We start from the raw sequence: 53,143 nt of genomic DNA, 5'->3' as shown, positions 1-53,143 counted from the left end.
CAGGTAGACGCCGTCCGGCTTGTCGCCCTCGCCGATCAGGTCCGTGCCGGCCGGGACGAGGTGCGGCTTGGCGCTGATCCGCTCCAGCACCGCCCGGTCGTCGGCCGAGAGCGGGGCGAGGCTCTCCAGCTTCAGGATCAGGGGGTTGGCGGCCCGGCCGTCCGGGCGTGAGGTGCCGTCCTCGGCACCGGCTGTGTCGTTGTCCTGCATCGCCTCTCACCCAAGTCGGGCCTCTCACCCAAGTCGTGCTTGCGACCGCCGAGGGGTGTGGGGCAGTCATTCCTCGATCCGCGGCGGCTGCCCGCCGGCGCAATCGGCGTCACACAAGCGTAGGCGCCCGCCGCCGGACCATCTCCTGCTGAATGTATAACCTAAATCAAAGTTCCCCAGCGGGATCAGCTTCCGACTGCACCAGTTGCATCGTCGAATTCTGTACAATACCCTTCCGGAGCCCGCGACGAACGGCCGGCGCGCCTCTCGAGCTGGCCACATGTAGCAGCCCGCTTCTGCGCGGACGGCTCGCGACGCCGCGGGAAGATCCGCCGACCGCCCGGCATCGCGACAGACCGGATGCGCACGAGCGGCACGGTGCTGCCGGAAGGCTGGCGTGACGAACGATCCGGTTCCGGCTCGGGCTTCACGGGCTTCTACGGTGAGGTCAGGGGGATTTGTGCCGGTCCGCTTCCACGTCGAAGATTCGGCCGGGCGGCCGCCCATCGAGCCGTTCGCCCCCTCTGAATGCGGCGTGCCCAGTGTCCGCACGGGGACTACCCTTCGGTCCGCCCAGGGTACGCGATCAGCGAGGAGGTGTGCTCAGTCCGCGCCCGCATCTCGGCGGCGGCGGCTCGCATCTCCGCGATTTCGGCACGCATTGCGGCAATCAATGCGCGGCCCTTCCGCACCTCCGCCAGATAGGCCCGCGGCTCCGGGCTCACAGGAGGCCGCTTCGGCTTGCGTCCGTCGTGCAGCCGTTCGCTGAACGGCACCTCCATCAACGCGGAACCGGCCGCATCACAGATCACGAACGCGCAGGCGAGCGGCGCGGTGCCTTCGTGCAGGAGATCCGCGCACAGGTCCGGGATGGTCCGGCACGCCTCCAAGTAGGCGGCGTCCAGGCTTGGCCAATCGAGGCCAACCCGGTCTCGTTCCAGGCCCTTGGGCGTGCAGAGATGGAAGTAGAATTGTGGCATCGGCTCGGCGCACCTGCTCTCAGCCAAACCGAGCGAGGCGCAGATGGTTCGGTCGGAGCCTGCGGAACGCTGCGGTGCGATCCGCGCACATCCCGGAGCGACTGCGCGCTGAGGCGCACGGTACCGCCCTGCCCGCGCGCGACCCGGTGCCGACAGGCACCCGTGGTCCGACGCACCGGGAAACTGCGTTCTGCAGGACGTTCGAGGATGTATCCAGGAAAGCGTTCCGGAGCGATCGCGGCGTCGAGATCCCCCGATCAGGCTGGGAAGGCCGCTCTGCACGAGGCGGACCCGATCTGGCCCGATGACGTCCCATCCGCTTTCGCGGCCTGTCTCGTCCGGAGCAGCCATTCCGCTTCCGGCCGGTGCCGAACGGGGTCCACCGGACGGCCTGGAAGCGGACCTTCGGCTCCGCGCAGCCCGCACCGTGTCCAGGAGGCGGGCCACCTCGGCCGAGAGGTGCTCTGACTGCCGCGAAAGCGCTCCTGCCGCCCCAGCACCTGGTTCGCCGCTGTCCCCGTCCCGTCGGCGGCCGCGAGTTCGGCGACGGTGTGCGTCGCTTCGCTCGTCCCGGATGCGGCGCGGCTGATGCTGCGCACAATCTCCTGCGTCGTGGCACCCTGCTCCTCGATGGCGGCTGCGACGTTCGTAGAGAGACCGCTTACCTCCGTCACTGTGCGGCCGATCTCCTGGATGGCGACCACGACCTGCGGGGTCGAAGGCTGGACCGGGCTCACGCAAGCCTCGATCTCCGCCCGCGGTCTGGGACGCGAGTTCTTTGACCTCCGCGGCGACGACGGCGAAGCCACGGTCCGCCCGCGGCCGTGCCGAACGTCTCGGAATCTCCCGACACGGCGCGCCCCGCGTCCTCCGTCCGACGCGCCTCGTCGGCCGCCTGCGCCGTCATCGCGGAGGAACGCGCCATCTGGCCGGAGATTTCCTGGAGGGTGGACGCCAGCGCCCCGGTCGCTGGTGTGACCGTCTGTACGGTGGCCGGGAGAGGTCGGGAGGGGCTGATCGGCTTCCTTCGCCCGCGCGCTCCGAAGCGGCCCCGCCGCTTTCAATCGACCCGGCTTGGCCGCCCTGCGCCCCGTTCGGCCCTTCAGCCGACCTCATCAGCGTCACAGAAGCGGACGTTGCGGCGGCTGTCCAACCGGGGGCGCCCCTAAACGCGGGATGCGGCGTTTCACGGGTCGCCCCGGCGTGGAGGCAGCCCAGGTCGATCGAGAGCTCGCGACCGGGCCGGCGGCCCCGTATGCTCCTGACGGCGGAGAAGGTTTCCGCTGCCGCGGCCCGCGCCGGTCGCCCCGATGGACGACCTGGAAGCTCCGGTCAGCCTTCCGCCTGCCCGAAGGCATCGGCGCCCCCACGGATGAGCGCGAATGCGGCCTCGGCGTCACCGCGCCGGAGCACCTTGAAGTCCTTGCCGGCAAGTTGGTTGTACTGCGCGAAAAACGCCTCCACCTCGTCGAGCATGCCGGGCCGCAGGTTGGACAGCGCCTCGACATGCGCGTGCGTGCGGGCCTTCACGGCCACGCCGACCAGCCGGTCGTTGCGCTCCCAGCTACCGTCGCGCTCCTTCTGTTCGGCCTCGATCACGCCGAGCAGGCGCGCCTCCAGCACGCAGCCGGGGAAGACCGGGGCATCCATCACCACGAGGATGTCGAGCGGATCGCCGTCGGCGCCCTTCGTGGAGGGGATCATGCCGAAATCGTAGGGGAAGCTCATGCCCTCCGGCAGGACCATCTTGAACTGGAAGGCATTGAAGGCCTCGGAGTAGGCGTACTTGTTCGGACTGCCCTTCGGCGTCTCGATGACCACGCGGACGGCGCCGTCCTCGCCAAGGGTGGGCAGGCGGCTCAGGGGCGGGGCGGGCTCGCTCACAGGGGGGGCTCCAGCGCGGTGCCAGGCAGCGCGACAGATGGGTGAACCGGGACGGAGGCCATCCGGGTCCCGGGCTGCCGCAGGACGCCTGCACGGTCTCCCGCAGGAGACCGCCTAGCGGCGCGTTTCCGCGCCCGGGGCAGGATCTCGGTTTTGCGATGATCGCGTCGCGCGAGCGCGCTCCAGGGAGGCCGCTCCGCGCCGCGCCGCGCGCAAGATCGCGAGGGCCGGCTGCCACCAGCCGCGCGCGATCTCGGCCTGAGTTGCGGCCTCCCGGGCGGGCCACGCGCGCACCAGCTCGTCATGCGTCGGCCGGCGCCACGTGGACCAGATCAACAAGCCGGCCCCGGCTTCCACGGCGGGATAGAACCGGGCGGCGACGACGGGCTCGACGACCTCGCCGCTGATCGCCTCGAACACCACGCATCCCAGATGGGTCTGCAGCACGCGTCCGAGCGGCGGCTGCGCCTCCCCGGGCACCGGGTACCGGTTGCGGCGGCGCTCGGCGGCCTCGGCCAGCCGTTCCGCGTGCTCGGGGGACGCCCTGCGGCTCGCCGCGCGCTTGCGCCGCTCCTCGGGCTCGGCTCGACGGGCGGCATCCTCGATGGCCGGCCACCGCCGGCGGAGCTCCTCGAACGACCGGAACGGCACGCGCCACGCCTTCGAGGCCGGGTCCCACCGGGCCCAGGGCACCAGCCGCAACTCGGAGACGACGTCCCGGGAGTACGGCGTGCGCACCACGAGGTCGTCGGCAACCTCCAGGTAGGGGCTCGTGATCGGTTCGAAGGTGCAGGCATCGCGGCCGCGCGCGTCGGCATGGGCCAGAACGCCCGACCACTCGCGGCTCGACCACGCGTTCAGGCGCCGCTCCGCCGTGGCGCCCGGCACGAACCAGGCCCCCAGGTCGTCGCGCCACCGCGCGCGGGGGAACGCGGCCCGAAACCGCTCCACGGTCATGCGGTCGTACGGGAAGGCAGCCGTTGCCCCGGGTGCCCCGTCGCCGGCATCCCGCTGCGTCGCGCTGAACTGCTCCGTTTCTCCGGCCATCGGTCGACCTATGTTGGCCTTCGGCCGTGCCGACATGCCGAAAGCACCAGTCGCAAGTTCGAGAACGGGCAACCGGTTCCCGCCCCGCACGTCCGGCAAGGTCCGATCCTGCAGAGCCCCGGCGGCTGCACCCAGTGCACGCTCGGCGGATGGTGACCCGCATCCCGCCGGGTTTCGGCTTTCCGAAAGCGGCGGCAGTGCCGATGCGCGCAGCTTCCGGAAGGCCGGCGCGATGATGCGGCGCACCGCGGCGGCGCGCGGGCAAAGAATGCGGACCCTGCGGCCCACGTTCACGACCCGGCATACTGCCCTTCGGTGACCGGCTCCATCCACGTCACGGCCTTGCCGTCGAGACGCTCCTGGATCGCGATGTGCGTCATCGCCGTGGTGGCGGTGGCCACATGCCAATGCTTCTCGTTCGGCTCGAACCAGACGACGTCGCCCGATACGATGTCCGCGATCGGACCGCCCTCGCGCTGAACCCATCCGCGTCCGAACGTGACGATCAGCGTCTGGCCGAGCGGGTGCGTGTGCCACGCGGTCCGTGCGCCCGGCTCGAACGTGACACTGGCCATCGCGACGCGGGCCGGATCGGGCGCGCTGTGGATTGGGTCGATCCGCACCGTACCGGTGAACCAGGCGGACGGTCCTGCGCCCGAGGGCTGACTTCCGCTGCGCTTGATGTCCATGGGATCCATCCTCCGTCCGTTGCGGTAACGCGCGTCAGAGCGACCAGCCGCCGTCGACCGAGATCGACGCTCCGGTGACGAACGCACCGAGGTCCGAACACATCCACAGGACGGCTTCGGCGATCTCCTCGGGCTTGCCCAGCCGCCCGACCGGCTCAAGATCGATCGCCTTCCGGATGTCGCCGCCCGTGAAGCGGTCCATCATGGGTGTCTCGATGTTCCCGGGAAGGACGGCGTTCACCCGGATGTTCGCCTTCGCGTAGTCGAGGGCGGCCGACTTGGTGAGGCCGATGAGGGCGTGCTTCGAGGCGGCATAGTTCGCGCCTCCCGCCACCCCCCTGATGCCCGCGCCGGACGATGTGTTGACCACCACGCCGCCGCCCTGCCGGAGCATCTGCGCGATCTCGTGCTTCATGCACACGAATGTGCCGCGCAGGTTGATGCCGAGGATGCGGTCCCACTCGTCGAGGGGGATCGCGTGGACCGGAGCGGCCCTGTTCTCGACCCCCGCGTTGTTGAAGGCGCAGTCGAGGCGGCCGAACCGCTCGACGGTTTCGGCGACCGCCGCTTCGACGTCCTCCGGCACCGACACGTCGCACCGGATCGCGAGCCCCTCCCCACCCGCCGCTTCGATCTCGGCACGAAGCCGATCGAGCGCAGGCTCGGTCCGATCGGTGATCGCCACCCGCGCGCCTTCCCGCGCGAACGCGATGGCAGCGGCGCGGCCGATGCCGCTGGCTGCCCCCGTGACGAAGGCGACTTTTCCGGTGAAGCGGCGCATGTCTCGATCCCTCGGCTGACCTCGATGGAGCAGACGTAGACGCTGCGCTGTGCGCCGATCAGCCGTTCCTCTCTCAACGGAACGATGAGCGGGGCTCATCGTCGGGCAGCGCGGCCTCTAGAACCCGAGCGGCGCCCTCTCGCGGATCAGGTCGATGAGGAGCCGCAATCCCGTCGGCAGTTGGCGACGGCCGGGATAGTAGAGGTGAAAGCCGGGTCCCAGAGGGGCCCAATCCGCCAGCACGACGCGAAGCTCGCCGCGGGCGACCGAGGGTCCGACGCACGCCTCCGGGAGATAGGTGAGACCGCCGCCCGCCGCCGCGAGCGACAGGGCGAACTGCGTGTTGTCGAGCGTCACCGCCCCGGGAACGTCGAGGGCGATCTGCCCGTCGGCCCCCTCGAACTCCCATCGGTAGAGGCTCTCGTCGCCGAGGCGGATGCGCAGGCATCGGTGTGCCGCGAGGTCGCGCGGATGATCGGGCGTCCCGTGCCGATCGAGGTAAGCCGGAGCGCCCACGACAACCCAGCGCAGATCGGCGGACAGGCGCCGGGCCACCATGTCCTGAGGGATTGTTCCGCCGTAGCGAATGCCGGCATCGGCGCCGGCTTCCACGACATCGAGCAGATCGTTGGACACCCTGACGTCGACCTCGATCATGGGGTGGCGGTCGTGGAAGAGAGGCAGCACGGGGGCGAGCAGCAACGTACTCGCGTGTTCGAGAACGTTGAGGCGGATCCGGCCGGTCGCCTTCGTCGGCTCCCGGTGCTGGTTGAGCACGTCGAGCGCGGAGCCGATCGCCGCGAACGGGGCGTCCAGCGAAGCCAGCAGGTCTTCCCCTGCTGCGGTCAGCGTGACGCTGCGGCTGGTGCGGTTGACGAGGCGGACGCCGAGCCGAGCCTCCATCGCCTTGAGCGCATGGCTGAGCGCGGAGGCACTGACGCCCAGTTCCAGACCGGCCCGCCGGAAGCTGCGGTGGCGCGCGATGGCGAGGAAGGTCCCGAGGTCGGCTAATTCGGCTCGATCGATCCGCATGGAGGCAGTGGCGCGCCTGCTGGCGGGAAAGCAAACCCGATCGCGTCCTGACCGAATTGGACCGGGACCCACCGGCTTTCCCTGCGACCCCGTCGAGTGGCTTTCCGCCCGTCCGCTCCCAGGCGGCCGACGCATCGGAGCAGATGTTGCGGTCCCGCCCCCCCATGACCCCGGTCGGACGCTTAGCTGACCGTGGCGGCATCCCGGAAGCGGAGATCTCGCCAGCGGAAGGCGCCGCTCCGATCACAGTGCAATCGTGTATTGAAATCTATTTTACGAGAAATTCCGCGGACCAATTCGATATTGTGGCACAATATTCCGCCGACCGGCGGACGTCGCCCGCGCGCATCTCCGGCGACGCCGCACTTGTCAGCATACAGGATCCCCAATCTATAACGGGGGATCGCCCCACGACCGCCCGGCGCCGTTCTGGATCTCCATTCTCCGATGCCATCACCGGTCACGACTTTCGGTCTTCAACCCCTGGCCAGCCGCCCATGCCGGCAGGTGACCCGGTTCGATCAGGTGCATTCTACCCCGCAGGGTCGCCGCGACGACGCCGTTCGACCGAATTCCCTTTGAGCCGACGCCCGTTCACACGCGATGCACACCGTATTCTCGACAGACGGGATCCACCCGCACAACACCTTCCGACGCTGGCGGGAAGTGCTCGGCGACCAGTTGGTCCCGGCCGAGATGCGGAGCGTCGGCGACGCGCCCTTCCAGGGTCGGATCCAGGCCTCGACGATCGGGCCGATGGCAGTCACCGAGATCGCGAACGGCGCGATGCGAACCGAGTCCACGGCCGACCACATCCGGCGGAGCGGGCGCGACGATCAAGTGGTCGCTGTCATGAGGCTTTCCGGCGGTTCCGCCTGCCAGCAGGGCGACCGCGAGGCCGTATTCGGTGCAGGCGACCTCGTGGTGTTCGACCCCCGCCCGGGCGTGTCGGAGGCGCAGGCGGGCTGCTCCCTGATCGTCACCCTGCCGCGCGAGCGCTTCGAGGCCCTTCTGGGGCCGTCCCGGCTGTACACCGCGCTCACGGTCGGAGCCGACCTCGCCTCGACGACCCTGGCCAGCACCTTCATCCAGGAGCTGGTGCGCGTGGGTGATCGGCTCACCTCCGACGCGGCCGCGCGCATGGCGCTGATCGGGACGGACCTGATCGTGGCGAGCCTGGCCGAACGGATGGCGCAGGGGGTGCCGCGTTCCATCCACGGCACCGTCACGGTCCAGCGCGCCAAGGCCTATGTCGAGGCGAACCTGAGCGACCCGAACCTGGACCCACGGCAGCTCGCCGCCGCGATGGGCCTGTCGCTGCGGCGTCTGCAGGAGCTGTTCCACGAGCGCGGCCGGCACATCTCCGATTACATCTGGGAGCGCCGACTGGAGGCGGCCGCTCAGCGCGTCGCCGATCCGGCATGCGCCCACGTGTCGATCGGCACGCTGGCTTACGACTGCGGCTTCGCCAGCCAGGCCCACTTCGCCCGCCGCTTCAAGCAGCACCACGGCATGCCCCCTCGAGAATACAGGATTGCCTCCCTTCTCAACGGCCGCGGAGGCGGATCGGATTTGTAGATTTCGCCGCTCGAACGTCTGCTCTGTCCTTCGTGTCCCCCGAAGGCATTCCGTCCAAATTCTCCCCGCGCCGACGTTGTCCGACCGCCAACCGATGGCTGCGCATGGGAAGCGCCGGCATCCGCCGGCATGGGTCGGAAGCGGGTCGGAAGCGGGATGGCTGCTCGGGATGGCTGTCGGTTCGTCCGCTGCCGATCAGCCCCCCGTCGAAGCCGCCCTCGTCCCAGCTGACAGGTCAGGTCGATAGCGCCACAGGGGTGGACCTTTGAATCCTGCGACATGTTGATCCCGTATATCCATTCAATGGACCTCCGAGGTGTACAATTGGCAGAGCGACATTCGACCCAGAACGGGCAGCACGACTCGGCACGCCTGCCGATTTATTTCGCGTCGATTGGCAGCGTCGGCTTAATGCTGGCCGCCCTCGTGGTGACGATGACCGGTCAGATGGCGAATTCGCCCGTGATGGGCGAGGCGCTCGCGATCGGCGCGCCGGTCATCAAGAACGTCGCGCTCACGGCACCGTTTCCCGGGCAGATCGCTCGATAGGACGCCCGTCGAACCGGACCACGGCCGACGGGGCCATCGGCCTCGAAGCGTGCCGGTAGCACAGGGCCGTTTCCTGCCGTTCGCGGAAACGCGAGCGGCGTCCGCTGTCCGGTAGCAACGAAGTCACCCTGTCTGGCCGGCTCGGATCAGGACGACGGCGCAGGGGATCTCTGCCGGTACGTCTCCGAGCAGCGCCGCGCGCCTGATCAGCCTCGCAGCCAGGACGCATGACGCGTCATCAAGCGTCATGAAGCATCGCGCGTGCCCCGCGAGCGAGCTCCTGGTCGGCACCGTTGCCGGCCCGGCGGAGGCCCTTCGCACCCGTAAGGACTCCGATCTCGCCCGCCAGGGATCCGAACCTCCCGCCGATGCGACCCGCGGGGCGGGTGTGGATCACCGCCGCCTCGGCGGCAACGGTCGGGGACGCGCCGTCGATGGCGCGGTTCCCGATGACGTGTTCCGGTTCACCGATCCGGTCCGGGGCGATGCGGTGTCCGTCCGGCGGGCGGGTCCGCCATCCCGCGACGACCGGAACCGTGACGGCGGGCGCTTCCCGCGCGGTCCCCCGGGGACGCGTTGATCCAGCGCAAGGTCCACCGAGCCGGACCGGCCGCATCTCGGCGGTGCGAACGCATGGGGGCGCACATGACGACGGCGGCCGCGGGCTTGCCGGGGACGAAACGGCCGGCGCGCGCCGGATGGGTTCCGGGCCTGCGCGGATGGCTGGCCGTCCTGCCGCTGACCGGTCTCTGTACCGGCTTGGCGGCGCAGGCGGTCGGCCGAGCGGACGTCGCGGCGGCGGCCTGGACCCTCGCGACCCTGGTGGTCCTCGGGGCCCTCCTGATCCAGGTCGCGACGAGCCTGGCGCGGGGAGATGTCGGCCTCGACCTCGTCGCCCTGCTCGCGATGGGCGGCGCGCTCGCCCTGTCGCAGCCGCTGGCCGGCGCCGTCATCGCCCTGATGTACGCGGGCGGCCAGTCGCTGGAAGCCTACTCGACCGGCCGCGCCGGGCGGGCGATGACGGCGCTGCTCACCCGGCAGCCGCGCACCGCCCTGCGCGAGGAGGACGGCGGGTTGACGGAGGTGCCCCTCGCGGCGCTGGTCCCGGGAGACCGCATCCTGGTGCGCGTCGGCGACATCCTGCCGGTGGACGGCCGGGTCGCCGCGGGCCGCGCCGTGCTGGACCGGTCGAGCCTCACCGGCGAGGCGCTGCCCGTCACCATCCCGGCCAACGAGCCCGTGCTGAGCGGGACGGTGAATGTGGGCCAGCCGTTCACGCTGATCACGGAGCGGCCCGCAGCCGAGAGCACGTATGCCGGGATCGTCCGGCTCGTGCAGGCGGCGCAGGCCCGGAAGGCGCCGATGGCACGCTTGGCGGACCGGTACGGGCTCGCCTTCCTCGTCCTGACGCTGCTGCTGGCGGGAGGCGCGGGGCTCGCCACCGGCGACCCCCTCCGGGCGCTGGCGGTGCTGGTCGTCGCCACGCCGTGCCCGCTCATCCTGGCGGTGCCCGTCGCCCTCGTCTCCGGCCTCTCCCGCGCGGCCGGCATCGGCGTGCTCATCAAGGGTGGCGGCGCCCTGGAGATGCTGGCCAAGGTCCGCGTGCTGGTGGTCGACAAGACCGGCACCCTGACCCACGGCGCCACCCGGCTGACCTCCGCACGTATCCTCGGGGGCCTCGACGAAGGCGAGGTCCTGGGGCTGGCGGCGTCCCTCGAACAAGCCTCCGGCCACCCGCTGGCGCGGGCCCTGATCGAGGAGGCGGTCCGGCGCGGCCTGACGCTCTCGCAACCCGAGGCGGTCGAGGAGACGCCCGGGGAAGGCCTGACCGGACTGGTTGAGGGGCGGCCCGTCATCGTCGGGGGGGCGCACCTCATGCGGATGCACGGCGTCCCCTTCCCGTCGCGGGACGAGGCGGCAGGAATCCCGGCTGTCGCCGCGACGGTGCTGGTCGCCGTCGACGGCGCGGCCGCCGCCGTGCTGGCGTTCGCCGACCCGCTGCGGGCGGACGGCGGCAACGCCCTCCTGGAACTGCGCGCGTGCGGCATCGAGCGCGTGGTCCTCGCCACCGGGGATCGACGCGCCGTCGCGGAAGCGCTCGTGGCCGGCCTTCCGGTCGACGCCGTCGCCGCCGACCTGGACCCGACGGCCAAGACGGACACGGTGACCGCCGCGCGCCGGCTCGGTCCCGTGATGATGGTCGGCGACGGGGTGAACGACGCGCCCGCCCTGGCCGCCGCCGACCTTGGCGTGGCCCTCGGTGCCCGGGGGGCGGCGGCGGCGGCCGAGGCGGCGGACATCGTCCTGCTGGTCGACAGCCTGGCGCCCCTGCCCCGGGCCATCCGCATCGCCAAGCGGGCCCGCGCCATCGCGCTCCAGAGCGTGTGGGTCGGCCTCGGGCTCTCGCTGGCCGGCATGGTCGCGGCGGCCCTGGGATACCTCTCACCCCTGCGGGGGGCGCTCCTGCAGGAAGCCATCGACATCGCTGTGATCCTCAACGCCATGCGCGCCCTCGGCGCCCCCCGTGACGGGCGCGAGCAGACGGCGCCGATCGTCCCGGGCCGTCCGTGAAACGGGCCGCGCGGCGCCCGCGGGCTTGCGCTGGATCAAGGTGGATCGATCCGGCCCGGGCGAGGCTCCCCGCGTCAGGATCGGCGCACGGTGGAGGGGGCCATGGAGTTCGCGAACATCCTCGTTTCCGCCGACCTCGGCGACGCGGCACCGGACCGGGTGCGCCTCGCCGCCGGGCTGGCCCGACGCTTCGCGGCGACCCTCACGGGCGCGGCGGCCCAAAAGGTGCCGGCTCCCATCCTGGTGCGCGATGTCCACGACGCCGCCCGACAGGAAGCGCGCAACGAGGCGCTGGTCCGCGAGATCCTCGAACAGGCACGCGCCATGTTCGAGCGCAACGCCGGCGACGGGATAAGCACGGCCTGGCAAGCCGCCCTCGCCGGGGCCATCACGCATCTCGTCGAACAGGCGCGGGCCGCCGACCTCGTCGTGGTGGGCCGGCGCGGGCGCGGCGACGAGGACCCGGGTCCGCTGGGCGTGCCGCCCGGGCCTGTGCTGATGGAGGCGGGCCGGCCCGTCCTCGTCGTGCCGCCCCGCCTCGTGCACCTCAGGGCGGCCCGCATCGTCGTCGCCTGGAAAGACGGCGCGGAGGCACGGCGGGCCGTATCGGCGGCGCTGCCCCTCCTCCAGGGCGCCGACGCGGTCGCCGTCGCGACGGTCGGGGCCGACGGGCGCCAGGAGGGTTTGGAGGCCGTGGCCGGCCACTTGGCGCGGCACGGTGCGCCTGTCACCACCCACCTGTTGCGGGCGGCGGGCGGCGAGGGCGGCGAGATTCTCGACTTCGCCCTGCGGCAGGACGCCGACCTCATCGTGATGGGTGCCTACGGTCACGCGCGCCTGCGGGAATGGATCTTCGGGGGCGTCACGCGCGAGGCCCTCGAACGCGCGCCGGTCTGCTGCCTGATGTGCCACTGATGCGCTGGTCCCACGCTCCCCTCGGCGGATCGGCGCCGATCCTCTTGGCGGTCACCGGAAAGGCGGCCTGGGCCGCCCCGGCGGGCCGCGGACTGGCGTCCCTCCGGGCGGGCCGCGGGCGCGGCCCTGGGGTCGGCTCGCAGTCAGCCTGCCCGATGCCCGAGGCGCCGCCGTTCGGCACGCTCTCCGCACGCTCGTCGGCCGCTTCCCCATCGGGGACGGACGTCGCGGGCGGCCCGTCCCGCGGCGTGAACGTCACTCGACGAAGCCCCAGCCCGCCTCCAGGGCGGCCCGGTCCTCCGCGTTCAGCGGACCGGGCCACGCGGTCCGGTTCGGTGCCCGCACCTGGGGTGGCGCCGCGTCGGTGGTCGACCGCACCGCAGGCGGTGGAATCGACGGCCCGCGTGTCCGCGATCGCAGGACCCGGGCGGTGGCGGCGCGGCGAGGCGGCTCTCGCTCTGTCATCGTCGGCCTCCATCTTCAGTGGGCGAGGAACAGCGGTGCCGGGCTGCCCCGCAGGAAGGAGCGCGTGACGCCGCCGAAGAAATACTCGCGGGTCGGGGCGTGCCGGTAGGCGCCCATCACGATCATGTCGGCCCGGAACAGACCGGCCTGGGCGCGCAGGGTCGCGGCGACTCCCTCGCCCTTCGGAAGGTCGTTGACGGAGACCTTCACCCCGTGGCGCGCGAGGTGGGGCGCGAACTCGGCCCCGGGCACCGCCGCGTGGATCTCCGCCTCGGTGCCGACGGAGACGATCTCGACCGCCTCGGCCGCGCGCAGGAACGGCAGCGCGTCGTTGGCGGCCCGCGCCGCCTGGGCGCTGCCGTCCCAGGCGACGAGGATCCGCCGTGCCGCGAAGGCGTCGTGTCCCGGCGGGACGGCGATGACCGGACGGCCGCTGTGAAACAGCGCCTTCTCGATCATCTGGCGGTCGAGATCGTAGGTCCGCGGGCCGATGTCCAGGACGGTGAGGTCGTGCAGGCGCGCGCGCTCGGCCAGCCGGTCCACGATCTCCGGATAGGGCAGGCTCGGCGCCTCCGTCGTGCAGACCACGCCGGCCTGCGCGGCGTCCCCGGCCGAGCGCGCCGCCACGGCGCTGGCCAGCGCCTGGAGCCGGTGGTCCGCGGCCGAGACGCCGGCGGAGTCGAAGCCGCCGGGCCAAGCGGCGTCGCCCGAGTGGCGCCAGGCGGACGACTGGAGGGTGAGGTGGGCGCCTGCGGCCTTGGCCAAGGTCAGGCCATAGCCGACGGCCGTGGAGGCCGCCTCGCGCTCGCCCTCGAAGGCGGTGCCGACGAGGACGTCGCGGAGGCCCGCGAGGGGCGCAGGGCAGGGTCCGGGCATGGACTTCTCCGATTCGTGCCGGCCCCATGGTTCGTGCCGTCCTGGGCGCGCGGCCTTGATCCAGCTCAAGCGGCCCGGGCGACGCGGTTTCAGTTTCAGTCCGGACCAAAAGCTATTCGGCGCCGGCTGCGAATACGGGTCGACGGCTGTTCCCTGTACCGGAATCGCAGTAATGACCGGACGCGCGACGCGGCCGACCGAGGCGCGGCGACAGGCGAGTTCCGCGACTGCCGCGCGCAGGGCTTCCCCGGGTGCGGTTGATGACGGACCTTATCGACAGGCCCAGCGCCGACCTGGAGCGTGACATCATGTCGGCGAGCGACGCGCTGCGGCAGACCCTCGACGAGGTGGGCATCTGCGTCTGGTCGCTGGATGTCCCGACCGGACGAGCCACCGTCTCTCCCACCTGCGCCCACCTGTTCGGAGTGCCGCCCGAGCGGCTGACCACCTTCGCGGACTCCCAGGCCTTGGTGCACCCGGACGACCGGCAGGCCCGGGCGGACGCCATCCAGCGGGCCTTGCGAGAGGGGGGCAGCTACGAGGTCGACTACCGCGTCGTGCGGCCCGACGGGCACGTCTGCTGGCTGCGCTCGCGCGGCCGGGTGAGCCCCGACACGGACGGACGGCCGGCACGGCATCGCGGGGTCGTCCTGAGCATCGACGGGCAGAAGCGGGCCGAGGAGGACATCCGGGCACGCGAGGCGCACCTGCGCTCGATCCTCGACACCGTGCCCGAGGCGATGGTCGTCATCGACGAGGCGGGCCTCATCCACTCGTTCAGCGCCGCGGCGGAGCGCCTGTTCGGCTACGCGGCCAGCGAGGCGGTCGGGCAGAACGTCCGCATCCTGATGCCGGAGCCGATGCAGAGCGAGCACGACGGCTACCTCGACCGCTACCGCCGGACCCGGGAGCGCCGCATCATCGGCACCAACCGGGTCGTGACCGGCCGGAGACGGGATGGCTCGATCTTCCCGATGGAGCTCGCCATCGGCGAGATGCGCTCGGGGGAGCAGGTGTTCTTCACCGGGTTCATCGACGACCTCACGGAGCACCAGCGCACCCAGGCCCGCCTCCAGGAACTCCAGTCCGAACTCGCCCACGTCTCCCGGCTGAGCGCGATGGGCGAGATGGCCTCCGCACTCGCGCACGAGCTGAACCAGCCGCTCGGCGCCATCGCGAACTACACCAAGGGCTGCCGCCGCCTGCTGGCGCGCCCCGGGCCCGAGGCCATCGCCAAGACGATGGAAGTCCTCGACAAGACCGCCGAGCAGGCGCTGCGGGCCGGCCAGATCATCCGGCGCCTGCGCGAGTTCGTCGCCCGCGGCGAGACCGAGAAGCGGGTCGAGCCGGTCGCGCGGCTGATCGAGGAGGCCAGCGCGCTGGCGCTGGTCGGGGCCCGCGAGCAGGGCATCGTCGCGCGCGTCGCCGTCGACCCCCGCGCCGGCTCCGTCCTGGCCGACCGGGTCCAAGTGCAGCAGGTCCTGGTGAACCTGCTGCGCAACGCCCGCGAGGCCATGCAGCAGGGCGACAGGCGCGAACTGACCGTCGCGGCGCGGCCCATCGGCCGGGACACGGTCGAGATCACCGTGTCGGACACCGGCCCCGGCATCGCCGAGGAGATCGCGGACAGGTTGTTCCAACCGTTCGTCACGACCAAGCAGAGCGGCATGGGCGTCGGGCTCTCGATCTGCCGCACCATCGTCGAGGCGCATGGCGGGCGGCTCGACGTCGGACGCAACGACGCCGGCGGGGCAACCTTCCGGCTGACGCTCCAGGCCGCCCACGCGGGAGACCCGCCCAATGGCAACTGACCTCGTGCACGTCGTGGACGACGATCCGGCGATGCGGGATTCCGTCGGCTTCCTGCTCGGGACCGAGGGGTTCGAGGTACGGCTCTACGAGGCCGGCACGGACCTGCTCGACAGCTTGGCGAAGCCGGCTGCGGGATGCGTCCTGACCGACATCCGCATGCCCGGTATCGACGGGCTGGAACTGCTGCGCCGTCTGCGGGCGGCGGGGCACACCTTGCCGGTGGTGATGATGACGGGGCACGGGGACGTGCCGCTCACGGTCGAGGCGATGAAGCTCGGCGCCTGCGATTTCATCGAGAAGCCGTTCGACGACGCGACGCTCATCCAGGCGCTCAGGTCGGCCTTGGAGCGGGGCGGGGCAGCCGGGGTGGTCGATCCGACGCTGCGCGAGTTCGTGCGACGCGTGGGGACCCTGAGCGAGCGGGAGCGGCAGGTCCTGGACCACCTCGTCGCCGGGGGCACCAGCAAGGAGATCGGCCGCACCCTCGACATCAGCCCGCGCACCGTCGAGATCTACCGGGCCAAGCTCATGGCCAAGACGCGGGCGGAGAGCCTGCAGGAACTGGTGCGCTGGTCGGTGCTGGCGGGCCTCGCCTGACGCCGGTTTGAGGCAGGTCAAGGCGACCGCCGGTCCTCGTCCGCATGGTGGCGCCTTCCAACCGGGGAGCACGCCGACCGGCGACCGCCATGACGACAGACCCTGCCAGCCTCATCTACGTCGTGGACGACGACCCGGCCGTCCTGCACTCCACGCGTTTCCTGCTCGAGAGCGAAGGGCACCGTGTCGAGACCTTCGCTGACGGCCGCGAATTGCTGGCGGCCTTTCCCGGCCCGAACCCGGCCTTCGTGCTGCTCGACCAAATCATGACCGGCATGGACGGCCTTGAGGTGGTCGGGCGCCTGCGCGACCTCGACAGCCGTGTCCCGGTGGTCTTGATCACCGGTCATCCCGATCCGGGCATCCGGGCGAAGGCCAGTGTCGCCGGCGTTCCGCTGGTCGAGAAGCCCCTGGCGTTGGACGTGCTCCTGGGCGTGCTGGCCGATGGCGAGGCCGGCGGGGGCTTCACCGCCGGCGCCTAGGATCACCAGCCCGCCGCGGGACTTCGCGGGTGCGGCGGCTTGCGCGGATCGGCCCATGGCCCACGCGAGGGGATCTCGTGTGCCTTCCCCGGTCCGGCTGGCGTCCAGGATTGCGGGCGCGGCCTCGGGTGGCTTTGACCCAGGTCAACGGCCCGGGCCCGTAACGGCGCGCTTCGCCGTCCCTCGATTGCGTTGACCGCCGTCAAGGCCATGCCGGGCCCCGGCAGGATGCTCCGCCCGTTGGAACCGGCTGAGAGGTCTGTCATGCCGATCGAGCCCGCCACGCGCGTCATCGGCGCAGCCTTCACCTCCGGATGCGTAACGGTCCATGGGTTTCGCCGACATCCCGACGCGGTCACCCTAGTCCTGGCCCTGGTGGCCTACGCGTTGGCCACGACCGTCGCGTCGCTCCTCGCGGCGCGGTTCTCATGGGCCGCGGCTCCCGACCCCGGGGGTGGATGGATCTTCGTGCCCCTGAGCGGGGCTGAGCCTCCGCCGGCACCCTAGGTAGATCCCCTTACGCGGAGCTGCTTAAGAGACCGCCCGGAATTTCGCCGGGGCCACGACCCCGACAAGGTCTCCTCACCCCACGCGGACGAGGAGAGAAGCGATGGCCGCCGAGATCACCCTGCCCCCATCCGCGCGCGTGACCGCGAACGTCGCCGCCGGCGGCAAGCCCGGGATCGCGCTCTTCGCGGGCTGCCCCGAGCTCCTCGGCACCCCCTTCGCCTACGCCCGCGAGGAGGAGATCTACGGCGAGGGTGAGGAGGCCGAATTCGTCTACAAGGTCGTCAGCGGCGCGGTGCGCACCCACAAGGTGCTGAGCGACGGCCGGCGCCAGATCACCGGCTTCCACCTGCCCGGCGACCTGTTCGGGTTCGAGCAGGGCGAGATGCACCGGCACACGGCCGAGGCCCTGTCGGACACCCGGGTGCTGATCTTCCGCCGCCGGGGGATCGAACGCGCCGCGACCCGCAGCGCCGAGGTGGCCTGCCAGCTCTGGGCCATGGCGGCGAGCGGCCTTCGCTACGCCCAGGACCACATGCTGCTGCTCGGCCGGCGCTCCGCGGTGGAGCGCGTCGCGACCTTCCTCATGGAGGTCGACGAGCGTCTCGGCGGCACCGGCACCTTCGCCCTGCCGATGACCCGGCGCGACATCGCGGATCACCTCGGTCTCACCATCGAGACCGTGTCGCGCACCTTCTCGCACCTGGAGGAGGACGGGGCGCTGCTGCGCGCAGCCGGGCGCCAGGTCAGCCTCCGGCGCGCCCGGCTGCGCCGCTTCGTCGAGGATTGAAGGTTCCCCTCCCCCAGCGCCGGGGAGGAGCGCACGGCCCCGACGCGCGACGCGCGAGCGAGCCATCGAGGACCGCACCGTCGCCCTGCGCTGAGGAGGCGGCCACGCCCCGTGGAACGCCCGCGCCGGCGGCCGCTCTCGGCGCGACGGCGGAGGCCGGGATGGCCGGCCACTCTCTGCCGCGCTGTGCCTTGCTGTGCCGCGTGACCCTGGCGCCTTGCCCGGAGCATCCGGACGGCAGAGCCGGGCGCGGCTCCGAGAGCGTGGCACCGCTCCGACCGGACGGCCGCCGCGACGCGGCGCTCTGGCACGGGACGCGGGCGGCGCCGCCCGGCTGATCGGCTCCCCGGACTGGACGACCGAGGGCGACCGCCTCCTGTGCCGTTGGGTGCGGCCGGTCGCTCTCGGCGACTGCCGCTCCGGCCTCGACGTCGGACACGGGGATCGTGACGGCGGGTCGAAGCCGGCGCGCGTCGCGACGCCCCGACCCATCGGATGCCGGATCTGGTTCGAGCGGGGCGAGGCGAATGGTGCTCCGAACCGAGATTGTTTGATTCACCGCAAGGCGCGACCGCATCGTGCCCCCAACCTGTCTTCCGTCCTGTGGAACTGGAGGGCGCAGCATGTCCGTGGTTGACGGAGATACACCGTCGAGGCCGAACCAAGCGGCGGTCGCGGACCGGTGCGATGCCGCGCAACCGCCCGCTGGCTCGACGCGCCGACCGGCGCGCGCGCGCGGCCCGCACTGGCGCCAGGGGCAGATCGCCCGCGAACCTGCCCGTGCGTCGCGCGTGGATTGGACCCTCGCCCTCAGGCGCAGGCTGGATCGGTCCGGTGCCTCGGCCTCGGAGATCGACGCCCTCGCCGCGTCCGTATCCCGGGTCGTAGCGATCGAGGCCGACCGGGAGATCGTGCGCGAGGACGACGTGCCCGCCGAATGCCGGCTCCTTCTGGATGGCTGGACCTGCCGCTACATCCCCCTGGAGACCGCGAGGCCGCAGATCCTCGGCCTGCAACTGCCCGGCGACTTTCTGGACCTCCAGGGCCTCCTCCGACGGCGGATGGATCACGTGATCGCCTCGCTCACCCCGTGTCGCATCGGCGTCATCCCCCATGATGCCTTGAGGCGTCTCACGGCGCGGCATCCCCGCATCGCCAGGATGCTGCAGCTCGAAACGGCCTTCGAGCTGGCCACGACCCGTCGCTGGCTCCTGAACGCGGGGCACCGCCAGGCGTACGCGGGGATGGCGCACCTGATCTGCGAACTCTTCACGCGGGCGGCAGCCGCCGGCCTGACCGAGGCGTCCCGGTTTTCCATGCCGTTGACGCGGGCGGAATTCGGCAGCGCCCTCGGCCTGACGGCGGTCCACGTGAACCGTACCGTGAAGAGGCTTCACTGGGCCGGGCTCGTCACATGGCGAGGCCGGTGGATGACCATCGAGGACTGGGATGGGCTGACGGCGGTCGCCGATTTCGACCCCGCCTACCTGAAGCGGTAACCCGCGACGCCCGGACCGGAACGGTTGGCGGTCGCGCCGACGCTTCCTCGGTGACGGGCGCGCTCACATCGGCCCGAGCACGTCGCTCACCGACAGGGCGATCTCGCGCGCCTCGTTCGCGGGCGCGACGCGGACCGCGACCGCCGAGCCGGACGCCTCGATCCTCCCCGCGCCGCCGGCATTGGCCCCCTCGTCGAGGACGACGCCCGCGAATGCCAGCGCGCGGCAGACGTCGGTGCGAACCTGCGCGGCGTGCTCACCGATGCCGCCGGTGAAGACGATGGTGTCGACCCCGCCGAGGGCGGCGATGAGCGAGCCCGCCTCCCGCACGATCCGGTAGGTGAACAGATCCAGGGCCTCGCGCGCCGCCACCGCGTCGCTCGCCTCCAGGACCTGCACGTCGTCGCTGATGCCGGAGACGCCGAGAAGGCCCGACCGGGCGTTCAGGAGATCGGCCACCGCGTCGGGTGACAGGCCACGCTCCCGGATCAGGTACAGCACGAGGCCCGGGTCGACTGCGCCGCTGCGGGTGCCCATCATCAGCCCGTCGAGCGTCGTGAAGCCCATCGTCGTGGCGACGCTGCGCCCGTCCCGGATCGCGCACAGGCTGGCCCCGTGGCCGAGATGGGCGGCCAGGATCCGCCCGCTCGGGTAAGCCCGGGCGAGATGGGCGTAGGACAGCCCGTGAAAGCCGAAGCGCACGAGCCCCTCGTCGATGAGGGCGCGCGGCAGCGGGTAGAGTTGGGCCAGCCGCGCCTGCGTCCTGTGGAAGGCCGTGTCGAAGCAGGCGACCTGCGGCAGGTCCGGCCAGGTCTCTCCGACCGCCCGGATGCAGGCGAGCGCCTGCGGCTGGTGCGCCGGGGCCAGCGGCACGAGGCCCTCCAGCGCCAGCATGACGTCCGCATCGAGGCGGACCGGCGCCGCGTGGCGCGTGCCGCCATGGACGACCCGGTGCCCGGCCGCCGACGGCGCGGCGGGCAGCCGCTCGAACAGCCGGCGGGCGACGGTCGCGTGGTCGCCCGCCGGCGGGCGCTCCCCGTCGGAGGCGATGCCGTCGACCGTGATCCGAGGCTGTCGCCCGATATCGGCGACATGGGCGTGCCAGGCCGGTTCGCACGCACCCGGCCGGAACAGGGCGCAGCGCAGGCTGGAGGAACCAGCATTGAGGACGAGGATCATCGCCCCGCCTCAGGTGACCACCGTCCAGCCGTCGACGGTCCCGGCCCGACCGGGCTCGTCCGCGTCGGTCGGGCCGCACTGCATGATGTCGCCCTCGATCCGGCGGTCGTGGTCCTCGGTGGCGGACCGTTCCGGCCAGGTCCAATCCCGCACCTCCGGCAGGTCGTCGCCGGTCCGGCGGACGTGCTCGCGATGGGCGGCGAGCGCGTCCCGGAGCGCCTCCTCGGCGTGCTCGGCCCGGGCGCCCAGTCGCGGGACGGCCCGGATCGCGGCCTGGGCGAGATGATAGCGGTCGAGCCGGTTCAACACGCACATGTCGAAGGGCGTCGTGGTCGTGCCCTCCTCGATGAACCCGTGCACGTGGAAGTTGCCGTGGTTCGTCCGCTTGTAGGTCAGCCGGTGAATCAGCCACGGGTAGCCGTGGTAGGCGAACACCACCGGCCGGTCGCGCGTGAACACGCTGTCGAAGGTCGAGGCATCGAGCCCGTGCGGGTGCGTCTCGGGGGCGGGCAGCGTCATCAGGTCGACGACGTTCACCACCCGGACCCTGAGTTCCGGGAGGTGCCGGCGCAGCCAGTCCACGGCCGCGAGCGTCTCCAGGGTCGGAACGTCACCCGCGCAGGCCATGACCACGTCCGGGCCCGCATCGCCCTCGTTCGAGGCCCAGTCCCAGATCCCGGCGCCGGCCGCGCAGTGCCGGGCGGCCTCGTCCAGGGCGAGCCACTGCAGGGCGGGCTGCTTGCCGGCCACGACCACGTTGATGCGGTCGTAGGTCCGCAGGCAGTGGTCCATGGCGCAGAGAAGGGTGTTCGCGTCCGGCGGCAGGTAGATCCGCGCCGTGTCCCCGCGCTTGTTCGCCACGAAGTCGATGAAGCCGGGATCCTGGTGGCTGAAGCCGTTGTGGTCCTGCCGCCAGACGTGGGACGAGAGCAGGATGTTGAGGGACGGCACCGGCCGGCGCCAGGGCAGGTCGCGCGAGGACTTCAGCCACTTGGCGTGCTGGTTCACCATCGAATCGACGACGTGGGCGAAGGCCTCGTAGGTTGCGAACAGGCCGTGCCGCCCGGTGAGCACGTAGCCTTCCAGCCAGCCCTCGCAGAGGTGTTCGCTCAGCACCTCCATGACGCGGCCGTCGCGCCGGAGGTGGTCGTCGCCCGGCAGGATCTCGTCCTGCCAGGCGCGGCCCGTCACCGCGAACACCGCGTCCAGCCGGTTCGAGGCGGTCTCGTCCGGCCCCATGATGCGGAAGTTCCGGCTCGCCGCGTTCAGGGTCAGGATTTCGCGCAGGTAGGTCCCGAGCACGCGGGTGGCTTCGGCCGTGAGGCGGCCGGGCTCCGGCACGGCGACGGCGACGCGGCCCAGGTCCGGCAGGCGCAGCGGCGCGCTCCTGTGCGCGTTGGCGTGCGGGTTGGCCGAGAGGCGCCGCGGCCCCTGCGGCGGCAGCGCGGCGAGGTCGACGACGAGCGATCCGTCCTCCGCGAACAGCTCCTCCGGCCGGTAGGATCGCATCCAGGATTCCAGGATCGCGCGGTGCCCGGCGTTCTCCCGCACGGCCGCCACGGGCACTTGGTGCGAGCGCCAGGTGCCCTCGACCGGCTTGCCGTCCACCCGGTCCGGCCCCGTCCAGCCCTTGGGGCTGCGCAGCACGATCATGGGCCACCGCGGCCGCCCGGCCTCTCCGTGGCCGGCGCGCCTGCGGATATCCGCGATGGCATCGCAGGCCGCATCGAGGGCCGTGGCCATGGCTTGGTGCATCGGGGCCGGCTCGTCGCCCTCGACGAAGGTCGGCGCGTAGCCGTAGCCGACGAGAAGGCTGCGAAGCTCGTCGGCGGGCATGCGGGCGAGGAGCGTCGGGCTGGCGATCTTGTAGCCGTTGAGGTGCAGGATCGGCAGGACGGTGCCATCCGTCCTCGGGTCCAGGAACTTGTTCGCGTGCCAGGAGGCGGCGAGCGGCCCCGTCTCGGCCTCGCCGTCACCGATCACGCAGGCGACGGTCAGGCCCGGGCTGTCGAGGGCGGCCCCGAAGGCGTGCGCCAGGGCATAGCCGAGCTCGCCGCCCTCGTGGATCGAGCCCGGCAGCTCGGGCGAGGCGTGGCTCGGGATGCCCCCGGGAAACGAGAATTGCCGGAACAGGCGCGCCATCCCGTCGAGGTCTTGCGCCACGTCCGGGTAGATCTCGCTGTAGGTGCCCTCCAGGTACGCGTTGGCCACGAGCCCCGGCGCGCCGTGGCCGGGCCCCCAGACCGCGATCATGTCGAGGTCGCGCTGGCGTATGACCCGGTTCAGGTGCGCGTAGATGAAGTTGAGGCCGGGCGTCGTGCCCCAATGGCCGAGGAGCCGCGGCTTGACGTGTTCGGGCTTGAGCGGCTCGCGCAGGAGCGGGTTGGCCATGAGGTAGATCTGCCCGACCGACAGGTAGTTCGCGGCCCGCCAGTAGGCGTCGATCCGCTGGAGGCTGTCGGGTCCGAGCGGCCCCGGCACGAACGGCAGCGCGCGCCTGTCATCCCGATGTCCGCTCGCGTGGCGCTCCCTGGTTCCGTGCGTCGCGTCCATGCCGGCCTCCGGGCGGGTGCTGATCCCGGCGTCGACCGTGCCGGGGGGCCGGACCGGCGGCGTTGAGCTGGATCAAAGCGGGCCCGGCGATGGCCGGCAGAATGGCCTCCGTCGGGCAGGACGGGAGCGGACGATGACCCTGGTGCTTCGAACCACCTACATCCAGACGGTGCGCCGCGTGCGGGTACCGGTCGGGCTGGCGCCTCGGAACGACGCGGGCCGGCGGGTCGTCTCGGATGGCTATCGCTACCGGAGCATCGGCAGCCTGCAGGCCCTGGCGCTGGCCCTTGCAGCCTCGGCGGTGACGCCGGTGCTGCTCTGGCTCGCCCTTTGAACCCCACCGAACCGAGGAGACGGGCGATGGACGACATCACCGTGCGCCGGCACGTGCTCGACGAGCTGGAATACGCCCCGATGATCGACGCGGCGCAGATCGGCGTCACGGTCGAGAACGGCATCGTGACGCTCACCGGGCACGTCCGGAACTACGCCGAACGAGGCATCGCCGAGCGCGTCGTGCTGCGGGTCCGCGGCGTGCGCGGCGTGATCGAGCGGATCGAGGTCCGCTACCCGGATGATCCGAGGGTCGGCGACGAGGCCCTGGCCGAGCGCTGCGCCCGGGTGATCCAGTGGGACGCGCGCATCCCCCGGGACTCGGTCACGCTCAAGGTCGAGCAGGGCCGCGTCACGCTCCACGGATGCGTGCCGCACTACCACCAGAAGGCAGCCGTCGATAAGGCCCTGCGGCGGCTGGCCGGCGTCACCGACATCGTCAACCTCATCGCCGTGAAGCCGCCGGCCCGGGCCGCCGACGTGAAGTCCCGCATCCGCGCGGCCCTGCAGCGGAGCGCGCGGGACCCGGACACGATCCGCGTGCACGTCGATGGCGACACGGTCACCCTCGATGGATGCGTCGATGTCTGGCGCGAACGCGAGCTCGCCGAGCGGGCGGCGTGGTCGGCCCCCGGCGTTCGAGCCGTCGAGGACCGCCTGACCCTCGCCTGAGCTGCGCCGGTTGAGGCTCGATCCGCGCATCTTGAGCTCGGTCCTCCGGAGCACCCGGATTGCCCGTCGCGCCCCTTGAGATGGATCAAGGCCGACGCTGCGAACCCCGGCCACGCTCCCCAAGACGGCGCCGGAATTCCGGCAGCGGGAGACGGTCATGAAGATCTCCAACATCATGGTCTCGGTCGATCTCGGGGCCGCGGCGGCGGACCGCGTCCAGCTGGCGGCAAGCCTCGCCGGGCGTTTCGAGGCCACGCTGACCGGCGTCGCGGCGCGCCCGGTCCTGGCCCCCATGCCGGTCGGCGACATGCTGGAGGTCGAGCGCGTCTGGGCCATCGAGGAGCGCCTGGCGGACGAGCAGCTCGCGGCGGCCAAGGCCTTGTTCCAGCGCGAGGCCGGGGCGGCGCACGGGACGGGCTGGCGCTCGGCTCCGACCGCGCCTTTGATCTACCTCGCCAGCGCGGCGCGCGCCGCCGATCTCGTGGTCGTCGGCCGGAACGGCCCTGCAGACGGCGACCCGGGTCCGATGGGCGTTCCGGCTGGGGCGCTCCTGATGGAGGTCGGGCGCCCGGTGCTGATCGCGCCGCCGGGTGTGGAGAGCCTCGCGGCGCGACGGGTCGTCGTGGCCTGGAAGGATACGCGGGAGGCACGCCGGGCCGTTCACGACGCGTTGCCGTTCCTGACTCGGGCCGACGAGGTTCATGTGGCGGTGGTGGGTCCCGGCGCCGACCAGGAGGGCGCCGAGGACGTCGCCGCCTACCTGTCCGGCCACTGCGTCGCCGTCACCACGCACCTGCTGCACAGGCCGGAGATCGGCGCCGCGGACGAGATCCTTCGGTTCGCCCACCGCGAGGAGGCAGACCTGATCGTGATGGGCGCCTATGGGCACAGCCGCCTGCGCGAGTGGGTCTTCGGCGGCGCCACCCGCGAGGTCCTGACGACCACGCCCATCTGCTGCTTGATGAGCCACTGATGCGCCCGAAAGCCACCATTCCGGCGGGCGCTCTCGCGCTGCTCGCCATCCTTCTTCCCGCCGGCGCCGCCACGGCCTGGGACCGGCAGGTCAAGCAGGGCGAGACCCTCGCCCGGACCAACTGCGCCCGCTGCCACGCCGTGGGGCGGGTCGGAGCGAGCCCCCTGCGCGAGGCGCCGCCCTTCCGCGAGCTGCACACGCGCTACCCCGTCGAGGACCTCGGCGAGGCCCTGGCCGAGGGCATCCGCACGGGCCATCCGAGCATGCCGGAATTCCGGTTCGACCCGGATCAGGCAGAGGCCCTGATCGCCTACCTCAAGAGCCTGGAACGCTGAGCGAGGAGTTTCCGATGTACCTGCGCTGCCTCCTCGTTCCCACCGCCCCGGGCATCGACGCCACCCGGCGGCTGGACGCGGCCCTGCGGCTGGGCCAGCGGCTGCACGCGCATATCAACGTCAGCTTCATGGCGCCGGGCCCGGAGCACGTGCTCGCCGGCATGGCGAGCCTCGTGCCGATGGACTGCGCGACCATCGAGGCCATCGAGCGGGGCGTGCGGGAGGCCGCGGCCGACGGGCAGGCGGCCCTGCGCGCGTGGTGCGCGCGCCAGGGCGTGCCCTTCGCGGCGTCGGGCGGGCGCCTGGACGCCACCTTCGCGACCTGGACCGAACTCTCCGGCGAGGTCGAGCCGCTCCTGACCCTGGCGGGCCGCGTCAGCGATCTCGTCCTCGTCGACCAGCCCGACCCGGAGCGGCCGTTCACCGGTCGCGCGCTCGACACGGCGCTGTTCTCGGTGGGGCGCCCGACGCTGATGGTCGGCAAGACCCTCCCCGACGATCTGCTGGACCACGTCATGATCGCCTGGAACGGCAGCCTGGAGGCGACGCGGCTGATCGGGCAGTCCATCACGCTGCTGCACGAGGCGGGCCGGGTGACCGTGGTGCATGCGCGGACGGAGCGCTTCGAGGAGGCGCGGGCGGCCGACCTGTGCGCCTACCTGCGCTGGCATGGCATCGTGGCGGAGGCGGTCACCCGCGAGGCCAGCGAGCCGCACGCCGTCGGCGCGGCCATTCTTGGCGAGGCGGAACGGCGGAATGCGTCGTTGCTGGCCTTGGGGGCCTACACCCACAGCCGGGTCCGCGAGTTCCTGCTCGGCGGCGTCACCCGCCACGTCGTCGAGCACGCCCGTCTCCCGGTGCTCATGGCCCACTGAACTTGGGGCGGCCCGCATCGGGACGGGCAGGCCTGCGTCGAACCGTGCCTCGGTCCGTCGCGTCCGCGGCGGCGCCGCCGCCGTTCCGGGCGAATCCCGCACTTGGTCCGGTCGCACCGGTGGGCCCTCGGCGGCGGTTCGGGGACCTCGCGCTCGGCGCAGGCCGACGGCCAGACGCAGGGGCGGAGCGTGTTCCCGCTGTCGGGTTGCCGCTTTGGTGGTTTGGGGCCCTCCCGCGCGTGAAAGGCGGCGCCCAGGACCGCCTTCGTTCATTGTCCGAGGAGATGCAATATCAGCCAACGCCGGCCAAAAACTGCAATTATTCCAATCATATATCCGCTACAGCGAATCGACGAGTTTGTCCGGCATCATCCATTACAATCCGCTGGCAGCCCACCTCGAATGTGGGCTACAATGGCTTTTTAGAATTGGGCGGGTCCGGCAATGGGAGGCAAGGGGCGGCACCCCGAGAAAGCGTTGACGAGCGTGCAGATACGCTCTCTCAAGACTCCGGGGCGCTACGCCGATGGCCATGGCCTCTATCTCTTGGTTGATCCGTCAGGTTCGAAGCGGTGGATCCTCCGCATCGTCGTGCAGGGGAAGCGTCGTGACATCGGGTTCGGCGGGGTTGGGCTCGTAAGTCTCGCAGAGGCGCGGGAGAAGGCGCTTGCCTATCGCAGAATCGCTCGGAACGGCGGCGATCCAGTTGCTGATAAGCGCAAGGGAGTGGTGACCGTCCCAACCTTCGCCGAGGCGGCCGAAACGGTGCACGCTGAGCATAAGGCCACTTGGAAAAATGCGAAGCACACGGCGCAGTGGATCACGACGCTGCGCACCTACGCGAACCCGCATATTGGCTCGAAGCGCGTCGACCAGATCGAGACCCCCGATGTTTTAAGGGCGCTCGCGCCGATCTGGCTGACGAAGGGTGAAACGGCCAGTCGCGTGCGCCAGCGAATCGGCACGGTGCTTGATTGGGCGAAGGCGGCCGGGCATCGCAGCGGCGACAATCCGGTCGAGGGAGTCACCCGGGGCTTGCCGAAACAGGGCGAGCGAGAAAAGCATCACGCGGCGCTACCCTACACAGAGGTCCCCGCCTTCGTCGCGCGCCTGAGGGCGATGTCCGGGCAGGGCGACATCGGCCGCCTCGCCTTTGAATTTTTGATCCTGACGGCGGCACGCACCGGTGAGGTGCTTGGGGCGCACTGGTCCGAGATCAACGAAGCTGAGGCGCTCTGGACCGTGCCGGCTGCGCGGATGAAGGCGGGCCGTGAGCATCGGGTGCCGCTCAGCGTAAGGGCGCGTGAAGTCTTGACCCAGGCGAAGGGATTGGCAGGCGACAGCGCGCTCGTCTTTCCGGGGCGAGATGGCACGAGGCGGCTGTCGAACATAGTATTTTTCAAGGCGCTGCAGCGAATGGCGGTGCCGATCACCGCGCACGGCTTCCGCTCGTCGTTCCGTGACTGGGCGGCCGAGGCGACGACCCTGCCGCGCGAGGTAGCGGAGATGGCGCTGGCGCACGCGGTCGAGAACCGGGTCGAGGCGGCCTACCGGCGTGGCGACCTGCTGGCCAAGCGGCGCGATCTGATGGATCAATGGACCACGTTCGTAGCGGCCCTGTAGTGTCCGAAGGCTTACGGAGGGTTCCCCAAGCGTGCGACGCCTTCGACCCCGGCGCCCACCTGCCAAGCGTCATACCGTAGCCGAGCAAGATGCGATCATCGCCCGGTTCGTGGCGGCGCGGCAGAAGGGTCTTCAACCCGCGGAAGCCGCAGCCGGCCTCGATACCTCGTTGGCCTCGATCTACCGATGGCAACGCTCCCGGCAGCCATCCAAAGGCAGGCCGTCGCCCACACCCGCCCAACAGGGCGGCATCGATGCCGCCCTCGCCCGATTGCTGGATGAGCGGAACGATGACCGTGATTCTTTCCTCGAAGCGCTGTTCAAGTTCATCGCTTGGCTCCGTTGGCCGACGGTGCCCGGCGATCACCCGGCGGCGATCACCGCGTGTATTGTCTCGTATCTCACGCAGGATTCCACTGCACAAACATTGGATGAGCTACCACCGGCTGATCTGACTCTCGCGTTGCGTCATATCCGTGTCGATGTGCTGCGCCGCATATGTTCGTTCGACGCGCTCACTCTTCCGATTTTCGATGTTTGGGAATGGGATGGTCACCCCTACAGTCACCTCGATCTTGTCTCGGACGTTGCATGGTTCCTCATTGCCTACGAGCCAACCACCGACCGAGCGAGGGATACCGCCAGCTTAGACAAAGCATTTCGTGTGATGCAGGGGAATGGATTCAAGTACAAATGGAAAATGTCTAAGCGCACGTTCACGGCGCTATGGCTTAAATTGGGACCGGCCGCGCCATTCCACTATATCGAGCGCTACCATCCCGGCTTGGAGTTCTCAATCGATCCAGCGCAGCCCGGATTCGCAGCAGCAGTTGATGAAATTTTCGCTCAACCTGACGAATTGCGCCTATATATCGCGCGATGCTGTGGGGTAATTGCTTTGCTTCGTCAGAGGCTCGATCCAAGATCGCTACAGGCCGTAAGTTTCCCAAATTTTCCGCCCGGCTTTGCCGCAGAAGCAATTTCGCCACCGCCGCTGCCGAAAGGCGCTTATGTGGCTTTGAAACATTCTAGATTTTTGCATAAACCACTCTAGGAACTGGCGTTTTCATCGTGCAACCTGGAACTTGAATTTCCTCGAGATTGCGCTGACGCCATTCTTCTCTTCGTTCGAAAGGCAAACGCCTTCGAAGTAGGGGACAGAACAAATGCCCGTCGCAGAAGACTTGGTATCAATTACGCCATGTTCGGATGGCTTGCCAGCCACTGGCTTCGTCCGCCTCGCCAACATTCTTGCACCGCGAGGACCCCTGCCGATCAGCAAGTCGTCCTGGTGGGAGGGAGTGCGTACTGGACGATACCCGCAGCCGATAAAGCTTGGGCCGCGCATCACCGCGTGGCGGTGTGAAGACATCCGAACCCTGCTTGAGACGGGTGTGAGGATCTAAATCCAAAATGCAACGCATGACTACATTTCAGCCGCCTGCTCCGAGTCGGCAAACGCAGGCCCCAATAATCGCCAGAGATTATCGAATTTAGCACTGAGGTTGAAATGGCAACGCTTAAACTTTCACCAAGCGTCCTGGCGGAGAACAAGGCGAAGGCTGGATTGAAGTTTCGCCTGCCCCAATCGAACTGGCCGCGCCGCTCCGATACGTCGCCCGTGTTGGGGAACAAGCGACTCGTCAATCCTGGGAACCGTCATCGCACATGCCCGTCGGCTGATAAGCCTCCGGGGGTGACGACGCCACCTAACTCGCTACTGCCTTCCGGAAGCCGTCGGACACGCGGCCCGAAAGGGTGCGTTACGCACCTTTCGGCCGATGACGATGAAGGGCCAGCAACGATCACAATCACCGATCCGTTAGCGATCATCGGCATGGCACGAGGGCAACCGGTCGTCGCGGCCCATGCGGCACAGACTGCCTGGATCACCCTCGACACGGGATTTCGAGAGCACCGTATCGGCATTATCGCTGCGGCCTATGCGGCGGCCTACCACATGATCCGGACGGATCGAGCGTGGGAGCAGTTCATCAAGCACCCGGGTTGGGGTGGGTTAGGGCGCCGTCCAAAAAATACGCTGAACGCGCGAAACAATATGCTCCGGCACGTGCTGCGTTTCGTTTTCCAAGCCAAAAGCAACAAAGTGAAACGGCGTGTTCGGGTCTATGCCCTCATGCTCGACCGACGCTATCACGCGGGGTTCAAACCTGAAGACGTAATGCCGTTGATCAAAAGGCACGGCATTGAGTGCCTGCGCGAGCAGGAGGCTGCGCGGCGCAAGGCGGAGGCACCTGAAGCAGGACCTGACCATTACTTCGCGGATTTGAATGATGATGTTGATCGGAAACCGGGCAAACCACCACGGAAGTCTGCTTGGGGCACGCAACCGGCGGCGCAGCGTTCGTGGCCTGATTTGACACTGGAGCAACGACGTGAGGGCATGCGCCGGTTGCGCGTGTTCGTTGAAGTGATGGAGGAATATTACAATTCGAGATAATACCAGCGCACTTCTCCGCCCGCGCGTACTAAGGCTTGCAACCGCTTGCAGGCGGGACGTCTCTCGCTTTCCGAAATTGGCAGGTCATCGCTGCGGTAGGGCTGCTGCACCTCGCAGCCCACAAGCATCGACACATTGATGTGTCTCAGTCGATTAGTGATCGGCTGGCCGCAAGGCCAAACCCATTCGTTTGCTGGAGTGAGCAACGGCTGAGACGCATGAACGGCGGGTGCTGTGCTCCTAGCCGCGCGGCCCGTGCGGGAAACAGCTCCGCACCGGCATCTCCGACCGACTTCTGGGGAGGACGAACACGCCGTCGTCGCCGATCAGGCCCTGCCGCAGCGCCTTCAGCGCATAATCGACCACGCCTTCGAGACTGTGGGTGATCGGCACGGCGTGCAGGCGCAGCAAGGGAAGGTCTGGCCGAACGTAGAGGTTCTGGCATGCCGTGAAATGCTCATCGACGGGCTCGCGCAGCCGCGAATGCTGGGGCGGGGGCTGAAAGCTGAGGGTATGTAGGTGGCGCCCAGCGTTGATCGTGACGTCATCCAAGCTCTGCTTCGCATGCTTGAAGACGGGGAAGTCGGGGCTGCAGATCCACACGGGAAGGCGGCCGAAGCTCGACGGCGCCATCGGATTGCGGTGCACGCGGGTGACGAACCGGCCGTAGACCCGCTCCGCCTCACGTTCCATCTGGCGCGCGACCGCCGTAGGCGAACCCCGCAACTGCCGGAACATCAGGGTCAACAAGTACGGGGTCCAGCCATCTTGCTGCAAAGCCGTGGCCCACTCTCCGTAAGCGTTGGTGATCTGGCGGGCGGCGGCGGTGCTGCTCATGGGTATGGTCTCCAGTGTTGCTCATGGGCTCATGCTCTCATGACGGGGTTGGGCATGAGGTGTCCCAGCGGTCAGCAGGGGGTAAGGCAGCCACTCACCAGTGGTGGGTATGCTCTCACAGGGTTAACTTAGCCATCCGGGCACGGGGGTTCATATACAGGCGCCTTTTTAGGCATCTGTAGCAACTAGTGTGAGGTAGCTTTGCTTTGCCTTGGCTTAGCTCCACAGGCAGCGCGCGGGCTACGTTTGCAATTGGTATTTACCCAAGGGAATCTAAGCTGGCCGGCGGACGGATAGCGAATCCTAACCGTCCCGAGCTTTGTGTTTTCGGCCGCCATAATCCCTGATCCGTTCGACATGGGCGGTAAGTCTCCGGACGTTGCGCTGCTTGCCCGGCGAAGAGTGTGCAGACCCTTCGGTCCAGACGACATGTCTCATCGCTTCAAAAGCGAATTTACAACCCTACCTTGACATTAGGAATAGATGTCTATAAATTGCGTTTAGTTGCACCTTTTTTGCGATGCACAGAATGCCCGCTTTGATCGCCTACCAACCGCCGCCGAGGTTTCTTCTCAGGCGACGTGCCCCGCAGCGGCCGCAGCCTCAGCAACAAGCGTCTACCCCACGCAAGGCGGCCTTCGGGTCGCCTTCGTCGTTTCTGGAGCCTACCAATGACCCCCGAAACCATCCCCCTTGCCGCCCCGGCGCTGCCATCTATCGCCCTTGTGCCTCCCTCCCCACCGCTCGGTGATCCCGCGCCAAAGGAGGCGCCGCCGGCTACTGCCCCGGGCCTGATCCTCTTTGGCTGCGACGAGCGGGGTCGCCCCCATGCCAGCGCCTTCTCGGCGGCCGATGCCGAGGGCGCCAGCCGCGCCGCCGCGCTGATGGGCCTGCACGCCCTGGCGGTGGGCAAGGAACACCACGCCCTCGCCACTGGTTTGGCGCGGGGCCGACTGTTCGCCAGCGGCAAAGCGTTCGTCCCGTTCTGCGCCGCTGGGGCGTTCGCCCGCTTGATGGCCACCGCCGGCCTCCCCGATATGCCCATGCCCCTCAAGGCCGCTGGCAAGGCCACGAGCGCCCCTTCGCCCGCCGCGACGCAGTCAGGTGCCATCGGCGGCACGGACGGCTCAGGCGGGCCCCCCTCGGCGCCGCGTGACTGGTCAGCCATCGGCATCGGCAGCGTCGTGCTTGCCTGCCAGGGGCCGATGGAAGGCTGGTGGGAAGCGGTGGTCCTCTACACCAAGGCGGACGACCGCTTTGTGCTGCGCTGGCGCGACTTTCCCGACGACGGCGAGATCACCCGTGCTCGCAAGGATCTCGGATTGTTGCCGCCCGGCTCGCGCGAGGGGGTGGGCTAAGACTATGGACGTTTCGCACCCCGCCGAGCACCCGCACCGAGTGCGCGACCTAAACGATGCCTTCCGCCGGAGCTTCTCCGGCGGGCGGGTCGTGATGAGTGCCGGGGTCGCAGCGCTGCCGAGCGTGGCCCGCGCCGCGCTGCTGGCGGCGGTGCGTGGCTTCGACCGTTTCGATGCCGACAACGATCCGCACGGCGAGCACGACTTTGGCGTGGCCGCGGTCGCGGGTTATCGCTGCTTCTGGAAGATCGACTGCGACGACCTCTGTCCGCGCTTCGCCTCGCCCGACCCGGCCGATCCGGCGGTCACGAGTCGCGTGCTAACCATCATGCTGGCCGAGGAAAACTGAGGTGGGCGGTCGTACCTCAGGTCGGCGGTTGCGCGGTCTTCGTCCGCCGGCCCACCCCAGCTCCATGGGCCGAACTGCATCTGGCTCAGGCGCAATGAGCAACACTGCAACCGGCACAGACAGCGCTGGGCGCGATCTACTTGCCCGCCGGACGCCTCGTGATCGACTCACACAAGCCGGTGGCGGATCAGTCTGCCTACACGGTCGTGGTGGCGCAGCAGGTGAACCTCTACGAAGGGCCGAATCTCTACCTCAACGCCAACTACGACGCGACCAGCGTACCGGTACCCAAGGGCGTGGGTCCGATCAGCGGCATGGTGCTGATGACACAGTAAAGGTCCTCCAGCAGCCGCTTTCGGGTACGAGTGGCAGGACCTACCATGCAGTGTTGAGCCAGAGGTTGAGCTTCCGCTTTGGGGCGAGAGGCTCGGGTCTGGTTGCGACCCTTTGCGGAAGGGTGGAAGGTCCGCTTCCTGGCGCTTGATGAAACAGAGCCTTAAGACTGGGTCGGGTGAATTTGCGCTGCTCCGCTTGCAGGCGAGAGATCGACAAAGTGGGCATTTGCCGAATGGTGGGTTGTGATCGAGATATGGCCGGCCGCCTTTTTGAAGGTCTAATCGGAGACGCGAGCGCTCGGTGTCGGCGGGTATCGAGCTAAAGCTGTCCTTCACCGCGGCCTGTCTGGATAAATCCTGTTGCAATTGATTTCCCGAACGTCACGACGAGCGGCCATTTACGGTGGCCTACTCATCCTGCAGACCGCAGCGGCCTCCTGCCTCGTGTGGATCATCCTGCCGATCTTTCGACGGATGATCTCGCGCCTCGGAGAACCAGTGGATCTCGAATTATGGCGTCTTGCGACCGTCATAGGCTGCATCATCGTTCTACAATCCTGCTATTGGATCAGACTTCAGCGCGTCCCTATCTGCATCCCATTCTGCAACGTTGTCGTCGGGCATCTACTGCTGTTTGCCAGTCGCGCCAGCTTCTTTTTTGGCGGCGCGTTTTTCTCAGTGCTTTTTTTCCGGCATGTGCCTGAACTCAGTGCTCTCCCGCCCCTGGGCCAAGGTTTTGTGAAGGCGCTCGCCGTCCTAGCGATCCTGTTCTCCCTGTTCTGCTACTCGCTCGAACTGGAGCGGCTTGGGAAGGCCATTGAAGGGCCCCCGACCGACGTTCGGTAGGCGCGTTTACTCGGGTCGCGATGTGTGCTCGGCCTAAGCAAGACCCTGTTTAAGCCTGCACTTTGAGGAAGCGCCGGCGGTGGCAGGGTCATCGAGCCGCTTCTCAATGGTCGCGCGTAGTTGCACGATGATCCGCTCGATAAGCTGAAAATGATCGCGTTCGATTTCGTCCGCGACGAGCCGTTGGAGAAGCCACTCAGTGATACGTTCAAGTTCCGCGTCGGCTGTGGCAAGCTCATCCGCCGTGCCGTTCTTGGCCAGTGTCACAAGCTCGACTACCCGGCAAAGTTTTGCCCTAGCCTCGTTGTTGTGACGTCGCCTGCTTTTAGAGGCGACCCAGCCCACGAGGGGGGCGAAAATGGCGACGACCATGACGGCCAACCAGTAATAGTTGACCGTCTGATCCAGCAGGCTCTCCTGTTCGCCGTCCAGATAGGCCACCGTCCCGGGATGAACGGGAAGCAGATTAGACATCTCCGTGTCGGGAGCCTCCATCTGGGCCGCGGCGGGCAAGCTGGTGACGAGCTTGGCCTTTGTCGTCAGTAGCATCCGCGTGACCTCGCCGGCTACGCGGTCCGGCAGAGAGGCCCGCGAGACAAGCAGGATGCGGACGGCGAAGGTGTTGATCGTCTCGGTCGGCTCGGTCGGGGTGCCTCCAAACGTCCCCTGCTTGATTTCGACCGACTCGTAAGAAGGCCATCGGGCGACGATGGCGTCCGCTTCCGCTATGTCGAGGTAGGATGGCTTCGCCTTGAAGCTCTTCTGGATGTTGGCAAAGGCATCCGGGATCGGCCCTGGTCCCAGGGGGCCAGCTACGATGGCGGCGACAACGCGCCTCGCCTTTAGTGCGGGCCCGAACTCCGCCCGCGACATTTCCATCAGGTCTGCGGTGTTCAGGCCGTAGAACTCGGTGAAGGCCTTGAGCAGGCCGGGATCGAACCCGTTTGCTACCGCGAGCTTCTTGCCCGCGAGTTCGCTCCCGCTCTCAATTTTCGATGCCGGTGGCAAAAGGACCGCGACTCCGTCCTGCCGAAGCACGAAGATTGTACGTCCATGCGCCGCCGCTTGGTCGTCACTCCTAACGACGGCAATATCGACTCGACCATCCGTGAGCAATTTCGCACTATCGGCTAGGCTATCCGTCGGAACGGGAACCAAGCGCACGAGGGGATGCTCCGCGGACAGATCACGGATGAACGCTGCGAGCACTTTCTGTCCGTCGCTCCCAACGGGACCGGTCGCCAATGTCAAAGTGTATCGGGCGGAGATCAGCGCCGGGTATCTTGTCAAAGTGTATGCGCCGGCGGCCGCCACGAGGCTGAGGGCGCCCACCGCCACTACGATTTTGAGCCAAAGCCTCATCGGTGTGCGTTGCCCGGTGGGGAATTGACGTGTGCAGGTTCGCGATGGGTCCTACACACGCCGGCCGCATCAATGTCCGCCGAACACCAAGGTCTGGATCGGCAGCATCAGCGCCTGGATCCGCAGGATCATTGCGTGAACGAGCCCGACTGCATCGACTGCATGCAGGATCAAGCCCTTGAGGGGGCTGACTTGACCGGAGGCGATCAGCTCGTGGTTGCTGGTATAGGCGTTGGCGATACAGCTACTGCCCGGGGTCACCCCCTCAAGCCCACCCTCATAGAGGGGTTCAAGAAAGACGAGGATGGTTCCTGGCCGCGTCACTTGTTGAGCATCGATCAGTTGCTCGCCACCGCGGAATTGTCCGGCGGCGATGAAATCCTGCACCACCGTGACCACCATCGGGATGACGGTCCAAGGCTTCGAGACGCAGGTGACTTCCGCTACCATGCCGACCTTCATCACCTGGGCCTCGATCTGCCCGAAACCCGCCGTGATGGCCTTTCGCCCTGCGCCTTCCGGGATCAACACCCCGGCTGGACGCATGATCGGGTTGACGATGTCGCCGGCCCTCAACCTGAATTGCTCGATCCGGCCATCCACGCCGGCCCGGATGATGGTCTTCGCCTTTTCCACCTCGGCTTGGGCGAGCGCGGCTTCAGCACTGGCCTTTTGAGCCGGGAGGAGACTGGATATCTGCGCCTCGGCTGACTGTTTGGAGGCAGTGGCCGCCGCAACCGTGCCCCGTCGACCGTTCACCACATTCTGGAGCCGCTCGATGTCGCGCGGCGCGACGATGACGGCATTACGCCGGTTCAGTTCCTGCTTCGTCTCAAGTTCGTCCACGGCCTGCTGGAGGGCACTGTTCGCCTCTTGGATCTTTCCGTTGGCCACCATGATATCGGAGCGGGCGGACACCATGGCCGCATCAACCTCAGCGATCTTGCGTCGGGCAGTTTCTGCCGCGGCCTCCTGAGTTGAGCTGTCCAACCTGAAGATCGGCGCCCCTTGCTTGATCTCGGCGCTCACATCAGTGACGTAAACCTGCGCGACCCGCCCGTTGATCTCGGAAACAATCGGCACGGTCCGATAGAACAAGGTAGCATTGCTCGTAGAAGGATGATTGTAAAAGATCACGGTGATCAGCCCTACGGTGAGCATCATGCATCCAACAATACCCCACCGCAGTTCGAACCAGACCGAGAAAAGCGTGATCTCTTTGCCGAGCCGCTTACCCTGTGCGAAGCGGCGGACGAGGTAATCCGGCAGGATCGTCACCACGGAGCAGAGAAGTAGCTCAAGCATGGCTCAGCTCCCTGTGCTGGCTGGAGCGATTTTCGACATAGGCCGCAACGGTGGCCGGGTTTCTTCGTGAAGAGGGACGAGAGTTTTGGGCTCGTCCGGCAATTCGTCCGCTCCTTTACCCGGCGGTATGCCCGCAATCTTTTCGAGTGATCCCGCCATCCGTCCGAACGCTCCTCCGAAGTCGGGAATGTCGATCAGGGCGAGCAGTAGGCCGATGACCCAGAAGAGATGCACGTGCGTGAAGAGCGCCAGCAAACCCAGCACGGCGACGATCTCGAATTGGAGCTTATGGCCCTTGTGGGCGATCCGCTCGGGCAGGGTGTGCAGGCGCAGGAACAGGAGCCCAATCGCCATCACGATTATGACCAGGAACACGGCCATGACCACCATGAAGACGTCTGTCTCACCGGAGGCAGTGATGAACGGCGGCAGATGCTGGGGTGCAGCGGGATTGAGCGAGGCAGTCATTGAAGCCTCCGAGTGAGGACACGGCGCCATCCGCCGCCTATACCCTCTCCTTACGGCGCATCCCTCGTCGGTTGGCCCTAAGCGTGGCCAGTCTACGCCCGATAAGCGCGCTCGTCTCGGCCTCGTAGACGAAAAATGCCCCAAGCAGCCGCGGTATGCCAACAACGCTGCGCCAGTGTTATCTAGCCCTCAGTGAAATCGGTGTGCCTGTGACAGAAGCATCCAAGTCGATGCGCGCTGCTGATGTTTGCTTCAAAGGGTGAACTGGAATGGGCGTACTGCTGCCGGAAAAGCAGTGCAACCGATGTTCACTTTGATGAGGACGTAGACCAATGGCCAAGGCCGGGTTGTGTCGGAGCTGGAACGTCTGCTTCGGGACGAAGGGTCAAAGTCCGGTTGCCACCCGTTGCAGAGGGTCGGAAGGTCCGCTTCCAGGCCTTTGAGAAAGCATGTCCTACGACTCGGTAGGGTAGAAAGTAGTCGTTGCGGCGTGTCCAACGAGAATGCCCTATCTCTCCGCTGCTGAGGAGATGAGCTATGCCGACACAGACCGTCCTAGCCGCTGCAACGGCCCTGGCACTTGGACAAGGAACACCGCAGCCGCTTCCCTCCACTCAGGCCACGACGACCTATCATCGGGTCGAGGTAAACGGTGTTGCCATCTTCTACCGCGAGGCGGGGCCGCGCGAAGCGCCCACGATCCTGCTGCTCCACGGCTATCCGTCGTCATCCCGGCAGTGGGACCCGCTGCTACCACTGCTCGCCGACCGCTATCACCTGATCGCACCCGACTACCCAGGCTTCGGCCAGAGCGATGCGCCGTCGCCGGCGCAGTACACCTATACCTTCGACAACCTTGCCACGACGATGGAGGGGTTGGTCGCCCACCTCGGCATCGAGCGATACACGCTCTTCATGCAGGACTACGGCGGCCCGGTCGGCTTCCGCATGGCGCAAGCTCACCCCGAAAGGGTGAGTGCGTTGATCGTTCAGAACGCCAACGCCTACGCAGAGGGCCTCGGTGCGAAGTGGCAGGGCATCGCTCGGTATTGGGCAAATCCCGCGGCCCACCCCGAGCAGGTCGATGCCTTCATCTCATTGGAGGGGGCCAAGCAGCGTCACCTTGGCACGAGCCCGAACCACGAGCGGTACAATCCGGACACTTGGACAGACGAGTACGCCGTCCTAGCCCGTCCGGGTGAACGGGACATCCAAGCGGCGCTCCTCTACGACTACCGCACCAACGTCGCGTCCTATCCGGCGTGGCAAGCTTGGATGCGCAGCCATTCGCTGCCAACGCTCGTGTTGTGGGGCCGTTACGACCCCTCTTTCATTGTGCCAGGAGCAGAAGCGTACCTGCGCGACACGCCGAAGGCGGAGTTGCACATCCTCGATGCTGGCCATTTCGCGCTGGACGAGGCAACGGACGAGATTGCTCGGCTGACGCGTGACTTCCTTGGCCGCAGCATTGGAAGCTCGATAGCCCCATCTTCCGTACCACGATAGTGCGGACGATACTCTCCTAGCGTTGGAGAAGGGTCGGAGAGGGAACGTCCGCTTCGAGGCGATAGGCCAGGGTCCGCTGACCACCCAACTCAGCCGTTCGCAACATCTGCCTTTCATCCCTCCCGAAGCACGCGGTAAATCTGCATCCGCGAACAACCGACCGTCCGCGCGATGGCTGCCGGGCCAGTGCCGCCCGCGTGCAGCTCCTGGATGTGTTCTCGGTCAAGGCGGCGCTTCCCGCCCGTGTAAACACCCTTAATTTTTGCGGTCTCGATGCCTTCGCGTTGGCGCTCCTTGATGAAGCGCCGTTCCATCTGCGCCACCATGCCAAGGACGGTCAGCACGACGTGGCCCATCTCACCGCGCGTTGAGACATGCGGGTCGAGCACGGTAACGAACGCCCCGCGCTGCTCGGCCTCGTGAATCAGATTGAGCACGTCACGGGTGTCGCGCCCGAGCCGGTCGAGGCGGGTGACGACGAGTTCGTCGCCGGGGCGTAGGAACTCGATAACCGTCGCCAGTTCAAGCCGGCCCTCACGCGAGCCGCCCGAAGCTTTTTCAGCGCGAACGATGCCGCAGCCCTCGGCCTTAAGGCGGGCCAGCTGAGTGTCGAGATCCTGGTCGAGTGTGCTGACGCGGGCGTAGCCGATGCGGGCCATGGGTTGTCACCTCAGGGTGTGTCAGGCCCGCCCTACACACCACACCCGCAATAGTCGGCGTCAATGGACCTCCCCCGACAAGGCGCTACGGGCTTACCACTTCCGCTCGGGTCGGCAAGCCTCGGTTCGGCCGTTGCTTCCGCTCACGACACATTACGGACCCTTTCGTCCAATGTGATGAGCACGGGATCGTTTTGAAAGTGACGCTAATGGCGGGCGCTGCACATCAGGGAAAGGGCGATGCTCCCGGCACGGCCGAGCAGGCGATTGACGTTAAGATTGCCGCGCTCGGCGATTGGCGCGGGACGATGCTGGCATCGATCCGAAGCCTGATTTGGCAAGCCGAACCCGCCATTGTCGAGGGCGTGAAGTGGCGAAAGCCATCAAACCCATTGGGCGTGCCGGTTTGGTCGCACAACGGCATCTTGTGCACAGGTGAGACCTACAAGGACAAGGTCAAGTTGACCTTCGCGCAGGGTGCGTCGTTGCCAGATCCGTTGGGCCTCTTCAACGCCGGGTTAGACGGCGGTACGCGGCGCGCCATCGATCTGCGTGCTGGCGATGATATCGACGGAACCGCCTTCAAGGCCCTCGTCGCGGCTGCCGTTGCCTTCAATACAGGGCCGCGTTGAGGGCGGCCTCTCACCCAAGCTGCCCTCGACGGACGAGGTCTAGGGATTGGCCTGATTGGCGCACCTCAGCAGCTTACCCTGTCAGGAGCGTTCGCGCGCCCTGACCTCGCCGTGATGCCCGCCGCATCAACGCCCCACCCAGAGCGACCGGTGAACTGCCCGGCCCCGAACGTCCGGTCACATCAGCCCCTAAAGCCGTGGCAGCGCGCGTCACATCAAGCGGCTGCCAACCGCGAAGTGACGAGTGCGACACGTCGCAGAGTGACGTCACGCTGGGGTATACGCTGACGCTACGCACTGCTCTGCGCAATCAGTGTGTAGGCATCATAGGCCGGGTGGTCCACGTGGGCTCGCGTTATGCGGAACGGGCCGAGGGCAAGCAGCACCCCCTCCTCAAGCACGGAGCCGCCCTCGTTGAGGAAGGCCGCCTGCCAGCTTCCACCACCTGAGGATGCGCCGTATAAGCTTTGAGCCAGTCAGGCGGTAAGCCCTGCGCGGCGGGGGGCAGAGTCTTGGCAAACCTCGAAAGCGACATCGTTGGCCGGGTGAACCGGCTTGCCCTGCGACCGACCGAGAAGAATACACTATTGCCGCTCATGGAGGCGATCAGCAACTCGATTCACTCGATTACGGAGCTTTACGGCGACGTGGCCGCCAAGCGCGGTTGGGTCGTGGTCCGCATTCACCGGTTGGGAGACCAACTGGACAGCAGGGTCATTGGCTTCGATATCGAGGACAATGGGGTCGGGTTCACCAACGACAACTTCAGATCCTTTTGCACACCTGACTCCCGCTGGAAGGAACAGCGCGGCGGCAAGGGAGTGGGGCGTCTCGCTTGGCTCAAGGTGTTCGAGCGTATCAAGGTCGATAGCACCTATCGGGGGGCGAATGGCTGGGAGCGCCGGTCCTTCGATTTCCGGCTGTCGGAAACCAATCAGGTTGCCGAGCAGGAGGTCGAGGTTGAGGAGGAGCGGCACCACACTAAGATCACGTTCCGGGCATTCAAATCAGCCTTTGAGAACAAGTGCCCGATCAAGGCCGGCGTGATCGAAAATCGGATCGCTGCGCACTTCGTGCCCCTGTTCGTCGCCGGCAACGCCCCTCACGTCACCGTCGAGGACGAAGGGGTCACGGACATCCAGAATCTTTTCGCGGAAAGCATAGTCGATCAGCACACCGCCGACTTAACCATTGGATCCGGGGATGACGCCTTCCCGCTTAAGGTCTGGTCGTTGAAGTGCAATAAACGGATGCGCTTCGATCCGCCTTCCTTCAACTTTGCCTTTATTTCTGGAGATAGCCGGTCAGTCATCGACTACGCCATTGATGAACAATTGGGATTAAAGGCGCTGGATGGAGAGCATGTCTATATTGCCTGCGCCTCAAGCCCCTATCTAGATCAGAAAGTCAACAGCGAACGGACAGCCTTCACGCTGGACGCTGCGGAGGTCGATGAGATCAAGCGGGAGATAGCGGCGGCCGCCCGCCACTATCTGCGCCCGTACATCGAGCAGGCCATATCCCGAAAGGTCGAAACTACGCGCGAGTTGATAGCGGAAAATCCCCAATTCCTCTATCTGGCCGACGATCTGGATACCTTTGCCGAGAGCCTGCAACCCAACTCATTCGGCAAGGAAGAAATCTTCCTTGAAATGTCCCGTGCCCGGTTCCGCAGGCAAAAGCGTTTCGTATCCCTCGAAAAGTCGATCAAGGCGGGAGAATTGCTAAAGGGTCCTTTGGTCGAGAAGGTCGAGGAATACACCCAATACATTGCCGAGGAGAAGAAAGGCGCCCTGGCAGAATACGTCACTAAGCGCAAGGCCGTCCTAGATATGTTTGAAACACTTCTGGAATACAGCGAACCGGCCAAGGAGGCATACAGCAAGGAGGACGCACTTCATCAACTATTTTGCCCTATGAGGATCGACTCCAAGGGCCTAAAAATAGAGGATCACAACCTATGGCTTTTGGATGATCGGCTGGCGTTCTTCAACTTCTTTGCCTCGGATCAGCTTCTAAACCAATATACCACGTCCGACAGCGAGGAACGGCCCGATCTGGCGTTCTTCTATAACTCCTGCGTGGCGTGGCGCGAGCGGGAAGGGACCGACACCATCGTGCTGGTCGAGTTCAAGCGCCCCATGCGTGAGGACTACAGCAAGGGAAAGGATCCGGTTCAGCAGGTCCTAAGCTACGTAGAGCGGCTTCAGAATCCGCAGGGCGAGGTCGATATCCGAGGTCGCGCCATCCTCGGGATCACGCCGAGCACGTCCTTCCATTGTTACATCGTGGCCGACATTACGCCCCAGCTTCGTGACAAGATGATCGGACGCTTTGCCAAGACACCGGACGGAAAGGGGTACTTTGGCTATTCGACCGGCCCAGCGGCCTTTGTTGAAGTCATTCCCTTCGGCAAGGTCTTGCACGACGCCCGCTTGCGTAATTCGATCTTCTTCGAGAAGCTGGGCATCACGAACACGGGTTGAACACGAGGGCTGCAGAGCTGCAGTCTATTCCTTTGTTCGATCCCCACGGAGATGCAAGCGATCATTCCGTCGTCCCAATCACCCACAGGCGCACCGCCTGACACAACGCAGGCGTAGCCCCAGGCCGCGAAGCGGTCCCGAAGCACAGGGACGCATCGAAGATGGGCGGCCGCAGGGAAGGCTAGGACGGAGTGACCACGGCGGTATCATTCCCGCGTCGGGCAGAGCAGCTATGGCAGGGCGCATAATCATCCTTAGTGGCACGTCCAGCGCAGGCAAGTCCGGGCTGGCCAAGGCGATCCGTCAGGATATGCCGGAGCCGTTCTGCTATCTCTCCACCGACCAGCTAGCGGATGGCGATTTTGCACCGCTGGGGCGTGGCACGGCGGAGAGCTTCCACGCTGAAATGCTGGCCTTCTACCAGGGCTTCAATCGCTCGGTGGCTGCGTTCGCGGACGCTGGGTGCGATCTGATCGTGGAACTGGTGATTGAGTCTCAAGAATGGGCTGACGATCTGAGCTCCGTCCTGAAGGATCACACCGTCCTGTGGGTCTGGGTGTGGGTCCCCGATGACGAACTGACGCGCCGAGAGGGGGCGCGGGGCGACCGGTACGCCGGCACGGCGTTGAAGTACGCCCATACGCGGCATTTCGGCCCCTACGACCTGGACATCAACACGATGGAGCCGGAGGCTAAAAACCTGCTGAAGCTGACCCAAGCTTGGCTGCTGCTGACGCAGCCGACGGGTTCAGATCCTTGATGCGACCGCAACCGTTCTCGATGAGCAGGGAACCCGTCGTAAGGCGGTGGTCGTGAGAAGGACTGTCGGCTACCCAATCTTTCTCCACGGCACCTCGCCGCCTCATGGGACGGCAGCCACGGGTCCTAGCGACCTTCACACCGGCAGGCCGTACTATCTGGCGAGCCGGGTTCGGGCCGAGCTAGAACGGCTTGGCCAGCCCGAGCTTCTCGTGTGCCTCGACTGGCGTCATCTGCCGAATGGATTCTTCGGAAAAGCCAAGCTCACGAAGCGCCGCCCGCTGACGGTTCGTGATCATCAACGACACGGCAGGAGACCTTGCAGGCGCGGCGTCCGCAGCGTTCAGCTCGGCGTCCTCGGCGCGACCGACACGGTCGAGGAACGCTTCCTCGGCGGCAACCCGACTGAGGAGCAGCCGAAGGTAGTCGTCAGTTCCCGCCATTCACGACCCTTATTGCTCCTTTGCCGGCCTGAGGAGTGCGCCGGATCAGCCACGGGACAGGGAGCACGGCCCGCTCTGACGAAGTAGCAGGCTATGGCCGTCAGGGCTTATCCGTCAGAGCTGGGTCTTGCCTACCGTCGCCCCGAGTGGAAGCGGTGACGCCAGCCCTCATTGAGCCTGCGCTCCTCCGCGCTCTCCTCCGGGACGGCTTCCAGACGCAGTAGGATCATCGCAAAGCCGTTCTGCTGGACGTACACCTGCTCGTAGAGGTCCGGCGCGCGGAGGTCACGCTTCACATCGATCCAGAGATCGGGACGGCACGCGGCGATGTCGCTCGCGATGTTCGGCCGATGTGGACTGCTGTGATAAAGCGAGCCTGTCGGAACCGGGCTGCCGACCGCGCAGATGATGGCCGGAAAGGAGAGGCTGCGGTAGCACCGCTGCACCCGGCCGTTGCCCGCCACAACGATGGCGATCCGCTCAGGACGGTATTGCACGTAGGCCCGAGCCGCCACCTCCTTGCCGACCGCGAAGTCGCGCGCGAGCACAAGAACGTGCTGCAGATCGGGATCGCGAAAGGCCGCCATCGCCCCCCGCAGCCGGTGCGGGGGCATCAGCATGAGAGTGGCGAAGCGGTTGGCCTCGACCTCCCTGCGCTGCCGCTGATCGCCCTCCTTCGCTGTGACACGGAGCAGGTCAGAACTCTTGCACAGGAACCGGCCGGGCTGATCCGGGACGTGGTGCGCCATCAGGAAGTGGCCGAGTTCGTGCGCGATGGTGAAGCGGCGACGCGGTTCGCCCCCGCGCTTGGCAAGGATGGTGCCTTCAGACCGCTTCGCGTCGGTAACGAGGCCGCCCTCGAACTCGTCGGTTTCGAAGTCCTCGATCCGGAGGATGTCGAGTCGGGAGCATAGCTCTTGGATCGGCACGGGCGCTGAAAGGTTCGGCTCGGCCTGTAGGATGCGTTTGACGAGCGCCTCCGGCGAGCCTGCGTCCGCAAGGTCTATCCTGCTGATCGGCATCCGCGGAGCTCCTTCGCGTCTAAGATCCGTCCGCCGATGGGGACATTCGCAGCCATTGCCCAAGCTTGGTCCAGCGCGGCTTCATGTTCCCGCCGCGCACCGCGATGGCGACCGCTTTGCGTTGCCCAATCAGCACCACAAGCCGCTTGCCGCGCGTGACCCCCGTATAAAGGAGGTTGCGGGCCAACATGGTCCAATGCCCAGTGGTGAGCGGGATGACGACTGCCGGGTATTCCGAGCCCTGCGATTTGTGGATCGTCGTGGCGTAGGCCGGCACGAGGGTGTCGAGTTCGCCGTAGGGATACGCAACCTCTCGCCCCTCGAACGTCACGACGACCGCGCCTTCCTCCTCGTCGATGCGTAAGACCGTGCCGAGGTCGCCGTTGAAGACCTCTCGGTCGTAGTCGTTCTGGCTTTCCATCACCCGGTCGCCCGGCGAGAAACGCCAGCCAAAGCGCTCGACTGATGTGGAGGGGTTCGGGTTCAGCACGGCCTGGAGCTCGTGATTGAGGTTCCTCGCGCCTAGGACGCCGCGCTGCATCGGGGTGAGCACCTGGACATCACGCACGGGATCGAGGCCATAGCGAGCGGGGATACGCCGCGTCACCACCTCGATCAGCGTGGCGAGCCCAGCCTCAGGTTCGTCGATCTCGATGAGGTGGAAGTCGCTCTCGCTGCCGCGCGGAGCCGCCTCGGGCATCTTGCCGGCGTTGATGCGGTGCGCATTCACAATGATCCGGCTCTCAGCCGCCTGACGGAACACCTCAGTCAGCCGCGCCACTGGCACGCGCTCGGAGCCGATGATGTCGGCCAGCACCTGCCCCGGTCCGACTGAGGGAAGCTGATCAACGTCGCCGACGAGCAGCAGCCCGGCGTGTGCCGGCACGGCCTTCGTCAGCGCGTTCATCAGCGGCACATCCACCATCGAGGTCTCGTCGATGACCAGGAGATCGCAATCGAGCGGGTTCTCCTCGTTGCGCGAGAAACCGCCGTGCTTCGGGTCGATTTCCAGGAGGCGGTGGATGGTCTTGGCCTCTATCCTAGTCTGCTCGCTCATGCGCTTAGCCGCCCGGCCGGTCGGAGCCGCCAGCATCACGCGCACGCCCTTGGCCGTCAGGATGCGCAGGAGCGTGTCCAGCGTCGAAGTCTTGCCGGTTCCCGGCCCGCCGGTGATCACCGCGAGCTTCGCGTTCAGCATCAAGCGCACCGCTTCGGCCTGCGAAGGTGAGAGCACCTTGCCAGTCTTCGCTTCGACCCATGGCAGAGCCTTGGCGAGGTCGATCTCGGGCCAAGGCGGGCGGCCGCTCACTCTCGCCAGGAGACGCTCGGCGATGATCCGCTCGGCCGCGTGCAGCCCCGCGAGGAAGATGCAGGCTTTGTCGCCGATGATGTCCTGCACCACCTCGCTGGTCGCCAGCACGTCGATGAGCGCCGAACGGATCAGCACGGCTTCGACATCCAGGAGCGCGGTCGCGAGTTTGACGAGGTCAGCGACGGGAAGGCCGCAGTGGCCCTCGTCGGTGGCGGTCTGCAACGCGAACGAGATGCCGGCCCGTAGCCGCTGCGGGGCCTCTTTCGTCAGTCCGAGCTTCATCGCGATGGCGTCAGCGGTCTTGAAGCCGATACCGCGAATATCGCGAGCGAGGCGGTAGGGATCCTCGGTCATGACGGTGATCGCGTCGTAGCCGTAGGTTTTGAAGATGCGCACCGCTCGCGCTGTGCCTACGCCATGAGCGTGCAGGAACAGCATGATTTCACGCACGGCCTTTTGCTCGGCCCATCCGGCCACGATGCGAGCAGCGCGCATCGGGCCGATGCCAGAGACCTCCTTCAAGCGGTCGGGCTCGGCTTCGATGATCTCGAAGGTGCCTTCGCCGAAAGCGGCCACAATACGCTTGGCCATGGCTGGCCCGATGCCGCGCATGTAGCCCGAGGCGAGGTACTTCTCGATACCCTCTACACCGGTCGGCGGCGTAACCTTGAGGGTTTCAGCCTTGAACTGAAGACCGTGCTGACGGTCCGTGAACCAAAGACCGGTCGCCGTCACCCACTCGCCAGCGCCGATGGCGGGCGCGTGGCCAATGACCGGCACGAGGTCGCGTTTGCCTCGCGCCTGCACCTTTAGGACACAGAAGCCGCTGTCGGCGTTGTGGAAGGTCACCCGCTCGACCGTACCGGCGAGCGTTTCCTTTGGTGGAGGGGCGTGAGCAGGTGGGCGGGCGTTCACAGGGGCATGATCGTCTCAGGCTGTCGCCACGGGTGCCAAGCTGATTGATCTGCTATCTGTGTCGCCGGATCAATCGGCAGCACCCGATTTACGAGGCCCTCCGCGATGCCCGTTATGGCGAACGCACCGCGTACCAGAATCCTTCAACTCGCGAAGCTCGTCGCCGCTGATCTTCGGCGCGGGGAAATGACAACCGGGTTGCAGACCGTGGGCGTTGCGCTGTCCGAGAATCCGGACGCCGTGATCGTCGTGCTCGACCTGCTTATCAAAGAGGTTGTTAAGAAGCGTCCCAACGACGCTTTGTGCGAGGCTCTTCTTTTCATGGTCGGGCAAGCGCTCGACGAAACACGCATGGCGCTCGAAGGCGGCAGCGAACCAGCGATGAACCTTGTCGTAGAGGTCCAGCAGAAGCTCGTCACGGCGGCCGAGAGTGGCCTGCTGCCACCCGAGGTGATGATGGTAGTCGGCCAGCAATTTGCGGCTGCCAAGCTCGATCTCGGCGATGAATTACGTGCTCTCATGCTTGCTCTTTCCGAACAAGCGGCGGCACACGGCCCGGCCCTCAGCCCTGACGACATTACCTCGCATTACGCCGCCATGGCCGAGGCCCTCGGTCACGACCCCTTCCTCATCCATGGGCAGATCTCCGAGCAACTGGCTGCTTTCCCGGACGACCAGCGTGTCGTCATCGTCGGGTCGTTCGTCGCCTCAGAGGTGGCATCGATGCGCGATGCGACCCTCGGATGGCTGCTTGATCCGAGCCCCGCCGTGGTCAAGCAGGTGGCGCAGAGCCTTCTAGCCGTGGCGCAAAACGGGGGCCTGTCTGCTGAAAGCGTGGAGCGGCTCGTTTTGATGCGCCCGTGGCTCGCAGAGGATGTGCAAGTCATCCTCGACGCGGCCATTCGCGCGTGCCGGCAACGCGGTCTACAGCCCGCGGCGAAGCCGTCGGTTCAGATCACCTCAATTACGGTTTCTGGGTGCGATGGGGCTGGTGCGCAGAGTGCTTTTGTCATCCTCAAGCGTGGTCGCAAGCTGGCTCTGGCCTCACTCCTCGTGAAGCAAGGCTTTGGCGTCCGAGACGCTTGGATGCGGGACGACCTCAGCCGGCACGAAATCGACCTACTGCTCGCCGAGATCGCCTATCAGACCGATCCGTTCGATGGCTCGCCCGAAATCCTTCAAGGCGTCATCGCGCATCGCCTTGCAGACAACCTCGAACGCAATGAGCCGCCTCCGTTCGGGCTGGTTCAGTTTCTCGAGGCCGTCAGCCCGGTGCAGGTCCGGCCGGACCGTATGGCGACCGAAGCACTGATTGACGATCTCCTCGACGGTGTCCCGGACGAGCGGCAATCAGGAAAGGCCATCGCGACCGCGCTCGCCGACTCGAAGCTCTGGCCAAAGGAGTATTCTTTTCTGCAGTCGTGGTTCGAGCAGGGCGAGGCAGTGGCTGCCTCTCTCCACACAGCCAAGACCAAGAAGCAGCGGGAAGAGGCCGTTCTGCGGGACATCCTCCCGCAGCGACGGGGGTGCTGGGCCGAACTCCTGGCTTGGACTGCCAAGGCAGCAGAGGATGAAGTCGAAGGCGAGGAATGCATCGACTTCGCGCTAGTCGCCCGCGAGCTTCTTCGTGGCCGTCCTCTAACAGAGATCCCTCTTGCGAACTGGATCGCGAAGAACACGGTTGCGGCGTTGAGCGGGCGTTAGATCACGATGGGGCGCTCGTCGAACTCATCCCTCAGGGCATTGGATCATCCATCCCCTCGGCCAACGCTGCGAGCTTCTTAGGAGGCGTAGCCTCATCCTAAATCGAGGTTTTGAATCCTTCCGGCTTGCTCATCCACCCCTTCAGTCTCGCCCGCAAGAGCGCGCAGACTCCGGCTTGCGCGTTGAAGCGGTCTCACGCGCAGCGGCGAGCCGCTGCGCAGCCTCTCCGATTCCGAGCGGGTCTGCCTGCCGACCGATGTCCTGATGTCCGGCTTCGAGCACGTGCATGCGGAGGCCGTTCACGCACTCGACGAATCACGCACGGATGCTGGCAGGAAGGACAGCAGGGTTGAGCGACGACAGGTTACGGCTGTCAATTGAGCAGGAATCTGACAAAAGATGCGCATTCGTCCCTTCAAGCCCCAAGATGACCGCACTGCGGTGCTCGCGCTCTTCGACCGAACGTTCCACAGTTCTCATTCCTTCTTGGAGATCAGCGAGCAAGACGAGGCCCGCCAGCATCTGGAACTTCTGCTGAGGCACTCGGAGACCCTGATCGCCGAGGTCGAGGGCTCGGTGATCGGCTTCATCACCGTGGATGATGAGGGCTACATCTCCGCGTTGTACGTAGACCGCCCTCATGTTGGTCGGGGTGTGGGATCAACTCTCTTACAGGCAGCACAAAATCGTCATGAGCGGCTGGGCCTTCACGTCTTTGCGGAGAACGTTTCGGCTTTTGAATTTTATGGGGCTCGGGGCTTCGCCGTCACTGATGAGGATAGGCAGATCGATAGCTCGGGCCGTCGGCACGGCCGTTTTGCAATGGAACGCCGCTCTAATCGATGTAGCTGACCGCCCTGATCGCGCAGTGTCACGGCCTTTACTAGCGCTCACAATCCTGGCGGATACCTAGGTGATCGAAGGAATGAGAAGAAAAAAGGCCGCCTTTGGGGGCGGCCTTCTCCAATCGCTTGTCCAGTCTGCTGAGTGAACTAGAAGTCCATTCCGCCCATGCCACCGCCCATGCCGCCACCACCCGGCATCTGCGGAGCCTCCTTCTTCGGAGCCTCGGAGATCATCGCTTCGGTCGTGACGAGAAGGCCCGCAACCGACGCTGCGCCCTGCAAGGCAGCCCGCACAACCTTTGCCGGGTCAACGATGCCGGCCTGAAGCATATCGACGTACTCTTCCGTCTGGGCATTGAAGCCGTAAGTCGCGGACGAGTTGGCGAGGATCTTGCCGACGACGATGGAACCCTCGACGCCCGAGTTCTGGGCGATCTGACGGATCGGGGCCTCAAGGGCCTTCAGCACGATCTTGATGCCGGCTTGGACGTCCGGGTTGTCGTTCGACAGACCCTGAACGGCCGTCATGGCACGCAGCAGCGCGGTGCCGCCGCCCGGGACGATGCCTTCCTCGACCGCCGCGCGGGTCGCGTGAAGCGCATCATCAACGCGATCCTTCTTCTCCTTGACCTCGACCTCGGTCGAACCGCCGACGCGGATCACCGCAACGCCGCCCGCGAGCTTGGCCTGACGCTCCTGGAGCTTCTCCTTGTCATACTCTGAGGTGGTGTCCTCGATCTGCGCCTTGATCTGCGCCACACGTGCCTCGATGTCGGCCTTGTCGCCGGCACCGTCGATGATCGTGGTGGTTTCCTTGTCGATGCGGACGCGCTTGGCGTGGCCCAACATCTCAAGGGTGACATTCTCGAGCTTGATGCCGAGATCCTCGGCGATCATCTGACCCTTGGTCAGCAGGGCAATGTCCTCGAGCATCGCCTTGCGACGGTCACCGAAGCCGGGAGCCTTCACGGCCGCGACCTTCAGGCCGCCGCGCAGCTTGTTCACCACCAGGGTGGCCAGGGCCTCGCCCTCGATGTCCTCGGCAATGATGAGCAAGGGTTTGCCCGTCTGCACCACGGCTTCGAGGATCGGCAAAAGCGCCTGAAGCGAGCCGAGCTTCTTCTCGTGGATAAGGATGTAAGGATCTTCGAGATCCGCCATCATCTTCTCGGCGTTTGTGATGAAGTACGGGGACAGGTAGCCCCGGTCGAACTGCATGCCCTCGACGACGTCGAGTTCCGTTTCGGCGGTTTTGGCCTCCTCAACGGTGATGACGCCTTCCTTGCCCACCTTCTGCATGGCATGGGCGATCATCTCGCCGATCTCCTTGTCGCCATTGGCCGATATGGTGCCCACCTGCGCGATCTCGTCGGACGAGGCGACCTTGCGGGAGCGCTCGCCGATATCCTTCACGACCGCCGCAACAGCGAGGTCGATGCCGCGCTTCAGGTCCATCGGGTTCATGCCGGCGGCCACGTACTTCACGCCTTCACGCACGATGGAAGCCGCAAGCACGGTCGCGGTGGTGGTGCCGTCACCGGCGATGTCGCTCGACTTCGAGGCCACCTCGCGCACCATCTGGGCGCCCATGTTCTCAAACTTGTCGGCGAGTTCGATCTCCTTTGCGACGGTGACGCCGTCCTTGGTGATGCGCGGCGCGCCGTAGCTCTTCTCGATCACGACGTTGCGGCCTTTAGGCCCCAGCGTAACCTTCACGGCATTGGCAAGAAGCTCGACACCGCGCAGCATCTTATCGCGGGCATCGACGGAGAAACGAACGTCTTTGGCAGCCATGGGGATGGTCTCTTCAATGGTGTAAGGCCCCGAGGCGCGCCACAGCGGCCGCCTCGAAAGGGCAGGTCATCGGGGTTGCGAGCGACGCAACCGACTTAGGCGACGACACCCATGATGTCGGATTCCTTCATGATAACGAGGTCCTGACCATCGATCTTCACCTCCGTGCCGGACCACTTGCCGAACAGAACGCGGTCGCCAGCCTTCACATCGGGGGCGTTGATACGGCCTGCCTCATCACGAGCACCGGGACCGACGGCAATAACCTCGCCCTCCTGCGGCTTCTCCTTGACCGTATCGGGGATGATGATGCCGCCCTTGGTCTTCTCCTCGCCTTCGATCCGGCGAACGACGACACGGTCGTGTAGGGGGCGAAATTTCATAGTCTGGATCCGGTGTTCCTGCCGATAAACCGACGCCACTACGGCTCGGAATCGCAGGAGAGGCGGCCGTAAAAATTCTACAGCTGACCTCGCAACGCAGCTTTAGCACTCAATCAGCGAGAGTGCTAACGATCATCGCCCTTGAGCTGTCTTTTTCGCTGTCGAGCAAATTGGCCGCAATTCCATAACGGACGGACGACACTGAAATCGAGTCTGCGGTGAAGAACGTGAGCATGAGGTTCGGCGGCGGCGCTTGGCAGCGGACATCGATGATCAGGCGGCCTTTTTGCCAATGGAAACCGCTGAGTGCTTGATGCGCAACGTATAGAGGGCAAGGATAAATCGGCACGGTGCAAACAGGACGGCGGATCGCTGAGCGGGTGTTAAATCGCGATGAGGCGCTCGTTCCACCCATCCCTGAGGATGCATCCGATTATCCCGCAGCCAACGCTGTGAGCTTCCTGGTGGTTAGAACCTGACACTTGGTACCCGTGGCCCAGGGGGCCTCCGGCTTTTTAGATCGCTCAGCGCCCAAGCTGAAACGGCCCTCCCACTCCTTCCGGTAGCCCGTTCTGGGACAAGCGCGTGGTATGGTGGCCCAAGACTGTCGGCCATGCTCAAAGAGGCCCAAAATGAATGATCAAGAAGTTCGAGAGGCGCTGGATCGCCATTGGGCCGCATCCGACACGAGCGATTTCGATCAGGAGCATGAGATTTATCGAGACGAGGCAGTACTTGAGTATCCGCAATCAGGCGAGCGCATCCGCGGGCGGCAAAACATTCAGTCGTCTCGCACCGCTCAACCGAATCGGAAACGCTTTACAGTGCGGCGGATCATCGGTGCAGGCTGCTTCTGGGTCACCGAGTACGTTCTGACGTATGACGGGCAGCCGTCCTACACTGTGAGCATCATGGAGTTTCTGGAGGGGAAGGTGATCCGGGAAACCCAGTACTTTGGAGACGCGTTCGAGCCGGGGCCTTCCCGAGCGCGATGGGTCGAGCGGATTACCTGAAACCCAGTCGTTATGAAGAAGGAGCGCCGAGCAAGGCTCGACACGCTGGCTGTCCAGTTCTGTCTGCAGTGAGGCTCGCTCCGGACAGCCGCTATCTAACCGTAGCGGGGCTCGCAGACGGGTACCAAGCGTCAGGTTCTGACCACTAGGGGACGTAGCCACATTCTAAGTCGGGGCTTCGAGTCCTTCCGGCTTGCTCATCCACCCTTTCAGTTTCGCTCGCAAAGAGCGGGCAGACTCCGACTTTCGGTTTGAAGTAGTCTCACGCGCAGCGGCGAGCCGCTCCGCCGCCTGCCCGATTCCAAGCGGGTCTGCCTGCCGGCCGATGGCCAGCACGCCTTCGAGAACCCTGATGCCCTTATCGAAGGAGGAGTGAAGCGGGAGAGGGCCATCGAGATCAATGTGCGACCGGATGTAGGCCGCTCGCTGCGCCTCCACCGCCGGGGTGTCCGCGCAAGCTAGTCGGGTCACGAACGGAAGAAGACGCTGTCGCTGCATGTCGTTGGCTTCATCGTTCAGGTAAAGCGCCAGACGGCAGATCG

General features: G+C 66.8%; 49 protein-coding genes and 2 pseudogenes (1 of these 51 cut by a window edge). 28 read left to right on the top strand and 23 right to left on the bottom strand.

The genetic code is table 11. The features are described from left to right. From MFF58_RS16495 to MFF58_RS16465, 7 genes and pseudogenes are all read right to left on the bottom strand, one after another. Positions 1-210 (bottom strand): annotated as a pseudogene (locus MFF58_RS16495) (helix-turn-helix domain-containing protein); the annotation flags it as partial. A 557-nt stretch (positions 211-767) separates the two neighbouring features. Next, positions 768-1,190: a DUF6894 family protein gene (locus tag MFF58_RS16490; protein ID WP_238289829.1), complete on the bottom strand. Its 423-nt coding sequence runs from the start codon at positions 1,188-1,190 to the stop codon at positions 768-770. 1,332 nt (positions 1,191-2,522) lie between these two features. Next, positions 2,523-3,074, bottom strand: a complete 552-nt coding sequence (locus MFF58_RS16485; RefSeq protein WP_238289828.1) for an inorganic diphosphatase — start codon at positions 3,072-3,074, stop codon at positions 2,523-2,525. Positions 3,075-3,188: 114 nt separating this feature from the next. After that, positions 3,189-4,121, bottom strand: coding sequence for a hypothetical protein (locus tag MFF58_RS16480; protein WP_238289827.1), 933 nt, complete (start codon positions 4,119-4,121; stop codon positions 3,189-3,191). Between the two features lie 290 nt (positions 4,122-4,411). Further along, positions 4,412-4,810: a (R)-mandelonitrile lyase gene (locus MFF58_RS16475; protein ID WP_238289826.1), complete on the bottom strand. Its 399-nt coding sequence runs from the start codon at positions 4,808-4,810 to the stop codon at positions 4,412-4,414. A 34-nt stretch (positions 4,811-4,844) separates the two neighbouring features. After that, positions 4,845-5,591 (bottom strand): SDR family NAD(P)-dependent oxidoreductase, encoded by a 747-nt coding sequence (locus MFF58_RS16470; RefSeq protein WP_238289825.1) that lies wholly within the window; start codon positions 5,589-5,591, stop codon positions 4,845-4,847. 117 nt (positions 5,592-5,708) lie between these two features. Continuing rightward, positions 5,709-6,623 carry a LysR family transcriptional regulator gene (locus tag MFF58_RS16465; RefSeq protein WP_238289824.1) on the bottom strand — a complete coding sequence of 305 codons (915 nt, stop codon included), beginning with the start codon at positions 6,621-6,623 and terminating at the stop codon, positions 5,709-5,711. 603 nt (positions 6,624-7,226) lie between these two features. Here MFF58_RS16465 and MFF58_RS16460 point away from each other — a divergent pair. The 4 genes from MFF58_RS16460 (at position 7,227) to MFF58_RS16445 (ending at position 12,236) form a co-directional block, all read left to right on the top strand. Beyond that, on the top strand, positions 7,227-8,201 hold the full coding sequence (locus tag MFF58_RS16460; RefSeq protein WP_238289823.1) for a helix-turn-helix domain-containing protein: 975 nt from the start codon (positions 7,227-7,229) through the stop codon (positions 8,199-8,201). Positions 8,202-8,480: 279 nt separating this feature from the next. After that, positions 8,481-8,750 (top strand): hypothetical protein, encoded by a 270-nt coding sequence (locus MFF58_RS16455; protein WP_238289822.1) that lies wholly within the window; start codon positions 8,481-8,483, stop codon positions 8,748-8,750. 645 nt (positions 8,751-9,395) lie between these two features. Further along, complete coding sequence (locus tag MFF58_RS16450) at positions 9,396-11,321, top strand: heavy metal translocating P-type ATPase (RefSeq protein ID WP_238289821.1); 1,926 nt, start codon at positions 9,396-9,398, stop codon at positions 11,319-11,321. A 102-nt stretch (positions 11,322-11,423) separates the two neighbouring features. Beyond that, positions 11,424-12,236: a universal stress protein gene (locus MFF58_RS16445; protein WP_238289820.1), complete on the top strand. Its 813-nt coding sequence runs from the start codon at positions 11,424-11,426 to the stop codon at positions 12,234-12,236. A gap of 255 nt (positions 12,237-12,491) precedes the next feature. On the opposite strand, the gene MFF58_RS32290 is transcribed toward MFF58_RS16445, so the two are convergent. Both MFF58_RS32290 and MFF58_RS16440 read right to left on the bottom strand, forming a co-directional pair. Then, positions 12,492-12,614: a hypothetical protein gene (locus MFF58_RS32290; RefSeq protein ID WP_279603336.1), complete on the bottom strand. Its 123-nt coding sequence runs from the start codon at positions 12,612-12,614 to the stop codon at positions 12,492-12,494. 102 nt (positions 12,615-12,716) lie between these two features. Continuing rightward, the gene (locus MFF58_RS16440) at positions 12,717-13,577 is read right to left on the bottom strand and encodes a universal stress protein (RefSeq protein ID WP_238289819.1); all 861 of its coding nucleotides are present in this window, start codon (positions 13,575-13,577) and stop codon (positions 12,717-12,719) included. Between the two features lie 260 nt (positions 13,578-13,837). On the opposite strand from MFF58_RS16440, the gene MFF58_RS16435 reads away from it, so the two are divergent. The 5 genes from MFF58_RS16435 (at position 13,838) to MFF58_RS16415 (ending at position 19,264) form a co-directional block, all read left to right on the top strand. Next, the gene (locus tag MFF58_RS16435; protein ID WP_238289818.1) at positions 13,838-15,388 is read left to right on the top strand and encodes a PAS domain-containing sensor histidine kinase; all 1,551 of its coding nucleotides are present in this window, start codon (positions 13,838-13,840) and stop codon (positions 15,386-15,388) included. Then, positions 15,378-15,986 (top strand): response regulator FixJ, encoded by a 609-nt coding sequence (fixJ, locus tag MFF58_RS16430; protein WP_238289817.1) that lies wholly within the window; start codon positions 15,378-15,380, stop codon positions 15,984-15,986. The genes MFF58_RS16435 and fixJ overlap by 11 nt, the downstream gene beginning before the upstream one ends. Positions 15,987-16,075: 89 nt before the next feature. Continuing rightward, positions 16,076-16,468: a response regulator transcription factor gene (locus tag MFF58_RS16425; RefSeq protein WP_238289816.1), complete on the top strand. Its 393-nt coding sequence runs from the start codon at positions 16,076-16,078 to the stop codon at positions 16,466-16,468. A 610-nt stretch (positions 16,469-17,078) separates the two neighbouring features. Then, on the top strand, positions 17,079-17,765 hold the full coding sequence (locus tag MFF58_RS16420; RefSeq protein WP_238289815.1) for a helix-turn-helix domain-containing protein: 687 nt from the start codon (positions 17,079-17,081) through the stop codon (positions 17,763-17,765). Between the two features lie 791 nt (positions 17,766-18,556). Continuing rightward, the gene (locus tag MFF58_RS16415; protein ID WP_238289813.1) at positions 18,557-19,264 is read left to right on the top strand and encodes a Crp/Fnr family transcriptional regulator; all 708 of its coding nucleotides are present in this window, start codon (positions 18,557-18,559) and stop codon (positions 19,262-19,264) included. A 63-nt stretch (positions 19,265-19,327) separates the two neighbouring features. On the opposite strand, the gene MFF58_RS16410 is transcribed toward MFF58_RS16415, so the two are convergent. Next, positions 19,328-20,443 carry an acetate/propionate family kinase gene (locus MFF58_RS16410; protein ID WP_238289811.1) on the bottom strand — a complete coding sequence of 372 codons (1,116 nt, stop codon included), beginning with the start codon at positions 20,441-20,443 and terminating at the stop codon, positions 19,328-19,330. A 9-nt stretch (positions 20,444-20,452) separates the two neighbouring features. Further along, entirely contained in the window at positions 20,453-22,996 is a 2,544-nt protein-coding gene (locus MFF58_RS16405) for a phosphoketolase family protein (RefSeq protein ID WP_238289810.1), read from the bottom strand. A 133-nt stretch (positions 22,997-23,129) separates the two neighbouring features. Between MFF58_RS16405 and MFF58_RS16400 the strand changes: the two genes are divergently transcribed. The 8 genes from MFF58_RS16400 (at position 23,130) to MFF58_RS16360 (ending at position 30,268) form a co-directional block, all read left to right on the top strand. Next, positions 23,130-23,330, top strand: coding sequence for a hypothetical protein (locus MFF58_RS16400; RefSeq protein ID WP_238289809.1), 201 nt, complete (start codon positions 23,130-23,132; stop codon positions 23,328-23,330). Positions 23,331-23,356: 26 nt separating this feature from the next. Further along, positions 23,357-24,001, top strand: a complete 645-nt coding sequence (locus MFF58_RS16395) for a BON domain-containing protein (RefSeq protein ID WP_238289808.1) — start codon at positions 23,357-23,359, stop codon at positions 23,999-24,001. Positions 24,002-24,158: 157 nt separating this feature from the next. Continuing rightward, entirely contained in the window at positions 24,159-24,974 is an 816-nt protein-coding gene (locus MFF58_RS16390) for a universal stress protein (RefSeq protein WP_238289807.1), read from the top strand. Then, the gene (locus MFF58_RS16385) at positions 24,974-25,309 is read left to right on the top strand and encodes a c-type cytochrome (RefSeq protein WP_238289806.1); all 336 of its coding nucleotides are present in this window, start codon (positions 24,974-24,976) and stop codon (positions 25,307-25,309) included. The genes MFF58_RS16390 and MFF58_RS16385 overlap by 1 nt, the downstream gene beginning before the upstream one ends. Before the next feature lie 14 nt (positions 25,310-25,323). After that, on the top strand, positions 25,324-26,184 hold the full coding sequence (locus MFF58_RS16380) for a universal stress protein (RefSeq protein WP_238289805.1): 861 nt from the start codon (positions 25,324-25,326) through the stop codon (positions 26,182-26,184). A gap of 486 nt (positions 26,185-26,670) precedes the next feature. After that, complete coding sequence (locus tag MFF58_RS16375) at positions 26,671-27,807, top strand: tyrosine-type recombinase/integrase (protein ID WP_238289835.1); 1,137 nt, start codon at positions 26,671-26,673, stop codon at positions 27,805-27,807. Between the two features lie 169 nt (positions 27,808-27,976). Further along, the gene (locus MFF58_RS16370) at positions 27,977-28,861 is read left to right on the top strand and encodes a hypothetical protein (RefSeq protein WP_238289804.1); all 885 of its coding nucleotides are present in this window, start codon (positions 27,977-27,979) and stop codon (positions 28,859-28,861) included. 456 nt (positions 28,862-29,317) lie between these two features. Next, a complete protein-coding gene (locus MFF58_RS16360; protein WP_238289802.1) occupies positions 29,318-30,268 on the top strand; it encodes a hypothetical protein in 951 nt (316 codons plus the stop codon). Positions 30,269-30,508: 240 nt separating this feature from the next. On the opposite strand, the gene MFF58_RS16355 is transcribed toward MFF58_RS16360, so the two are convergent. Next, a complete protein-coding gene (locus MFF58_RS16355; protein WP_238289801.1) occupies positions 30,509-31,105 on the bottom strand; it encodes a hypothetical protein in 597 nt (198 codons plus the stop codon). 671 nt (positions 31,106-31,776) lie between these two features. Between MFF58_RS16355 and MFF58_RS16350 the strand changes: the two genes are divergently transcribed. From MFF58_RS16350 to MFF58_RS16335, 4 genes and pseudogenes are all read left to right on the top strand, one after another. Beyond that, entirely contained in the window at positions 31,777-32,463 is a 687-nt protein-coding gene (locus MFF58_RS16350) for a hypothetical protein (protein WP_238289800.1), read from the top strand. Between the two features lie 4 nt (positions 32,464-32,467). Beyond that, positions 32,468-32,812, top strand: coding sequence for a DUF3768 domain-containing protein (locus MFF58_RS16345; protein ID WP_238289799.1), 345 nt, complete (start codon positions 32,468-32,470; stop codon positions 32,810-32,812). A 113-nt stretch (positions 32,813-32,925) separates the two neighbouring features. Beyond that, positions 32,926-33,147: pseudogene (locus MFF58_RS16340) on the top strand (hypothetical protein); the annotation flags it as partial. Between the two features lie 360 nt (positions 33,148-33,507). Continuing rightward, complete coding sequence (locus MFF58_RS16335; RefSeq protein WP_308445449.1) at positions 33,508-33,993, top strand: hypothetical protein; 486 nt, start codon at positions 33,508-33,510, stop codon at positions 33,991-33,993. Positions 33,994-34,026: 33 nt separating this feature from the next. On the opposite strand, the gene MFF58_RS16330 is transcribed toward MFF58_RS16335, so the two are convergent. The 3 genes from MFF58_RS16330 to MFF58_RS16320 all read right to left on the bottom strand — a co-directional run bounded on the left by MFF58_RS16330 (position 34,027) and on the right by MFF58_RS16320 (position 37,128). Continuing rightward, positions 34,027-35,355, bottom strand: a complete 1,329-nt coding sequence (locus MFF58_RS16330) for a TAXI family TRAP transporter solute-binding subunit (protein ID WP_238289798.1) — start codon at positions 35,353-35,355, stop codon at positions 34,027-34,029. 69 nt (positions 35,356-35,424) lie between these two features. Further along, a complete protein-coding gene (locus MFF58_RS16325; RefSeq protein ID WP_238289797.1) occupies positions 35,425-36,660 on the bottom strand; it encodes an HlyD family secretion protein in 1,236 nt (411 codons plus the stop codon). 3 nt (positions 36,661-36,663) lie between these two features. Then, the gene (locus MFF58_RS16320) at positions 36,664-37,128 is read right to left on the bottom strand and encodes a hypothetical protein (protein WP_238289796.1); all 465 of its coding nucleotides are present in this window, start codon (positions 37,126-37,128) and stop codon (positions 36,664-36,666) included. A gap of 537 nt (positions 37,129-37,665) precedes the next feature. On the opposite strand from MFF58_RS16320, the gene MFF58_RS16315 reads away from it, so the two are divergent. Next, positions 37,666-38,634 carry an alpha/beta fold hydrolase gene (locus tag MFF58_RS16315; RefSeq protein ID WP_238289795.1) on the top strand — a complete coding sequence of 323 codons (969 nt, stop codon included), beginning with the start codon at positions 37,666-37,668 and terminating at the stop codon, positions 38,632-38,634. A 113-nt stretch (positions 38,635-38,747) separates the two neighbouring features. Here the strand turns inward: MFF58_RS16315 and MFF58_RS16310 are convergent, their stop codons facing one another. After that, complete coding sequence (locus tag MFF58_RS16310) at positions 38,748-39,293, bottom strand: recombinase family protein (protein WP_238289794.1); 546 nt, start codon at positions 39,291-39,293, stop codon at positions 38,748-38,750. 209 nt (positions 39,294-39,502) lie between these two features. Here MFF58_RS16310 and MFF58_RS16305 point away from each other — a divergent pair, with 209 nt between their 5' ends. From MFF58_RS16305 to MFF58_RS16295, 3 genes are all read left to right on the top strand, one after another. Next, complete coding sequence (locus MFF58_RS16305; RefSeq protein WP_238289793.1) at positions 39,503-39,925, top strand: DUF1801 domain-containing protein; 423 nt, start codon at positions 39,503-39,505, stop codon at positions 39,923-39,925. A 512-nt stretch (positions 39,926-40,437) separates the two neighbouring features. Beyond that, on the top strand, positions 40,438-42,411 hold the full coding sequence (locus MFF58_RS16300) for an ATP-binding protein (RefSeq protein ID WP_238289792.1): 1,974 nt from the start codon (positions 40,438-40,440) through the stop codon (positions 42,409-42,411). A 232-nt stretch (positions 42,412-42,643) separates the two neighbouring features. Continuing rightward, the gene (locus tag MFF58_RS16295) at positions 42,644-43,171 is read left to right on the top strand and encodes a phosphotransferase-like protein (protein ID WP_238289791.1); all 528 of its coding nucleotides are present in this window, start codon (positions 42,644-42,646) and stop codon (positions 43,169-43,171) included. Positions 43,172-43,352: 181 nt separating this feature from the next. Here the strand turns inward: MFF58_RS16295 and MFF58_RS16290 are convergent, their stop codons facing one another. The 3 genes from MFF58_RS16290 to recD2 all read right to left on the bottom strand — a co-directional run bounded on the left by MFF58_RS16290 (position 43,353) and on the right by recD2 (position 46,862). Continuing rightward, on the bottom strand, positions 43,353-43,613 hold the full coding sequence (locus MFF58_RS16290; protein ID WP_238289790.1) for a hypothetical protein: 261 nt from the start codon (positions 43,611-43,613) through the stop codon (positions 43,353-43,355). Between the two features lie 131 nt (positions 43,614-43,744). Further along, positions 43,745-44,635 carry an ImmA/IrrE family metallo-endopeptidase gene (locus MFF58_RS16285; RefSeq protein WP_238289788.1) on the bottom strand — a complete coding sequence of 297 codons (891 nt, stop codon included), beginning with the start codon at positions 44,633-44,635 and terminating at the stop codon, positions 43,745-43,747. Positions 44,636-44,654: 19 nt separating this feature from the next. Next, complete coding sequence (gene recD2, locus MFF58_RS16280) at positions 44,655-46,862, bottom strand: SF1B family DNA helicase RecD2 (RefSeq protein WP_238289786.1); 2,208 nt, start codon at positions 46,860-46,862, stop codon at positions 44,655-44,657. 114 nt (positions 46,863-46,976) lie between these two features. Here recD2 and MFF58_RS16275 point away from each other — a divergent pair, with 114 nt between their 5' ends. After that, the gene (locus MFF58_RS16275; RefSeq protein WP_238289785.1) at positions 46,977-48,566 is read left to right on the top strand and encodes a Y4lR C-terminal helical domain-containing protein; all 1,590 of its coding nucleotides are present in this window, start codon (positions 46,977-46,979) and stop codon (positions 48,564-48,566) included. A gap of 399 nt (positions 48,567-48,965) precedes the next feature. Beyond that, positions 48,966-49,418 carry a GNAT family N-acetyltransferase gene (locus MFF58_RS16270; protein WP_238289784.1) on the top strand — a complete coding sequence of 151 codons (453 nt, stop codon included), beginning with the start codon at positions 48,966-48,968 and terminating at the stop codon, positions 49,416-49,418. Between the two features lie 140 nt (positions 49,419-49,558). On the opposite strand, the gene groL is transcribed toward MFF58_RS16270, so the two are convergent. The 3 genes from groL to MFF58_RS16255 form a co-directional block, all read right to left on the bottom strand. Further along, positions 49,559-51,205 carry a chaperonin GroEL gene (gene groL, locus MFF58_RS16265; protein ID WP_238289783.1) on the bottom strand — a complete coding sequence of 549 codons (1,647 nt, stop codon included), beginning with the start codon at positions 51,203-51,205 and terminating at the stop codon, positions 49,559-49,561. Positions 51,206-51,300: 95 nt separating this feature from the next. After that, positions 51,301-51,588: a co-chaperone GroES gene (locus tag MFF58_RS16260; protein WP_238289782.1), complete on the bottom strand. Its 288-nt coding sequence runs from the start codon at positions 51,586-51,588 to the stop codon at positions 51,301-51,303. Between the two features lie 109 nt (positions 51,589-51,697). Further along, positions 51,698-52,003 carry a hypothetical protein gene (locus tag MFF58_RS16255; RefSeq protein ID WP_238289781.1) on the bottom strand — a complete coding sequence of 102 codons (306 nt, stop codon included), beginning with the start codon at positions 52,001-52,003 and terminating at the stop codon, positions 51,698-51,700. A 217-nt stretch (positions 52,004-52,220) separates the two neighbouring features. On the opposite strand from MFF58_RS16255, the gene MFF58_RS16250 reads away from it, so the two are divergent. Continuing rightward, on the top strand, positions 52,221-52,601 hold the full coding sequence (locus tag MFF58_RS16250; RefSeq protein ID WP_238289780.1) for a nuclear transport factor 2-like protein: 381 nt from the start codon (positions 52,221-52,223) through the stop codon (positions 52,599-52,601). Between the two features lie 165 nt (positions 52,602-52,766). Here the strand turns inward: MFF58_RS16250 and MFF58_RS16245 are convergent, their stop codons facing one another. Further along, positions 52,767-53,143, bottom strand: the 3' portion of a protein-coding gene (locus MFF58_RS16245; RefSeq protein WP_238289779.1) for a hypothetical protein. The gene runs 166 nt beyond the window's last position; only the last 377 of its 543 coding nucleotides appear in the window; its start codon lies beyond the right edge, outside the window — the gene reads right to left on this strand; its stop codon occupies positions 52,767-52,769.

Source organism: Methylobacterium longum (assembly GCF_022179385.1).
Classification (GTDB): Bacteria; Pseudomonadota; Alphaproteobacteria; order Rhizobiales; family Beijerinckiaceae; genus Methylobacterium; species Methylobacterium longum.
The sequence above is the reverse complement of the archived record's forward strand: the minus strand, read 5'-3'. Positions and strand labels throughout refer to the sequence as shown.

Bases quoted from the DNA above. Each gene is read 5' to 3' on its own strand.
- MFF58_RS16490 (WP_238289829.1), bottom strand. From the start codon at position 1,190: ATGCCACAATTCTACTTCCATCTCTGCACGCCCAAGGGCCTGGAACGA.
- MFF58_RS16480 (WP_238289827.1), bottom strand. From the start codon at position 4,121: ATGGCCGGAGAAACGGAGCAGTTCAGCGCGACGCAGCGGGATGCCGGC.
- MFF58_RS16475 (WP_238289826.1), bottom strand. From the start codon at position 4,810: ATGGACATCAAGCGCAGCGGAAGTCAGCCCTCGGGCGCAGGACCGTCC.
- MFF58_RS16470 (WP_238289825.1), bottom strand. From the start codon at position 5,591: ATGCGCCGCTTCACCGGAAAAGTCGCCTTCGTCACGGGGGCAGCCAGC.
- MFF58_RS16465 (WP_238289824.1), bottom strand. From the start codon at position 6,623: ATGCGGATCGATCGAGCCGAATTAGCCGACCTCGGGACCTTCCTCGCC.
- MFF58_RS16460 (WP_238289823.1), top strand. From the start codon at position 7,227: ATGCACACCGTATTCTCGACAGACGGGATCCACCCGCACAACACCTTC.
- MFF58_RS16455 (WP_238289822.1), top strand. From the start codon at position 8,481: ATGTTGATCCCGTATATCCATTCAATGGACCTCCGAGGTGTACAATTG.
- MFF58_RS16450 (WP_238289821.1), top strand. From the start codon at position 9,396: ATGACGACGGCGGCCGCGGGCTTGCCGGGGACGAAACGGCCGGCGCGC.
- MFF58_RS16445 (WP_238289820.1), top strand. From the start codon at position 11,424: ATGGAGTTCGCGAACATCCTCGTTTCCGCCGACCTCGGCGACGCGGCA.
- MFF58_RS16440 (WP_238289819.1), bottom strand. From the start codon at position 13,577: ATGCCCGGACCCTGCCCTGCGCCCCTCGCGGGCCTCCGCGACGTCCTC.
- MFF58_RS16435 (WP_238289818.1), top strand. From the start codon at position 13,838: ATGACGGACCTTATCGACAGGCCCAGCGCCGACCTGGAGCGTGACATC.
- fixJ (WP_238289817.1), top strand. From the start codon at position 15,378: ATGGCAACTGACCTCGTGCACGTCGTGGACGACGATCCGGCGATGCGG.
- MFF58_RS16425 (WP_238289816.1), top strand. From the start codon at position 16,076: ATGACGACAGACCCTGCCAGCCTCATCTACGTCGTGGACGACGACCCG.
- MFF58_RS16420 (WP_238289815.1), top strand. From the start codon at position 17,079: ATGGCCGCCGAGATCACCCTGCCCCCATCCGCGCGCGTGACCGCGAAC.
- MFF58_RS16410 (WP_238289811.1), bottom strand. From the start codon at position 20,443: ATGATCCTCGTCCTCAATGCTGGTTCCTCCAGCCTGCGCTGCGCCCTG.
- MFF58_RS16405 (WP_238289810.1), bottom strand. From the start codon at position 22,996: ATGGACGCGACGCACGGAACCAGGGAGCGCCACGCGAGCGGACATCGG.
- MFF58_RS16400 (WP_238289809.1), top strand. From the start codon at position 23,130: ATGACCCTGGTGCTTCGAACCACCTACATCCAGACGGTGCGCCGCGTG.
- MFF58_RS16395 (WP_238289808.1), top strand. From the start codon at position 23,357: ATGGACGACATCACCGTGCGCCGGCACGTGCTCGACGAGCTGGAATAC.
- MFF58_RS16390 (WP_238289807.1), top strand. From the start codon at position 24,159: ATGAAGATCTCCAACATCATGGTCTCGGTCGATCTCGGGGCCGCGGCG.
- MFF58_RS16385 (WP_238289806.1), top strand. From the start codon at position 24,974: ATGCGCCCGAAAGCCACCATTCCGGCGGGCGCTCTCGCGCTGCTCGCC.
- MFF58_RS16380 (WP_238289805.1), top strand. From the start codon at position 25,324: ATGTACCTGCGCTGCCTCCTCGTTCCCACCGCCCCGGGCATCGACGCC.
- MFF58_RS16360 (WP_238289802.1), top strand. From the start codon at position 29,318: ATGGCAACGCTTAAACTTTCACCAAGCGTCCTGGCGGAGAACAAGGCG.
- MFF58_RS16355 (WP_238289801.1), bottom strand. From the start codon at position 31,105: ATGAGCAGCACCGCCGCCGCCCGCCAGATCACCAACGCTTACGGAGAG.
- MFF58_RS16350 (WP_238289800.1), top strand. From the start codon at position 31,777: ATGACCCCCGAAACCATCCCCCTTGCCGCCCCGGCGCTGCCATCTATC.
- MFF58_RS16345 (WP_238289799.1), top strand. From the start codon at position 32,468: ATGGACGTTTCGCACCCCGCCGAGCACCCGCACCGAGTGCGCGACCTA.
- MFF58_RS16330 (WP_238289798.1), bottom strand. From the start codon at position 35,355: ATGAGGCTTTGGCTCAAAATCGTAGTGGCGGTGGGCGCCCTCAGCCTC.
- MFF58_RS16325 (WP_238289797.1), bottom strand. From the start codon at position 36,660: ATGCTTGAGCTACTTCTCTGCTCCGTGGTGACGATCCTGCCGGATTAC.
- MFF58_RS16320 (WP_238289796.1), bottom strand. From the start codon at position 37,128: ATGACTGCCTCGCTCAATCCCGCTGCACCCCAGCATCTGCCGCCGTTC.
- MFF58_RS16315 (WP_238289795.1), top strand. From the start codon at position 37,666: ATGCCGACACAGACCGTCCTAGCCGCTGCAACGGCCCTGGCACTTGGA.
- MFF58_RS16310 (WP_238289794.1), bottom strand. From the start codon at position 39,293: ATGGCCCGCATCGGCTACGCCCGCGTCAGCACACTCGACCAGGATCTC.
- MFF58_RS16305 (WP_238289793.1), top strand. From the start codon at position 39,503: ATGGCGGGCGCTGCACATCAGGGAAAGGGCGATGCTCCCGGCACGGCC.
- MFF58_RS16295 (WP_238289791.1), top strand. From the start codon at position 42,644: ATGGCAGGGCGCATAATCATCCTTAGTGGCACGTCCAGCGCAGGCAAG.
- MFF58_RS16290 (WP_238289790.1), bottom strand. From the start codon at position 43,613: ATGGCGGGAACTGACGACTACCTTCGGCTGCTCCTCAGTCGGGTTGCC.
- MFF58_RS16285 (WP_238289788.1), bottom strand. From the start codon at position 44,635: ATGCCGATCAGCAGGATAGACCTTGCGGACGCAGGCTCGCCGGAGGCG.
- MFF58_RS16275 (WP_238289785.1), top strand. From the start codon at position 46,977: ATGGCGAACGCACCGCGTACCAGAATCCTTCAACTCGCGAAGCTCGTC.
- MFF58_RS16270 (WP_238289784.1), top strand. From the start codon at position 48,966: ATGCGCATTCGTCCCTTCAAGCCCCAAGATGACCGCACTGCGGTGCTC.
- groL (WP_238289783.1), bottom strand. From the start codon at position 51,205: ATGGCTGCCAAAGACGTTCGTTTCTCCGTCGATGCCCGCGATAAGATG.
- MFF58_RS16260 (WP_238289782.1), bottom strand. From the start codon at position 51,588: ATGAAATTTCGCCCCCTACACGACCGTGTCGTCGTTCGCCGGATCGAA.
- MFF58_RS16255 (WP_238289781.1), bottom strand. From the start codon at position 52,003: ATGGGTGGAACGAGCGCCTCATCGCGATTTAACACCCGCTCAGCGATC.
- MFF58_RS16250 (WP_238289780.1), top strand. From the start codon at position 52,221: ATGAATGATCAAGAAGTTCGAGAGGCGCTGGATCGCCATTGGGCCGCA.